This is a genomic window from Caulobacter sp. 05L422 (genome assembly GCF_056397765.1).
The window spans coordinates 1-55752 of record NZ_JBFTOB010000027.1; the positions used below are offsets into that span (position 1 = coordinate 1).

At 69.0% G+C, this 55752-nt stretch carries 54 protein-coding genes (1 of these 54 only partly in view); 27 read left to right on the forward strand and 27 right to left on the reverse strand.

The annotated features are described in order from the left end of the window. The coding region (locus AC1DMQ_RS22245) for an MgtC/SapB family protein (RefSeq protein WP_477035719.1) at nt 1–1043 on the reverse strand (1043 nt) is incomplete at its 3' end. Nucleotides 1044–1284: 241 nt separating this feature from the next. Here AC1DMQ_RS22245 and AC1DMQ_RS22250 point away from each other — a divergent pair. Together AC1DMQ_RS22250 and mrdA are read left to right on the forward strand one after the other, a co-directional pair. Then, the gene (locus tag AC1DMQ_RS22250; protein WP_477035720.1) at nt 1285–1473 is read left to right on the forward strand and encodes a hypothetical protein; all 189 of its coding nucleotides are present in this window, start codon (nt 1285–1287) and stop codon (nt 1471–1473) included. Nucleotides 1474–1747: 274 nt separating this feature from the next. After that, nucleotides 1748–3730, forward strand: a complete 1983-nt coding sequence (gene mrdA / locus AC1DMQ_RS22255; RefSeq protein WP_477035721.1) for a penicillin-binding protein 2 — start codon at nt 1748–1750, stop codon at nt 3728–3730. A gap of 79 nt (nt 3731–3809) precedes the next feature. On the opposite strand, the gene AC1DMQ_RS22260 is transcribed toward mrdA, so the two are convergent. The 4 genes from AC1DMQ_RS22260 to AC1DMQ_RS22275 all read right to left on the reverse strand — a co-directional run bounded on the left by AC1DMQ_RS22260 (nt 3810) and on the right by AC1DMQ_RS22275 (nt 7635). Further along, entirely contained in the window at nt 3810–4277 is a 468-nt protein-coding gene (locus tag AC1DMQ_RS22260; protein WP_477035722.1) for a heme-degrading domain-containing protein, read from the reverse strand. After that, nucleotides 4274–5311, reverse strand: coding sequence for an oxidoreductase (locus AC1DMQ_RS22265; RefSeq protein WP_477035723.1), 1038 nt, complete (start codon nt 5309–5311; stop codon nt 4274–4276). The genes AC1DMQ_RS22260 and AC1DMQ_RS22265 overlap by 4 nt, the downstream gene beginning before the upstream one ends. Nucleotides 5312–5398: 87 nt before the next feature. Then, nucleotides 5399–6673: an MFS transporter gene (locus AC1DMQ_RS22270; RefSeq protein WP_477035724.1), complete on the reverse strand. Its 1275-nt coding sequence runs from the start codon at nt 6671–6673 to the stop codon at nt 5399–5401. Nucleotides 6674–6819: 146 nt separating this feature from the next. Further along, on the reverse strand, nt 6820–7635 hold the full coding sequence (locus tag AC1DMQ_RS22275; RefSeq protein ID WP_477035725.1) for a 2-keto-4-pentenoate hydratase: 816 nt from the start codon (nt 7633–7635) through the stop codon (nt 6820–6822). A 78-nt stretch (nt 7636–7713) separates the two neighbouring features. Here AC1DMQ_RS22275 and AC1DMQ_RS22280 point away from each other — a divergent pair, with 78 nt between their 5' ends. Both AC1DMQ_RS22280 and ligD read left to right on the forward strand, forming a co-directional pair. Next, the gene (locus tag AC1DMQ_RS22280; RefSeq protein WP_477035726.1) at nt 7714–8160 is read left to right on the forward strand and encodes an MmcQ/YjbR family DNA-binding protein; all 447 of its coding nucleotides are present in this window, start codon (nt 7714–7716) and stop codon (nt 8158–8160) included. A 52-nt stretch (nt 8161–8212) separates the two neighbouring features. Continuing rightward, nucleotides 8213–10984 carry a DNA ligase D gene (ligD, locus tag AC1DMQ_RS22285; protein WP_477035727.1) on the forward strand — a complete coding sequence of 924 codons (2772 nt, stop codon included), beginning with the start codon at nt 8213–8215 and terminating at the stop codon, nt 10982–10984. 10 nt (nt 10985–10994) lie between these two features. Here the strand turns inward: ligD and AC1DMQ_RS22290 are convergent, their stop codons facing one another. The 3 genes from AC1DMQ_RS22290 to AC1DMQ_RS22300 all read right to left on the reverse strand — a co-directional run bounded on the left by AC1DMQ_RS22290 (nt 10995) and on the right by AC1DMQ_RS22300 (nt 13603). Next, complete coding sequence (locus tag AC1DMQ_RS22290; RefSeq protein WP_477035728.1) at nt 10995–12716, reverse strand: M56 family metallopeptidase; 1722 nt, start codon at nt 12714–12716, stop codon at nt 10995–10997. Then, the gene (locus AC1DMQ_RS22295) at nt 12713–13087 is read right to left on the reverse strand and encodes a BlaI/MecI/CopY family transcriptional regulator (RefSeq protein ID WP_477035729.1); all 375 of its coding nucleotides are present in this window, start codon (nt 13085–13087) and stop codon (nt 12713–12715) included. Before AC1DMQ_RS22295 ends, AC1DMQ_RS22290 begins: the two co-directional genes overlap by 4 nt. 111 nt (nt 13088–13198) lie before the next feature. Further along, nucleotides 13199–13603 carry a putative quinol monooxygenase gene (locus AC1DMQ_RS22300; protein WP_477035730.1) on the reverse strand — a complete coding sequence of 135 codons (405 nt, stop codon included), beginning with the start codon at nt 13601–13603 and terminating at the stop codon, nt 13199–13201. 122 nt (nt 13604–13725) lie between these two features. On the opposite strand from AC1DMQ_RS22300, the gene AC1DMQ_RS22305 reads away from it, so the two are divergent. The 5 genes from AC1DMQ_RS22305 to AC1DMQ_RS22325 all read left to right on the forward strand — a co-directional run bounded on the left by AC1DMQ_RS22305 (nt 13726) and on the right by AC1DMQ_RS22325 (nt 18684). Continuing rightward, a complete protein-coding gene (locus AC1DMQ_RS22305) occupies nt 13726–14412 on the forward strand; it encodes an AcvB/VirJ family lysyl-phosphatidylglycerol hydrolase (RefSeq protein WP_477035731.1) in 687 nt (228 codons plus the stop codon). A 187-nt stretch (nt 14413–14599) separates the two neighbouring features. After that, nucleotides 14600–15376, forward strand: a complete 777-nt coding sequence (otsB, locus tag AC1DMQ_RS22310; protein ID WP_477035732.1) for a trehalose-phosphatase — start codon at nt 14600–14602, stop codon at nt 15374–15376. Then, complete coding sequence (locus AC1DMQ_RS22315) at nt 15373–16818, forward strand: alpha,alpha-trehalose-phosphate synthase (UDP-forming) (protein ID WP_477035733.1); 1446 nt, start codon at nt 15373–15375, stop codon at nt 16816–16818. Before otsB ends, AC1DMQ_RS22315 begins: the two co-directional genes overlap by 4 nt. A 1-nt stretch (nt 16819) precedes the next feature. After that, a complete protein-coding gene (gene ku / locus AC1DMQ_RS22320; protein ID WP_477035734.1) occupies nt 16820–17692 on the forward strand; it encodes a non-homologous end joining protein Ku in 873 nt (290 codons plus the stop codon). Nucleotides 17693–17790: 98 nt separating this feature from the next. After that, a complete protein-coding gene (locus tag AC1DMQ_RS22325; RefSeq protein ID WP_477035735.1) occupies nt 17791–18684 on the forward strand; it encodes an alpha/beta fold hydrolase in 894 nt (297 codons plus the stop codon). A 7-nt stretch (nt 18685–18691) separates the two neighbouring features. Here the strand turns inward: AC1DMQ_RS22325 and AC1DMQ_RS22330 are convergent, their stop codons facing one another. Then, nucleotides 18692–19699 (reverse strand): acyltransferase family protein, encoded by a 1008-nt coding sequence (locus tag AC1DMQ_RS22330; RefSeq protein ID WP_477035736.1) that lies wholly within the window; start codon nt 19697–19699, stop codon nt 18692–18694. Nucleotides 19700–19740: 41 nt separating this feature from the next. Continuing rightward, nucleotides 19741–20322, reverse strand: coding sequence for a TetR/AcrR family transcriptional regulator (locus AC1DMQ_RS22335; RefSeq protein ID WP_477035788.1), 582 nt, complete (start codon nt 20320–20322; stop codon nt 19741–19743). A 93-nt stretch (nt 20323–20415) separates the two neighbouring features. On the opposite strand from AC1DMQ_RS22335, the gene AC1DMQ_RS22340 reads away from it, so the two are divergent. Beyond that, the gene (locus tag AC1DMQ_RS22340) at nt 20416–20646 is read left to right on the forward strand and encodes a hypothetical protein (protein ID WP_477035737.1); all 231 of its coding nucleotides are present in this window, start codon (nt 20416–20418) and stop codon (nt 20644–20646) included. Here the strand turns inward: AC1DMQ_RS22340 and AC1DMQ_RS22345 are convergent. The 5 genes from AC1DMQ_RS22345 to AC1DMQ_RS22365 form a co-directional block, all read right to left on the reverse strand. Next, nucleotides 20643–21410 (reverse strand): CPBP family intramembrane glutamic endopeptidase, encoded by a 768-nt coding sequence (locus tag AC1DMQ_RS22345; RefSeq protein ID WP_477035738.1) that lies wholly within the window; start codon nt 21408–21410, stop codon nt 20643–20645. The genes AC1DMQ_RS22340 and AC1DMQ_RS22345 overlap by 4 nt on opposite strands. An 18-nt stretch (nt 21411–21428) precedes the next feature. Further along, entirely contained in the window at nt 21429–22133 is a 705-nt protein-coding gene (locus AC1DMQ_RS22350) for a helix-turn-helix domain-containing protein (protein WP_477035739.1), read from the reverse strand. A 50-nt stretch (nt 22134–22183) separates the two neighbouring features. Next, nucleotides 22184–23980, reverse strand: a complete 1797-nt coding sequence (locus tag AC1DMQ_RS22355; RefSeq protein ID WP_477035789.1) for a glycoside hydrolase family 15 protein — start codon at nt 23978–23980, stop codon at nt 22184–22186. A gap of 177 nt (nt 23981–24157) precedes the next feature. After that, complete coding sequence (locus AC1DMQ_RS22360; protein ID WP_477035740.1) at nt 24158–26317, reverse strand: amylo-alpha-1,6-glucosidase; 2160 nt, start codon at nt 26315–26317, stop codon at nt 24158–24160. A gap of 123 nt (nt 26318–26440) precedes the next feature. Then, entirely contained in the window at nt 26441–27505 is a 1065-nt protein-coding gene (locus tag AC1DMQ_RS22365) for a glycosyltransferase family 4 protein (RefSeq protein WP_477035741.1), read from the reverse strand. 316 nt (nt 27506–27821) lie between these two features. On the opposite strand from AC1DMQ_RS22365, the gene AC1DMQ_RS22370 reads away from it, so the two are divergent. The 3 genes from AC1DMQ_RS22370 to AC1DMQ_RS22380 all read left to right on the forward strand — a co-directional run bounded on the left by AC1DMQ_RS22370 (nt 27822) and on the right by AC1DMQ_RS22380 (nt 30433). Continuing rightward, entirely contained in the window at nt 27822–29234 is a 1413-nt protein-coding gene (locus AC1DMQ_RS22370) for a L,D-transpeptidase family protein (protein ID WP_477035742.1), read from the forward strand. Between the two features lie 145 nt (nt 29235–29379). Beyond that, nucleotides 29380–30060 carry a peptidoglycan L,D-endopeptidase MepK gene (gene mepK / locus AC1DMQ_RS22375; RefSeq protein ID WP_477035743.1) on the forward strand — a complete coding sequence of 227 codons (681 nt, stop codon included), beginning with the start codon at nt 29380–29382 and terminating at the stop codon, nt 30058–30060. A 28-nt stretch (nt 30061–30088) separates the two neighbouring features. Beyond that, a complete protein-coding gene (locus tag AC1DMQ_RS22380; protein ID WP_477035744.1) occupies nt 30089–30433 on the forward strand; it encodes a hypothetical protein in 345 nt (114 codons plus the stop codon). Here AC1DMQ_RS22380 and AC1DMQ_RS22385 read toward each other — a convergent pair. From AC1DMQ_RS22385 to arsC, 3 genes are all read right to left on the reverse strand, one after another. Beyond that, a complete protein-coding gene (locus AC1DMQ_RS22385) occupies nt 30430–30597 on the reverse strand; it encodes a hypothetical protein (protein WP_477035745.1) in 168 nt (55 codons plus the stop codon). The two genes, AC1DMQ_RS22380 and AC1DMQ_RS22385, sit on opposite strands and share 4 nt — an antisense overlap. A gap of 128 nt (nt 30598–30725) precedes the next feature. Further along, nucleotides 30726–31766, reverse strand: coding sequence for a substrate-binding domain-containing protein (locus AC1DMQ_RS22390; protein ID WP_477035746.1), 1041 nt, complete (start codon nt 31764–31766; stop codon nt 30726–30728). Nucleotides 31767–31904: 138 nt separating this feature from the next. Beyond that, nucleotides 31905–32318, reverse strand: coding sequence for an arsenate reductase (glutaredoxin) (gene arsC / locus AC1DMQ_RS22395; protein ID WP_477035747.1), 414 nt, complete (start codon nt 32316–32318; stop codon nt 31905–31907). Between the two features lie 131 nt (nt 32319–32449). On the opposite strand from arsC, the gene AC1DMQ_RS22400 reads away from it, so the two are divergent. The 9 genes from AC1DMQ_RS22400 to AC1DMQ_RS22440 all read left to right on the forward strand — a co-directional run bounded on the left by AC1DMQ_RS22400 (nt 32450) and on the right by AC1DMQ_RS22440 (nt 41941). Beyond that, nucleotides 32450–32617, forward strand: a complete 168-nt coding sequence (locus AC1DMQ_RS22400) for a hypothetical protein (protein ID WP_477035748.1) — start codon at nt 32450–32452, stop codon at nt 32615–32617. 264 nt (nt 32618–32881) lie between these two features. Beyond that, a complete protein-coding gene (locus tag AC1DMQ_RS22405) occupies nt 32882–35356 on the forward strand; it encodes a TonB-dependent siderophore receptor (RefSeq protein WP_477035749.1) in 2475 nt (824 codons plus the stop codon). Between the two features lie 61 nt (nt 35357–35417). Then, complete coding sequence (locus AC1DMQ_RS22410; RefSeq protein ID WP_477035750.1) at nt 35418–36716, forward strand: MFS transporter; 1299 nt, start codon at nt 35418–35420, stop codon at nt 36714–36716. A 13-nt stretch (nt 36717–36729) separates the two neighbouring features. Then, nucleotides 36730–37794 (forward strand): LLM class flavin-dependent oxidoreductase, encoded by a 1065-nt coding sequence (locus AC1DMQ_RS22415; protein WP_477035751.1) that lies wholly within the window; start codon nt 36730–36732, stop codon nt 37792–37794. After that, the gene (locus AC1DMQ_RS22420; protein WP_477035752.1) at nt 37791–38417 is read left to right on the forward strand and encodes a cysteine hydrolase family protein; all 627 of its coding nucleotides are present in this window, start codon (nt 37791–37793) and stop codon (nt 38415–38417) included. Before AC1DMQ_RS22415 ends, AC1DMQ_RS22420 begins: the two co-directional genes overlap by 4 nt. A 2-nt stretch (nt 38418–38419) precedes the next feature. Further along, nucleotides 38420–39805, forward strand: coding sequence for a zinc-binding metallopeptidase family protein (locus AC1DMQ_RS22425; RefSeq protein WP_477035753.1), 1386 nt, complete (start codon nt 38420–38422; stop codon nt 39803–39805). Between the two features lies 1 nt (nt 39806). Continuing rightward, the gene (locus AC1DMQ_RS22430) at nt 39807–40301 is read left to right on the forward strand and encodes a flavin reductase family protein (protein WP_477035754.1); all 495 of its coding nucleotides are present in this window, start codon (nt 39807–39809) and stop codon (nt 40299–40301) included. Between the two features lie 15 nt (nt 40302–40316). Continuing rightward, nucleotides 40317–41129 (forward strand): TauD/TfdA dioxygenase family protein, encoded by an 813-nt coding sequence (locus tag AC1DMQ_RS22435; protein ID WP_477035755.1) that lies wholly within the window; start codon nt 40317–40319, stop codon nt 41127–41129. A gap of 2 nt (nt 41130–41131) precedes the next feature. Then, nucleotides 41132–41941, forward strand: coding sequence for an NAD-dependent epimerase/dehydratase family protein (locus AC1DMQ_RS22440; protein WP_477035756.1), 810 nt, complete (start codon nt 41132–41134; stop codon nt 41939–41941). 145 nt (nt 41942–42086) lie between these two features. Here AC1DMQ_RS22440 and AC1DMQ_RS22445 read toward each other — a convergent pair whose 3' ends face one another. The 3 genes from AC1DMQ_RS22445 to AC1DMQ_RS22455 form a co-directional block, all read right to left on the reverse strand. Then, nucleotides 42087–42572 (reverse strand): VOC family protein, encoded by a 486-nt coding sequence (locus AC1DMQ_RS22445; RefSeq protein WP_477035757.1) that lies wholly within the window; start codon nt 42570–42572, stop codon nt 42087–42089. After that, on the reverse strand, nt 42569–43420 hold the full coding sequence (locus AC1DMQ_RS22450; protein ID WP_477035758.1) for an oxidoreductase: 852 nt from the start codon (nt 43418–43420) through the stop codon (nt 42569–42571). Before AC1DMQ_RS22450 ends, AC1DMQ_RS22445 begins: the two co-directional genes overlap by 4 nt. Nucleotides 43421–43558: 138 nt before the next feature. Continuing rightward, nucleotides 43559–44416: a TauD/TfdA dioxygenase family protein gene (locus AC1DMQ_RS22455; protein ID WP_477035790.1), complete on the reverse strand. Its 858-nt coding sequence runs from the start codon at nt 44414–44416 to the stop codon at nt 43559–43561. 276 nt (nt 44417–44692) lie between these two features. On the opposite strand from AC1DMQ_RS22455, the gene AC1DMQ_RS22460 reads away from it, so the two are divergent. The 4 genes from AC1DMQ_RS22460 to AC1DMQ_RS22475 are packed head-to-tail and all read left to right on the forward strand — an operon-like array spanning nt 44693 to nt 48743. Further along, on the forward strand, nt 44693–45907 hold the full coding sequence (locus AC1DMQ_RS22460) for an aromatic ring-hydroxylating oxygenase subunit alpha (RefSeq protein ID WP_477035759.1): 1215 nt from the start codon (nt 44693–44695) through the stop codon (nt 45905–45907). After that, nucleotides 45904–46692, forward strand: coding sequence for a 4,5-DOPA-extradiol-dioxygenase (ygiD, locus tag AC1DMQ_RS22465; RefSeq protein ID WP_477035760.1), 789 nt, complete (start codon nt 45904–45906; stop codon nt 46690–46692). Before AC1DMQ_RS22460 ends, ygiD begins: the two co-directional genes overlap by 4 nt. Before the next feature lie 13 nt (nt 46693–46705). Further along, nucleotides 46706–47782, forward strand: a complete 1077-nt coding sequence (locus AC1DMQ_RS22470) for an acetamidase/formamidase family protein (protein WP_477035761.1) — start codon at nt 46706–46708, stop codon at nt 47780–47782. 10 nt (nt 47783–47792) lie between these two features. After that, the gene (locus AC1DMQ_RS22475) at nt 47793–48743 is read left to right on the forward strand and encodes a helix-turn-helix domain-containing protein (protein WP_477035762.1); all 951 of its coding nucleotides are present in this window, start codon (nt 47793–47795) and stop codon (nt 48741–48743) included. 12 nt (nt 48744–48755) lie between these two features. On the opposite strand, the gene AC1DMQ_RS22480 is transcribed toward AC1DMQ_RS22475, so the two are convergent. The 6 genes from AC1DMQ_RS22480 to AC1DMQ_RS22505 all read right to left on the reverse strand — a co-directional run bounded on the left by AC1DMQ_RS22480 (nt 48756) and on the right by AC1DMQ_RS22505 (nt 55545). Then, on the reverse strand, nt 48756–49439 hold the full coding sequence (locus tag AC1DMQ_RS22480; RefSeq protein ID WP_477035763.1) for a phytanoyl-CoA dioxygenase family protein: 684 nt from the start codon (nt 49437–49439) through the stop codon (nt 48756–48758). 90 nt (nt 49440–49529) lie between these two features. After that, nucleotides 49530–50660 (reverse strand): aldose epimerase family protein, encoded by a 1131-nt coding sequence (locus tag AC1DMQ_RS22485; protein WP_477035764.1) that lies wholly within the window; start codon nt 50658–50660, stop codon nt 49530–49532. Between the two features lie 147 nt (nt 50661–50807). Beyond that, nucleotides 50808–53990 carry a TonB-dependent receptor gene (locus AC1DMQ_RS22490; RefSeq protein WP_477035765.1) on the reverse strand — a complete coding sequence of 1061 codons (3183 nt, stop codon included), beginning with the start codon at nt 53988–53990 and terminating at the stop codon, nt 50808–50810. A 316-nt stretch (nt 53991–54306) separates the two neighbouring features. Then, nucleotides 54307–54825 (reverse strand): hypothetical protein, encoded by a 519-nt coding sequence (locus AC1DMQ_RS22495; protein WP_477035766.1) that lies wholly within the window; start codon nt 54823–54825, stop codon nt 54307–54309. Between the two features lie 8 nt (nt 54826–54833). Then, nucleotides 54834–55283 (reverse strand): MarR family transcriptional regulator, encoded by a 450-nt coding sequence (locus AC1DMQ_RS22500; RefSeq protein ID WP_477035767.1) that lies wholly within the window; start codon nt 55281–55283, stop codon nt 54834–54836. Next, on the reverse strand, nt 55273–55545 hold the full coding sequence (locus AC1DMQ_RS22505) for a hypothetical protein (protein WP_477035768.1): 273 nt from the start codon (nt 55543–55545) through the stop codon (nt 55273–55275). Before AC1DMQ_RS22505 ends, AC1DMQ_RS22500 begins: the two co-directional genes overlap by 11 nt. 181 nt (nt 55546–55726) lie before the next feature. On the opposite strand from AC1DMQ_RS22505, the gene AC1DMQ_RS22510 reads away from it, so the two are divergent. After that, nucleotides 55727–55752, forward strand: the start of a protein-coding gene (locus AC1DMQ_RS22510; RefSeq protein WP_477035769.1) for a sensor histidine kinase. The gene runs 1030 nt beyond the window's last position; 26 of the gene's 1056 nt are visible here — the first part of the coding sequence; its start codon is at nt 55727–55729; its stop codon lies beyond the right edge, outside the window.

Sequence of the window (55752 nt, forward strand, 5' to 3'; positions counted from 1 at the left end):
GCGTGGGTGTCGACGAAGCCGGCGACGGCGGCCGCCAGGATCGCGCCGGACTCCCCGAACTCGGCGCGCAGGGCGGCCGAGGCCAGCAGCACCACCGACAGGGTCAGGGCGAAGATCAGGGCGCCGGCCAGGCTGAAGGCCTTGTCCGGCTCCTGTTCCCCCTTGGGCGGCGGCGTGCGCAGGGCCGCGATGGTGAAGAYCGCGCCGTAGCCCGCGGCGACCAGACCAGCGCCGAGCAGGGGCGCGGCCATGGCYYGCAGGACGGCCGGGCTGGTGGCCCCCACCACCACGGCCATCTGGATCACGGTGGCGACGGTSGAGAGCACGGCSCCSGCCACGGCCGAGGTCATCACCTTGGGGTCCTTGGCCGCCCGCGCGCCCATGGCCCCGATCGTCGCCGAGCTGGACACGAAGCCCGAGGCCAGGCCCGAGATCGGCAGGCCGAACCGCGARCCCAGCACCCGCGTGGCCAGGTGGCCGATCGCGCCGATCRSCAGCACCAGCACCACCAGCCGCCAGACGGACCTGGGATTGAGCGCCTCGTAGGGGCCCATCTGCCGGTCGGGCAGCAGCGGCATGACCACGATCAGGGCCGCGCCCAGGATCAGGGCCGAGCGCACCTCGTCCTCGGTCAGGACSGTGCGCACGAAGTGATGCAGGCGCTCGCGGCTGGACAGCAGCAGGGCGGTGACGATGCCCACCGCGCCGGCGGCCGAGGGGGCCTTCATGGCCAGGCCGCCGGCCAGCACCGTCAGCAGGATCGCGAACTCGGTCGTCAGGCCGGGCCCCTCCTTCTCGCGGTTCCGCCAGTAGCTCAGGCCCACCAGGGCGGCGATGAGCGAGCTCAGGACCGCCAGCAGCAGGACGCCGCCGCTGGCGACCGCCACGGTGCCACCGAGGGCGGCGATGGAGAAGGTGCGCACGCCCGCGTCGGTCGGAGCGCCCGGGTGGCCCGAGGCGTGCTCGCGGCCCGTCCCGATCAGCAGGCCCACGCCCAGCGCGACCAGCAGGTTCAGCAGAAGCGGGTCCAAGGGGGCTGGCAAGGCGTCTGGCTCCCGAGCACGTCCGGCCGGGGGCCGAGGTCTCACGATCGAATCCTATGATCCGTGGCCTGACCGAACAACCCGACAAAACCTCGAACCGCGCCGTTTCTCGACTGCCGTCGGGGCGAGCGGCTCTCCCGAACCGATCCAATTGCGCGAGCTTGACTTTAATCTCTCATCAAAGTTGTGGAATCGATGTTTGTGTGTCAACGTCCCACGACAACAAGGAATGGGGCGTTTCATGCGTATCTTCCTGTACATCCTAGGTTTTCTCGTCGCGGCGGCCGTGGCCGTCCTTCCCTGGATCCTGATCTCGCCGATCACCTTCATCACCGTCCTGGTCTCGTTGGCCGGGGTCGCGATGATCGTCCTGCTGATCGTCGGGCTGGTGAAAGGCTGGGGCATCGGCCTGCAGATCGGCGGCACCTGAGCAGGCTTTTCCGCGACGGCGGGGAGGCCGGCGGCCGCCGGTGGCGGCCGCTTCGCCGTGAGCGCCGCCCGTTCACGGAAATGTTGTCCGCAGGCTTCAAGCCAGACCATTGACGGCGGCGCGCGGGGGCCCACTCTGGGGGCGGATCAACCCTAGCCCGCGGCCACCCCCACACCATGATTTCCCTGGCCGCCGCGACGTCGTCGCGTTGTCGAGCGACGCCGCCTAAGCTGGCGAAAGCAGCCGTCATGGCGCCTCTTCGAGGGGCGGCGCGATGAGCGAACCGACGATCTTCTTTTCCGAGGTCAACGAGCGGCAGGGGGTGTTCCATCGCCGCGCGTTCCTGATGGGCGGCCTGGCCGGCGTCGGACTGCTGACCCTGGGCGGACGCCTGGCGCAGCTGCAGCTGGTCCAGGCCCGGCGCTACCAGAAGCTTTCGGCCGGCAACCAGTTCAACTACCGCCTGGTCTCGCCGCCGCGCGGGGCGATCTATGATCGCAACGGCGTGGCCCTGGCCTCCAACCGCCCCAACTTCCGCCTGATGGTCAGCAAGGAGTCCAGGGACTTCGACGCCGGGGCCGTGCTGGACGAGCTGGCCCTGCTGGTCCCGATCGACGGCACGCGCCGCGCCCGCCTGATCAAGGACTTGGCCCACGCGCCGAAGAAAGCCCCCGTGGCGGTGATGGAGGACATGACCTGGGAGGAGTTCTCGCGGGTCAACATCCGCGCGCCCGAGCTGCCCGGCGTGACCGCCGACATGGGCGAGGTGCGGGTCTATCCGTTCGGCGGCGCCTTCGCCCACGTGATCGGCTACGTGGCCAAGGTCTCGGACCGCGACCTGGACAAGGCCAAGGACGACCCGAACCAGGACCAGGCCCTGCTGCACCATCCGGGCTTCCGGATCGGCAAGCTGGGGGTCGAGAAGGCCTTCGACCGCCCCCTGCGCGGTCAGGCCGGGGCCAACAAGGCCGAGGTCGACGCCCAGGGCCGCACCGTGCGCCTGGATCCCGAGGGCGACATCCCGGCCAAGCCCGGCGCCGACATCCGCCTGACGCTCGACGCCGACATCCAGAACCGCGCCCTGGAGGTGATGGGCGACGAGAGCGGCGCGATCGTGGTCATGGACTGCCGCAACGGCGATCTGCTGGCCATGGCCTCGGCCCCCAGCTTCGACGCCAATCGTTTCGTGAAGGGCCTGTCGGGGCCGGAATACCGCGCGCTGGCCGAGTACGAGCGCAAGCCGCTGCTGGACAAGGTGATGACCGGCACCTATCCGCCGGGCTCGACCTTCAAGCCGACGGTGGCCATGGCGGCCCTGACGGCCGGGGTGGACCCGACCGAGCGGGTGCTGTGCACCGGCGGCTGGTCGTTCGGCGGCCGGGTCTGGCACTGCCACAAGAAGGGCGGCCACGGCGTGCAGAACATGCACGACGCCATCAAGAACAGCTGCGACGTCTATTTCTACCAGATGGCCCTGCGCATCGGGCCCGACCCGATCGCCGCCGCGGCCAAGGCCTTCGGCTACGGCGGGACCTTCGACATCGGCATTCCCGGCCAGAAGAAGGGCCTGGTCGGCACGCGCGACTGGAAGAAGAAGGCCTTCAAGCGCGACCCGGTCTGGCATCCGGGCGACAGCGTGCCGTACGGGATCGGCCAGGGCTACATCAACGTCAACGCCCTGCAGCTGGCGGTGATGACCGCGCGGCTGGCCAACGGGAGCAAGGCGCTCAATCCGCGCCTGGTGAAGTCGGTGGGCGGGGTCGAGCAGCCGCAGGGCGACGCCGTGCCGGACCTGCCGTTCAGCCAGGAGCACCTGGAGATCGTGCGGGCCGGCATGGCTGCCGTGGCCAACGACCCGACCGGCGGGGCCTTCAAGCAGAGCCAGCTGGGCCTGGGCGACGTGAAGATGGCCGGCAAGACCGGCACGGCCCAGGTGCGCCAGTACGCGGCCGGGGCCTCGCGCAGCAACCAGGGGATCGCCTGGAAGCTGAAGGACCACAACCTGTTCATCGCCTTCGCCCCCTACGACAATCCCCGCTACGCCCTGTCGGTGATCATCGAGCACGGCGGCCAGTTCGGCTCCAGCGCCGCGGCGCCCCGGGCACGCGAGGTGATGCGGGTGGCGTTGCTGAAGGACCCCGAGATCCGGGCGCGGATCGAGCGGCCCATGCCGCTGCCGGAAGCGCCGGACGAAGGGGAAGAGGAGAGCGACCTGGGGGCTGGAGACGCGCCGCTGGCGGTTGATTCCGAAGGTTGATGCGATTGGGGACACGCACAAGTGCATGTCCCCAGCTTCTGACGGGGACATGCGCACGCGCGTGTCCCCAAACTCCGCTTCAGCCTTTCAGCACCCGCTCCAGGACCTCCACCACCAGGCCGTGGTCCTCGACCTGCGGCAGGCCCGAGACGGTGATCGCGCCGATGCAGCCCAGGCCTTCCAGGGTCAGCGGGAAGCCGCCGCCGTGAGCCGCATGGTCGCGGGGCGCCAGGCCGTAGCGCTCCTCCAGGGTCTCGCCCGAGGCCTTCAGCTTTAAGGCCACGGCCAGGGTGCTGGTGGCCAGGGTCAGGACCACGTTGCGCTTGCGGCGCGCCCACTCGGCGTTGTCGGGACCCGCGCCCGGCAGTGCGGCGTGGAACAGCGGGCGGTCGCGCAGGCTGATGTCGATGGCCACCGGCGCATTGCGGGCCAGGGCGGCGTCGCGCAGGGCGGTCCCCAGGGTCCAGGCGGTCTCCAGGGTGAAGCGCTGGAAGACCAGGGCCTTTTCCTGGACGGCGATGGCGGCCAGCAGGTCCGTGTCGTTCACAGCGACAGCTCGCGGCCTTCGGCGGCGCTGCGGGCGGCCAGGTCGATCAACTCCATCACCGCCAGGGCCTCCTCGGGCGGGGCGGGATTGGCGCCGTGGCCCGACAGGGCGTCGCGGATGGCGGCGTAATAGGCCAGGTAGTCGCCGGGCACGCCCTCGACCACGCGGCTGGCGGTTCCCTCGCCGTCGACGACAGTCAGGGTCCCGGGGCGCGGATCGGCGCCCCAGCCTTCCGAGCCGGGGACGACGCCGGCCTTCAGGGCGTTCTCCTGGTCGTCCAGGCCTTCCTTGTGGAAGCTGGCCTTGGTCCCATGCACGGCCATGCGCAGGCGGGAATCGATCGTCATCTGGCTGGCGTGCAGCAGCACCCGCAGGCGCGGATAGCGCAGGACCAGGTGGAAGTAGTCCGGAGCCTGGCCGCCGTCCTTCTGGACCGCGAGGTCGGCATAGACCGCCTGGGGCGGGCCGAACAGCTGCAGAGCCTGGTCGATCAGGTGCGGACCCAGGTCCAGCAGGGCCCCGGCCCCGGGCTTCTCGCGCCAGCGGTCGCGGACCACCGGACGGTGGCGGTCGAAATGGCTCTCATACTGCACGATCTCGCCCAGCGAGCCGTCGGCGATCAGGGCCTTGAGCGTGAGGAAGTCGCTGTCCCAGCGGCGGTTGTGGAAGATGCTCAGCAGCTTGCCGGCCCGCTGGGCGTGGTCGGCGACGGCGCGCGCCTCGTCCAGGGTGACCGCGAACGGCTTGTCGATGACCACGGCCTTGCCGGCGTCCAGGGCCGCGTGGGCCTGGGGGGCGTGCAGGGGATCGGGGGTGGCGATCACCACCAGGTCGATCTCGGGGTCGGCCAGGACGGCGTCGAGGTCGGGCGCGACCTTCACGCCCGGATGGTCGGCCAGGACCTTGGCGGGGTCGCTGGAGACCACGGTGTGCAGCAGCAGGCCGGGCGTGGCGGCGATCAGCGGGGCGTGGAAGGCCTTGCCGACGAAGCCATAGCCGACCAGGGCGACCTTGAAGGGGAGGGGGGAGGACATGGGTCTTTATAGCCTTTCCTAGGGGGCAAAGAAAAAGCCCCCGATCTCGCGACCGGGGGCTCGTTCTTCAGGCGCTGATGAGGACCGCTAGATCTTCACCGGCTCCATCTTGGGGGTCAGCAGGTGGATGACCAGCAGGGCGACCAGATAGGCGCTGCCGGCGACCAGGAAGATCGGGGTGTAGGTGCCGATCTTGTCCAGCACCTGGCCGATGTACTTGGAGAACACCATGCCGCCGAAGGCGCCCAGCATGCCGCCGATGCCGACGACCGAACCCACCGCGCCGCGGGGGAACACGTCCGACGGCAGGGTGTAGAGGTTGGCCGAGAAGCCCTGGTGGGCGGCGGTGGCGACGCCGATGATCAGGACGGCGACCCACAGGTTGTCGACATTGGCCGCGAACACCACCGGCATGGCCAGCAGGGCGCAGATCAGCATGGTGATCTTGCGGGCCTTGTTGATGCTCCAGCCCATCTTCATGAAGTTGGACGACAGCCAGCCGCCGCCCACGCTGCCGACGTCCGACAGCAGGTAGATGGCGATCAGCGGCGGGCCGAACGACTTCAGGTCCAGGCCGTAGCGCTTGCCCAGGAAGTCGGGCAGCCAGAACAGGAACATCCACCAGATCGGGTCGATCAGGAACTTGCCCAGGGCGAAGGCCCAGGTTTCCTTCTTGGTCAGCAGCTTGGCCCAGCCGATCTTCTCGACCGGGTCGGCCGGGTCCTGCTCGATGTGGGCCAGTTCGGCGGCCGACAGGCGCTTTTGCTCACGCGGGCGGCGATAGACGATCAGCCACAGCGGCAGCCACACCAGGCCGGCGATCCCGGTGACGATGAAGGCCATCTGCCAGCCGAAGGCCAGGACGATGCCCGGCACCACCAGCGGGGTGACGATGGCGCCGATGTTGGTGCCGGCGTTGAAGATGCCGGTGGCCAGGGCGCGCTCGTTCTTGGGGAACCACTCGGCCACGGCCTTGATGCCGCCCGGGAAGCCGCCGGCCTCACCGACGCCCAGGCCCATGCGGGCGATGGCGAAACCGCCGAAGCCGCGCGCCAGGGCGTGGCCGATGTGGGCGACTTGCCAGATCAGGAACGCGATGCCGAAGCCCCAGCGGGCCCCGATCTTGTCCATGATCTTGCCCCAGGCCAGGTACGCGATGGCGTAGGCCAGCTGGAAATAGAACACGAGGTCGGCGTAGTGGGTCTCGTCCCAGCCGAATTCCTTCGACAGGTCGGCCTTCAGCAGGCCGATGGTCTGGCGATCGACGTAATTGATCACCATCGCCAGGAACAGCAGGCCGACAATGACCCACCTGTACCGCCCGATCTTCGCAGACGGAGCCGGCATCGTTGGAGCGTCCATGGACGTCACATCCTCACCCTTAGGCTTGTAGTTATTCCGACGCCCCCGCCGGTTTTCCGATCGTTAGAGCGTTTCCAAGCGAAGAGGAAACCTGTTCGCTTGGAGAGACGCGGTAGAACAAAACACGCCTGATGCGCGACCAGGCCCTAGGCCGGGACCGCGACGCAGGCGACGCTTCCGAACGGGCCGAAGTCTACGCGGGAGGTGTCCCCGGCCGCAATGTCGTGAATGCCGGTGCTGGCGCCGGTGGTGACCAGCATGCCCTTCTTCAGCGGGCGGCCGCGCGAGGCGACGTGGCCCAGCAGGAAGGCCAGGGCCGCCAGCGGCGAACCGGGGATCGAGAACGCGCCGCCCTTGCCGACGGACACGCCGTTGATGAAGGTCTCGGCGGGCATGTCTTCCCAGGCGATGTCGCGCCAGTTCTCGACCACCGGGCCCAGGATCTGGCCGTCGTTGTTGCCGAAGTCCGAGGCGACGATGGGCGGGCCCAGCTGGTTGATGGTGGCCAGCGGGCTGCCGGCGATCTCGATGCCGACGATCAGCTCGCCCACGTATTCGGCGGCTTCCTCGGCGGTCCACTGGGTCTTGTCGGCCGGAGCGTCCTTGCCCAGGCGGATGATGAATTCGGCCTCGACGGCGGTGAAGCCGCCGGCGATGGCGCGGAACGGCGTCGGCGCTTCGCCGGCGTTCCAGACCTTGGTCTTGAAGATGCAGCCGGCCAGGCGCTCGGCGCCCAGGCGTTCGCGGTGCTGCGGGGGAACCAGGCCGACCTTCCAGCCCACCAGCTCGTCAGGCCACATGTCGATCGCCAGGTCCTGGACGGCATAGCCGTCGGCCATGGACTTGGGCAGCACGCCGCCCGGATAGCCGGGAACCGACACGCCCTTCAGGCGCGCCTCGACGAATTGTGGGGCGATGGATGCCGGTGCGAACACCTCGCTCTCGGCCTCGGAAACGGTCACGCCGCGAATCCTCCCTCGCGTTACACTCTACAGTCCCGTTAAACGGGCTTTGGTCACGCATAATGGAAACCGGTGTCATTGACAATCGGCCACGCGACACCGGTGGCAAGGGATTGTCATGCCCCTGTCATCGGGATTTCATGGGCTTTGATGATCGATCATCCCAAAATCCGGCGTGCGGTCCTGACCCTTCCCGAGATCGAGGCGGGTGAATCCGAGGATTCGCTGGCGTTTTCGGTGCGCGGCAAGGGCCTGTCCTGGCCCTATCTGGCCCGCGCCACGCCGAAGGGGCCACGAGAGCTCGTGCCGGGCGTCCTGGCCGTGCGCTGCCGGCTGGAGAAGAAGGAGATGCTGATCGAGGCCGCGCCGGAGATCTTCTTCGAGGATGACCACTATCGCGGCTATCCGGCCGTGCTGGTGCGGCTCGAAGCGGTCGAGACGGCGGAATTGAGCGCGCTGCTGCAAGACGCCTGGCGCGCGGTCGCCCCAAAGAGCCTGGTCAAGCGTTTCGACGCGGAGCGGTAGGGAACCGCTCGCCCGTCGTGCGCCTTCATCAGGCACGACACGGAGCCCCGCCATGGCCCACGGACAGCTCGCCGAATATCGTCGCAAGCGCGATTTCCAGAAGACCGCCGAGCCCAGCGGCGACGAGGCCGTCGACTCGGCTCCGCACGCGCGGTTCGTGATCCAGAAGCACGACGCCACCCGGCTGCACTACGACTTCCGGCTGGAGGTCGGCGGGGTGCTGAAGTCGTGGGCGGTGACCAAGGGCCCGTCCCTGGATCCGGCCGACAAGCGGCTGTCGGTCGAGGTCGAGGACCATCCGCTCGACTATGGCGACTTCGAAGGCACGATCCCCAAGGGCCAGTACGGCGGCGGCACGGTGCAGCTGTGGGACCGCGGCTATTGGAGCCCCGAGCCCGGCTTCGAGGACGTGGGCAAGGCGCTGAAGAAGGGCGAGCTGAAGTTCGTGCTGGAGGGCGAGCGCCTGCACGGTTCGTGGGTGCTGGTGCGGATGAACTGGGACCGCAACGCCAAGGACGGCCCCAAGCGACAAGAAGGGGGCAAGCGGTCGAACTGGCTGCTGATCAAACACAAGGACGCCGCCGCGCGGCCTGGCGGGGGGGCTTTGGTTCTGGAGGAGGACGCCTCGATCGCCTCGGGCCGCACCATGGCCGACATCGCGGCCGGCAAGGGCAAGGGGCCTTCGCCGTTCATCCTGAAGACCAAGGGCAAGGGCGACGCGGTGTGGAGCTCGCGGACCAAGGCCGAGCGCGAGGCGCTGGCCAGGGAGGCCGAAGAAACGCGAACCTTCGCTCCATCCCCCTCGGTGTCATCCCGGACAAGCGCGAAGCGCGCCGATCCGGGACCGACGCCTGAGCGCCGCGCTTCTCGCGGTCCCGGGTCTGCGCTTCGCTCCGCCCGGGATGACAAGAAGGGGGGGAAGAAGCCCGCCGTCCTGCCCGAGTTCATCGAACCCCAGCTGTGCAAGTCGCTCGACCGCCCGCCGGCCGGCCCGGGCTGGGCGCACGAGATCAAGTTCGACGGTTACCGCGTGCAACTGCGCGTCGAGGACGGCCGGGCGGTGTTGCGCACGCGCAAGGGCCTGGACTGGACCGAGAAGTTCGCCGCCATCGCCGAGGCGGCCGCGGACCTGCCCGACGCCATCCTGGACGGCGAGGTCGTGGCCCTGGACGCGGCCGGCCAGCCCGACTTCGCCGGCCTGCAGGCGGCGCTGTCGGACGGCGACACCGGCGACCTGATCTTCTTCGCCTTCGACCTGTTGGCGGAAAACGGCGAGGATCTGCGCGACCTGCCGCTGCGCGAGCGCAAGGCGCGGCTGAAGGCGATGATGGGCGAGGACGAGCCGCGCCTGCGCTTCGTCGACCACTTCGAGACCGCCGGCGACGCGGTGCTGCTGTCGGCCTGCAAGCTGGAGCTGGAGGGCATCATCTCCAAGCGGCTGGACGCGCCCTACCGCTCGGGCCGCAGCGAGACCTGGACCAAGGCCAAGTGCCGGGCGGGGCACGAGGTGGTGATCGGCGGCTACACCACGACGGGCAGCGCCTTCCGCTCGCTGATCGCCGGGGTCTATCGCGACGGCAAGCTGGCCCATGTGGGCCGGATCGGCACGGGTTTCGGCCGCGACAAGGTCGCCAAGTTGCTGCCCCGGCTGAAGGCGCTGGAGACCAAGGCCTCGCCGTTCGAGGGCAAGAACGCACCGCGCGGGGCCGAGAACGTCCACTGGGTGAAGCCCGAGCTGGTGGCCGAGATCGAATATGCCGGCTTCACCGGCGACGGCGCGATCCGCCAGGCGGCGTTCAAGGGCCTGCGCGAGGACAAGCCCGCCGCCGAGGTCGAGGCCGAAGTCCCGGCGTCGGCCGAAAGCGCCGAGCTGGCCGAGCCGACGCCCAAGGCGGCTGCAAAGCCCGCGCCCAAGTCCCAGACGATCGTCACCGCCAAGGAAGACAGCGTCGTGCTGGGCGTGACGATCTCCAAGCCCGACAAGCCGCTGTGGCCCGACGTCGACGGCGCGCCGGGGACCAAGATCGACCTGGCCCGCTACATGGCCGCGGTCGGGGAGTGGATGCTGCCGCACGTGAAGGGCCGGCCGGCCTCGATCATCCGGGTCCCGGACGGCATCACGGGCGAGACCTTCTTCCAGCGCCACGCCATGCGCGGGATGTCGTCGCTGATCGAGCAGGTCAGCGTGAAGGGCGACAAGCAGCCCTATATCCGCTTCGACCGGGTCGAGGCCCTGGTCGCCGCCGCCCAGATCGGCGGCGTCGAGATCCATCCGTGGAACTGCCAGCCGAACGATCCCGAGGTGGCCGGCCGGCTGGTCTTCGACCTGGACCCCGCGCCGGGCGTCACCTTCGAGGACGTGATCGCCGGGGCCCGCGAGATCCGCGACCGGCTGGAGGAATTGGGCCTGGCCAGCTTCTGCAAGACCACTGGCGGCAAGGGCCTGCACGTCGTCACGCCGCTGTCCGACAAGGTCCCGTGGGACGCCGCCAAGACCTTTGCCCGCGAGGTCTGCGCCCGCATGGCCGCCGACGCGCCGGACAAGTACCTGATCACCATGAGCAAGAAGGCGCGGGAAGGGCGGATCTTCCTGGACTACCTGCGCAACGACCGCACCTCGACCGCCGTGGCGCCCCTTTCGGCCCGGGCCCGGCCCGGCGGCACGGTGTCGATGCCGCTGAACTGGACCCAGGTGAAGGCGGGGCTGGACCCGACCAAGTACACGATCCGCACCGCCCCCGACCTGATCGCCAAGAGCACGGCCTGGGAAGACTATTTCGACGCCGCCAAGCCGCTGAAGGCGGCTATCAAGCGCCTGGGGTGAGGCGCCCCGTCTAGGTCGGCTTGCGGGCGTCGGCCGCTAACCGGTCGGCCTGGCGGTCCAGGTCGTCGGCCTGGGACGGCAGGCGGTCGGCGAGCGCGCGCAGTTCGGCGTCGGTGACGACATTGCCCCGGGCGCGGTTGTCCTCGATCTGCTTGGCGCGATAGGCGGGGTCGCGCAGGCGGGCGGCTTCCTGGCGCATCTGCTGGGCGCCGTTGCGCATCTGCACGGCGCCCTGGGCCATCTGAACGCGGGCCTGGACCATCTGGCGCGCGGCTTCCTCGCGGGCCTTCTCGCCGATCTGGCGGGCCCATTCGCCGTCGGCCCTGGCGCGTTCGGCCTCGACCCTGGCTCGTTCGCCTTCGACCCTGGCCCGCTCGGCGGCGTGGCGGGCGATGTGGGCCTGCGCCCGGCTCTCGGCGGCTTGGCGGCGGGCTTCGGCGGCGCGGGCGCGCGCCTCGGTCGCGGCCTGCCGCTCTTCGGGCGTGGCGGACCGGTAGTAGTAGCTGTAGCCGAGGGCTTCCGGCGGCGGAGGCGGAGGCGGCGGCGGTTCGGGCGGCGGCGGCGGGGCCGGCGGCTCGGGCGGCGGCGGAGGAGGGGGCGGGGGAACGGGCGACAGCGGGGCGAGCTCGGCCAGGGCGATCATCGGGGCCGGCGGCGCGGGCGGCAGAGGGGGAAGCGGCGGCAGGGGCGGCGCGGGCGGGGCGGCGACCAGGGGGACCGGCGGCGGGGCGGGCGGCTCCGGCGGCGCGACCCAGTCCTGGCGGGTGACGGCCAGCGCGGCCAGCGGCGTCGCGACGGCGGCCAGGGCGGCGACGGTCAGGGCCACCGTGAAAGGCCGGCGGCGGGCGGAGGTGTTCGTCATGATGCAGGCGATCCTTGTCTTCAGCGTTCGGGCGTCGGCGGCCATGGCGGTCGCGGCGATGCGGAGGGGATGGCGCAGAGGGATGGGCTGGGCGGCCAGGCTGATCAGGGCCTTGGCGTAGAGCGTGCGGTCGACGGTCTCGAGCGCGACGGCGTCGGCCGCTTCCTCCGAGCGTTCGGCCAGGACGGTGTGGAGCCGCCAGACCAGCGGATTGAACCAGAACATCGCCAGGGCCAGCCGCGACAGCACCAGGAAGATCCAGTCCTGACGGCGCAAGTGGGCCAGTTCGTGGGCCAAGATGGCGGAGGCGGCCCGGCGTTCGGCCAGGCTGGCCGGATCGACGATGATGAAGCCCGGCGCGACGCCCCAACTGAGCGGACTGGCGATCCGGTCGCTGGCCACCAGGCCGGGGCGGTCCTCCGGCGACAGGCGCTCCAGCGGCGCCAGCCAGTCGGGGCACTCCACCGCGCGCCCCTGGCGGGTCCAGCGGTTCAGGGTGTGCAGCCCCACCAGCAGCCGGCCGACGACGGCGGCGAAGCCCAGCAGCCACAGGCCGCCGATCAGGTCGGGCGTCGGATGGAACGAAGGCCAGGCCGGCATGCCCGACGCCGCCAGGCTCGCGACCGCGGCGGGTGCGTCCGGCGAAACCACGGCGAGCGGCGCGGCGGGCGGGGACGCCGGCAGCAGGGCCAGCTCCATCGTCGGCAGGGCGTTCATGATGACCGGCAGGGCCAGCAGCAGGCAGACCGTGGCGCGCAGGATGTCGACCCGCTCGACGGGGCGTCGGGTCAGGAACCGGGCGCAGGCCAGGCCGGCGCCGGCGACCAGGCTGGACTTGACCAGCAGGGACAGGAGCAGGGCCCAGGTCATGGCTTGCGCTCCACGGCCTGATCGATGGCCTGCTCGAGCGCGGCGGCCTCCTCGGGGGTCAGCCGCTGGCCCAGGCCCAGCAGGGCGGTGGCGGCGCTGGCCGCCGAGCCGGCGAAGAAGGTGTCGATCATCCGCTTCAGGGCGCCGGCGGCGACCGCCTCGGTGCGCTGGACGGGGCTGTACAGAAAGCCGTCGGGACCGGACGTGCGCTCGACCAGGCCCTTGGCCTCCAGGCGCGAGAGCATGGTGCGCACGGCGGAGTCGCTGAGCGGATCGGACAGGGCGCCACGGACGCCGGCGGCCGTGCCGGTTTCCAGGCGACACAGGGTCTCGAAGACCTCGCGTTCGCGTCGGGGCAGGGCTTCGATCACGGCGGCCTCCACGGGGCATGGTTCGCTACAGGTGTAGCGTTACATGTGTAGTGGGCCGGGTGAAGTGAATTCGCCGTAACCTGGAACGGGGCGTTTCGAGCGAGAGGGGGGTTACGGCTTGGCGGCCAACAGGACGGGCGTCGTCTCGATCAACTTGCGCGAGGTGATCATCGTCTTGGTGGTCTCGTAGTATTTCCGGAAATGCGGCGACTGGATGTGCGCCTGGTAGGCGGCCTCGTCGGCGTAGATCTCGAAGAACCGGAGTTTCGAAGGATTGTCCTTCTCGGCGACGGAATAGATCCCCAGCACTCCCGGCTCGGTGCGAACCGAGATTTCCATCTCTTCCTTCACGGCCGCCGTGTACCTGTCCAGCTGGGCCGGGTCGATCTCAAGTTCGGCGATCCGGACGATCTTAGCCTCGGCGATCGCGGTGTTGGACGCCTGCGCCATCGCACCGCCTTCCAGCGACAGGGCGCAGGCCGCGAGGGCGAGGCTGGCGAGCAGGCGTCGGTTCATGGCGGAGGCTCCCGGGGACGGTATCTCAGTTAGGACGTCGGACGCGCGGCGGCAACGCGTCCGCCCCGACCTCGCCCCGCCTTCGCCCCGCCAAAGCCAAGATCGGGCGCGATAACTGGACCATGAGCCCGCGCACGCGCCTGCTGACCCTTGTCGCCGTCCTCGGCCTGGCCTTCGCCGGGATCGCCGAGGCCTCGGTCGCGCCGCGCCTGATCGAGACGCCGGCCGCGGCGCCCGGCGACGCCCTGGCCGTGCTCTACTCCGGCGACGGCGGTTGGGGCGCGCTGGACCGCGGCGTGGCCAAGACGCTGGCGCGCGACGGGATCCCGGTGCTGGGCGTCAATTCGCTGCGCTATTTCCTGAACAAACGCCCGGCCCAGGCCGTGGCGGACGACCTGGCCGACCAGCTGCGCCTGCGCCAGGCGCGATGGGGCCGCCAGAAGATCGTGCTGGTCGGCTATTCGTTCGGGGCCGACGCCCTGCCGGTCATCGTGCCGCTGCTGCCCGCCGACCTGCGCGGCCAGATCAGGAGCGTGGTGCTGATCGGCGTGGGCCCGCACGGCGACTTGACCTTCCACCCCGCCAGCTGGCTGAACCGACCCACGCGGGACTCCTTCCCGGTAGCCCCGGCGGTCGAGGCGCTGAAGGGCCTGCCGATGACCTGCATCTACGGCGACAAGGAGCGGCTGGACATCTGTCCGACCCTGCCGGCGGCCACGATCCGCCAGGTCAGGCTGCACGGCGGCCACCATTTCGACGGCGACTATGCGGGCCTGGGCCAGGCCGTGCTGAAGGCCGCTAAGCTCTAGGTTCTCCGCTTTCGCGCGCTTCTTCACGCGAACCGGCTTCCATTTCGCTCGAAAGCGCTTTGGGTAACCGGCGCCCGCGCACATCCGCGTGAGCGGATCGTGACGCAGCTTCGCCGCATCGCGGGGATCGAAACCCCGCCAACGTGCGTTTCAAAGGCCTGTAGACATCGGAGAGGGCCTTCTCGCCATGACCGCGTTCGGGTCAGTCGTTCGGCATGCGTCGAACGATTTGCCGCCACCACCAGTCGCCTTGCCGCCCCGCGCGGCGTTGTTTCTCGATCTTGACGGAACCTTGGCCCCGATCATGCCCCGGCCCGAACAGGTCGGCCCCGACGCACGCCGCGCGGCGCTGCTCGACGAGCTGACGCGCGTCCTCGATGGGCGCGTGGCCGTCGTCAGCGGGCGCGGGCTGGAAGACCTCGACCGCATCCTGGAAGACAGAGTGAAGTACGTCGCCGCCGTCCACGGCCTGGTGCGGCGCGGCGCCCACGGCGTCGACCGCGTCCAGCCGCACCCCGACCTCGAACACGCCCGCGATGTGCTGCGGGACCTGGCGCGCAGCGATAGGGGCCTGCTGTTCGAGGACAAGGGCCTCAGCGTCGCCTTGCACTATCGCAACGTGCCCTCGGCCGCCGACGCGGTGATCGAGGCGGCTGAGCGGTTAGGTCAGTCGTCGCATCTGGTGGTCCAGCTGGGCGACATGGTCGCCGAGCTGCGCACGCCGGGCCAGGACAAGGGCAAGTCGGTCGCCGCCTTCCTGCGCGAGGCGCCGTTCGACGGCGCGACCCCGGTGTTCGTCGGCGACGACCTGACCGACGAGGACGGCTTCGCCGCCGCCGCCCGCCTGGGCGGCTACGGCGTGCTGGTCGGTCCCGAACGCCCCACCCAGGCTGCCTACCGCTTGAACGACTGTGACGCCGTGCTGGGCTGGCTGGGCGCCTCAATAGGAAAGGCCGCCGCATGAGCCGTCTGATCGTCGTTTCCAACCGCGTGAACCCGCCGACGGGCAAGGGCGACGAGAGCGTCGGCGGCCTGGCCATGGCCCTGGCCGCGGCCCTCCGCGAATATTCCGGCATCTGGTTCGGCTGGAGCGGCAAGACCACCACCGAGTTCACCGGCCAACTGAACATGCAGAAGGCCGACGGCGTGACCGTGGCCACGGTCGACCTCGAGGAGGGCGACTACCAGGAATATTACAACGGCTACGCCAACAAGACGCTGTGGCCGCTGTTCCACTATCGCGTCGACCTGACCGCCTACGACCGCTCGTTCGGCGAGGGCTATGACCGGGTCAACAAGCGGTTCGCCGAGACGCTGCTGCCGCTGATCGAGCCCGACGACGTGATCTGGGTGCACGACTATCACCTGATCCCGATGGCGCGGGAGCTGCGGCGGCTGGGCGTGACCAACCGCATCGGCTTCTTCCTGCACATTCCCTGGCCGGCCCACCAACTGGTCGTGACCCTGCCGCGCCACCGGCCGCTGGTCGAGGCGATGTTCCACTACGACCTGATCGGCTTCCAGACCGAGGAAAGCGTCCAGGCCTTCGAAGGCTATGTGTTCAACGAGGTGGGCGGCGAGCGGACCGAGGACGGGCGGCTGACGGCTTTCGGCCAGACCACCACGGCCGGCGCCTTCCCGATCGGCATCGACGCCGAGGACTTCGCCCGCATCAAGGACAGTCCGCGCGCCCTGCGGGTCTACGACCGGCTGATGGCCCACAGCGTGTTCCGCAAGATGGTCGTGGGCGTGGACCGCCTGGACTATTCCAAGGGGCTGGAGGAGCGGCTGATCGGCTTCGAGAAGTTCCTGCGCGACAATCCCGAGGCGCGCCGCGAGGTGATGCTGCTGCAGATCGCGCCGCTGTCGCGCGACGAGGTCGAGGCCTACCAGGACCTGCGCTCGCGGCTGGACGGCCTGATCGGCCACATCAACGGCGCCTATGCCGACATGGACTACAACCCGATCCGCTACCTCAATCGCAGCTATCGCCGCGACGAGCTGGCCGGGGTCTATCGGGCCTCCAAGGCCGCCCTGGTCACGCCGCTGCGCGACGGGATGAACCTGGTGGCCAAGGAGTACATCGCCTCGCAGGCGCCGGAGGACCCCGGCGTGCTGATCCTGTCGCGCTTCGCCGGCGCCGCGCGGCAGATGAAGGAGGCGCTGATCATCAATCCCAACAGCCCCGAAGAGATCTCGGACGCCCTGACCCGGGCGCTGAACATGGACCTCGACGAGCGCAAGCGGCGCTTCGAGAGCCTGATCGACAATGTCACCCGCCAGGACGTCACCGCCTGGCGCGACGACTTCGTGGCCCAGCTGCGCGATCCGACGCCGGTTGCCGTCGCCAAGCCGACGATCAAGATCCCGCCCGCCCTTACCGTGCGGGCCGGGGGGAGGAGCTAGCATGGCCGCGCGACCCACCTGGCAAGGCCACCTGCGGCTGTCCCTCGTCACCTGTCCGGTGGCGATGTACACGGCCGTCTCGCCCGGCGGCGAGGTGCGGTTCAACCTGCTGCACCCCAAGACCCACAACCGCATCAAGATGGTCGCCACCGATCCGGACCTGGGCCCGGTCGACCGCGCCGACCTGGTCAAGGGCTACGAGTACGAGAAGGACCACTATGTGATCCTGACGCCGGAAGAGATCGAGAGCGTGCGGCTGGAAAGCACCCGCACCATCGACATCGAGCGCTTCGTCGACGCCGACGACATCGACCGGCTCTACTGGGACAACCCGTATTTCCTGGTGCCGGACGGCAAGCTTGCGGTAGACGCCTACACCGTGATCCGGGACGCCATGGCCGGGGCGGGCAAGATCGCCCTGGGCCGGGTGGTGATGCACACCCGCGAGCGGCTGTTGGCCATCGAGCCGCGCGACAACGGCCTGGTCTGCTACACCTTGCGCAGCCACGACGAGGTGCGCGACGCGGCCGAGCTGTTCGACGACATCCCCGACCGCAAGGCCGACCCGCAGATGGTGGCCATCGCCGAGAAGATCATCGAGCAGCAGGAAGGCCCGTTCGATCCCAGCCAGTTCAAGGACCGCTACGAGGACGCTCTGCGAGCCCTGATCAAGCAGAAGGAAAAGGGCGGCAAGGCCAAGGTGACGGTCGAGGAGCCGGAGAACACCAACGTCGTCGACCTGATGGAGGCCCTGCGCAAGAGCCTGGGCCACAAGCCGGGGGCATCGGCGGCCCATTCTTCCACGACCAAGTCGGCGGCCAAGCCCAGGAAGGCCGCGGCAAAAGCGCCCGCCAAGCGCAAGAAGGCCTCCTAGAAGGCCTTGCGGCGTTTTTGCGCTTGTCATCCGCCGCGACGCGCCGCTTCTGCGGGTGAGTGACACGCCGTTTTCCGAAATTCCTCCCGCGCGCCGTCGTGCTGGGCGTCATCGCCCTGGCGACGAGCAGTTGCGTCAGCCTCGAGGCGTCGACCCCCAAGGTCAGCGGCGAGCTGGAATGCCTGGGCGCCAGGACCTCGCGGCCCACCGTGATCCTGGAGGCCGGCGCGTTCGGCGGGGCGGCCGACTGGTCGCTGGTGGCCGAACGGCTGGCGCGGGGCGGCGAGGTCTGCGCCTACGACCGCGACGGCATGGGGCTGGCGGAAATCCACGACCTTGATCGCTCGCCCGTCGCCGTCGCCACGCGGCTGGAGGCCCTGGTGGCGCGCAAGGTCGGCGACGCGCCGGTGATCCTGGCGGGACATTCGAATGGCGGGCTCTATGTCGAGGCCTTCGCCCGCATATGGCCCGAGCGCACGGCCGGTCTGGTGCTGGTCGACGCGGTGGGGACCGACGTCAAGGACCAGCCGCTGGCCCGGGTCGACCTGGAGCGCGAGGCGCGGCTGGCCGCCTTCACCCCGACCGCCCGCGCCGTCGGCCTGACCCGCCTGGTCCCGCTGATGGACGACATCTCGCCGGCGGCCGAGGCTGCGGCCCGTCGGCGGTCGGCGTGGACGGGGCGGACCAGCATCCAGGCCGGGCTGCGGGAAGTGCGGGCTTTCCTGCCGGGCCTAGCCGCCGTCGACGCCCTGCCGCCGCTGCGGCCGACCATCCCCGTGGCCGTGATCGTCGCCAGCCGGACGCCCGACAAGCCGCTGGACCGCGCCTGGCGCGCCGCCCAGGTCGCTCCGGCCGATCGCGCCTGCCGCGCGGTGGTCATCGACGCCTTCGCCAGCCACACCTCGATCCTCGACGCCCAGCGCGACTACGTGGTCGACGCCGTGGGTTGGCTGGACGGTGCGCAGCCGTGGGCGGGCCAGCGGCGCTGCTGAGCGGCGTTCAGCGCGCCCGCAGCCAGCGCCGCACCGGCGCGTCGTAGAACCGGAACGCGGCCCAGGCCACGGCCGGCGCGACGACCATCGCCAGGACCGGGAACCACAGCGGCAGCTCCGTTCGCCAGCCGTCCGAATAGAGCCGCAGCATCACCGCCCAAGTCGCCCAGTGCAGCGCATAGAGCGGGTACGAGACCTCGCCCGTCGTCCGGCACACCGCGCCGGCCGCGCCCTTGGGATCGTGGGCGCCCATCAGCACCAGCATCGGGAACAGTACGGTCACGCAGGCCAGGTCATAGGCGCCGTTCCAGTAGCCTCCCGGTATCAAGGGCGTCGCCAGCACCGCCAGCAGGATCGCGGCGGGCAGCCACAGGCGCGGGCGGGGCGCCAGGGCGCGATAGCGCCAGCTCAGCCAGCCCAGGCAGAAGCTGTACGTCGCCCGCGCCACGCCCAACCAGAAGGTCGCCTGGTCCCAGCCGGTCTCGATTCCGTTCATGCCCCAGACGCCCCAGATCATGAACGCGCCGCAGCCGAAGACGAGCGTGGCCACGAACAGGTCGGGGACGCGGCGCAGCGGGAACCAAAGAGCGCTGACGATCACTTCCAGGCACAGCGACCAGGCCGGCGGATTGAAGGGGAAGAGGCTCGTGAAGGCATAGTCGGGCGGATGGCCCAGGCGCGGGATCAACAGCAGCCCGCGGGCCAGGTTCGGCCAGAACGGAGGACTGTGGTTGGAGGTCAGCACCGCGCCGACCAGTGTCGCCAGCACCAGCAGCGGCCAGATGCGCACGGCGCGGATCCACAGATAGGCAGGCCAGCCGATATCGCGCCGCTGGAAGGCGTGGGCCAGGACGAAGCCGCTGAGGCAGAAGAAGAAATCCACCGCCAGATAGCCATGGGCGAAGACGCCCTGCCGGCCCGTCCAGCCGGCGACGTGGTACAGCAGCACCCCCAGCGCCGCCACCGCTCGCAGGCCGTCCAAGGCGGCGAGGCGTTGTGTCCTGTGTTCCGTCACCCGTCGGTTCTTGAGGATCGCGGCCGGTTTCGCAAGAGGCGCTAGGCGACCAGCGACGCGACGATCCGGGCGTGGAGGTGCTCGCGATAGGCCTGCGCCGTCCAGCCGCGTTGCGTGACCAGATCGTCCCAGGCGGCGACCGAGGTCATGGTCCACAGGACGTCGGCGGCAAGCGCCGGATCGAGGCCGGGACGCAGCCGTCCTTCCGCCGCCAGGCGCGTGACCACGGCCCGGCTGCCCTCCAGGCGGTGGTCCTGGCGGTCGCGCCAGGCGCTCTCGGCCGCCGGATCCTGGCGGCGCAACACCTCGAAGGCGTCGACGATGGGCTTGTAGCCGGGGTTCAGGCGGGCCTGCAGGTCGAGGACCATCGCCAGCGCCTCCAGGGCCGTCGGCGCCTCGCGGATGGCGGCCAGTTCCTGGACCAGGCCGCGCTTGCCGTCGACATAGCGCAGCAGGGCCACGAAGAGGTCGGCCTTGTCGGCGAAGGTCAGGTACAGCGCCTGGCGCGACAGCCCGGCTTCCTTGGCGATGGCCCCCATGGCGATGGGGCCCTGGGCGCGCTGGATCAGCGCGAGCGTGGCCTCGAGGATGCGGGCGCGGGTGGTCTGGGGTGGGCTTGACAGGGTGTAAAGTCCGGCGCTAGACGAGAGTGGCTTGACACAGTGTCAAGCGCGTCGGGCGCGACCGCAAGCCCTTTCGAAATCCGGAGACGACCCATGCTTGTCCACACGTTCCGAGGACCCGGCCGGATCTTCGGCTTCACGGCCCAGGCCGATGGCGCGAACCTGCCGGCGGCCTACGCGCCCTGGACCGCGTTCAAGACCATCGAGATCCACCCCGACGAACCCCACGCCGGGGTCGATCCGAACGCCTGCCTGGCCGATATCGAGGCCCACGGCTTCCACCTGACGGACGCCCACGCGCGGATCGCGCCGGAGAGCGTCTAGCTCCAGGCCGCCGCCAGGAACATCACCGCGCCCACCTCGACGGCGTCGCTCAGACCGTGGGCGACCATCGGGGCCAGCAGGCTGCGCGTGCGCTCCATCAGCCAGACATAGGTCAGGCCGAAGGCGAAGGCGTAGAGCTGCTGGGCGATGGCCAGGTGCAGCGGCTGGTGCAGGAAGCTGTCGTAGTGGGCCAGGCCGAACATCACCGCGACGATGTAGGCCGCCACCGGCAGGTCCAGCCGTCCGATCCGCAGGCGGCCGGGGACCAGCACCGTCAGCATGCCGACCAGCAGGCCGCGGAAGATCGGCTCCTCGTTGACGCCGGCCAGCAGCATCATCGACAGCCAGCCGGCCGCCGAACCCGGATAGTTGACCTCGGGCGCGGTGTGGCTCAGCAACTGCGGCCAATAGTCGGCGACCAGCATGATCAGCGCCATGGCCAGGCCGATCCCGACGGCGGGGAACAGGTAGGTTCGGCCCGGCGGCCAGCGCAGATGGCCGTCCGACTGGGGCAGGAGCCGCTGCATCACCAGGACGCCGATCACGCCCGCCGACGCCTGCAGCAGCATGGCCAGGCCCATGAACACCCAGGCCTGGTGGTGGAAGAGGTCGATGTTGGACTTGTCGATCCAGCGCGCGGCCTCGCGGCAGGGCACGAGGATCCCCTGCATCAGCACCGCCGCCAGCACGATGGGCCAGAGGCGGAACTTGAAGTCGGTCAGTTCGACGAAGGGGCGGGGCGAGGGCAGGGCGGTGTCGGTCATGCCGACCTTGTCCCAGCCTCAGGCCGCGTCGGTCTTGAACCGATGTTGCAGCCCAGCTTGCAAACGCCACTGGCCCGGCGGGCGACCGGTCAGGGCTTTGACGTCGCGGCTCATGTGGGCCTGATCGGAAAAGCCGGTCTCGACAGCGATCTCGGCGAGCGACGCGTCGCCGGTGACGATCGCCGTCCAGGCGCGTCGGGCCCGGGCCTCCACACGGAAGCGCGAGGGGGCCACGCCATAGCAGTCGCGGAACCAGCGGAAGGCGGTCTCGCGGGCGACGCCCTGGTCGCGGGCCCAGGCCTGGATCCCCGGCGTGTCGTCGCCCGACAGCGCCTGGGCCATCAGGTCGGGCGCGTCGGCCAGAGGGACCTCACCGGGCAGCAGGGTCTCCAGCAGGGCGGTGGTCGCCTCGCGCGGATCGCGCTGGGCCAGGCGGGCCAGCAGGTCCGGATCGGCGGCGCGGGCCATGCCGGGCAGGTCGTCGACCACGGCGGGCAGGGGCAGGCTGAGGATCAGGGCTTGGCCGGCGATCTGGTCGCAATGGCTGGAAAAGGCCCCGTGGATCAGCACGTCGCCGGGCCGCACGCGCCAGCGACCCCGCTCGCCGGCCTCCTCGTAGCCGCCGGCCAGCACCACGGCGGCATAGGCCTCGTCATGGATGTGGCGAGGGATGGTCTGGCCCGGCGGCAGGGCCTGGCGAAGGTCGGGGCGGGCGCGCGACATGCCGCCACCCTAGCAGGCTGGGCGGACCAGGCAGCTTAAAGCGGTGTCATCTACCGCACCGAGGTCCACGGCCGGCTCAGCAGCACCGCGCAGTTGATCAGCCCGACCAGGGAATAGGTCTGCGGATAGTTGCCCCACAGCTCGCCGTCCGCGAAGCCGATGTCCTCCGACAGCAGGCCGGCGGTGGTGCGGCGCTCCAGCATCTCCTCGAACAGGGCGCGGGCCTCCTCGATCCGGCCGGCCAGGTAGAGCGCCTCGACCAGCCAGAAGGTGCAGATGTTGAACGCCGTCTGCGGGGCGCCGAAGTCGTCGGGGATGGCGTAGCGCAGCAGGTACGAGCCCTTGCGCAGACCCGCCTCGATGGCCGCCACGGTGGCGGCGTTGCGCGGGTCGTTGGCCTCGATGAAGCGCAGGTCGACCAGCTGCAGCAGGCTGGCGTCCAGTTCGTCGCCCTCGAAGGTGGCGGCGTAGCGGCCCAGCGTCTCGTTCCAGGCCCGCTGGTCGATGGTGGCGCGCACCTTGGCGGCGCGGTCGTTCCAGAAGTCGGCGCGGTCGGCCAGGCCCAGGCGGGCGGCGGCGTTGCCCAGCCGGTCGCAGGCCGCCCAGCACATCACCGCCGAATAGGTGTGGACGTTGGCCCGGCCGCGGAACTCCCACAGGCTGGCGTCCGGCTGGTCGTGCAACTGGAAGGCCCGCTCGCCCACCGGCTCCAGGTTCTGGAAGTCCTCCACCGTGCCGGGCCGCAGCAGGCGCTCGTCGAAGAAGGCCTGGACGGTGGACAGGATGATCTGGCCGTAGACGTCGTGCTGCTGGTGCTCGAAGGCCTGGTTGCCGATGCGCACCGGCCCCATGCCGCGATAGCCGGGCAGGGCGGGGGCGAAGCGCTCGGTCAGCTGCGGCTCGAAGCCCACGCCAAACAGCGGCTGGATATGGCCGCCGGCCGCCCGGTCGACGATGTTGCGCAGGTAGCCCAGATAGTTCTCCAGGATGTCGACGGCGCCCAGCCGGTTCAGGGCCTGGACCACGTAATAGGCGTCGCGCAGCCAGCAGTAGCGGTAGTCCCAGTTGCGGCCGCTGTCGGCGTGCTCGGGGATCGAGGTGGTCATGGCCGCGACGATCGCCCCGGTCTCCTCGTGCATGCAGAGCTTCAGGGTGATGGCCGAGCGGATCACCGCGCTCTGGTAGTCCAGCGGCACGGCCAGGCCGCGCACCCAGTCCATCCAGTATTCCTGGGTCTGCTGCAGCATGCGGTTGCAGGTGGCCCCGATGTCGGCGTTGAAGCCCTCGTCGGCGCCCAGGAACATGGCGACCGGCTTCTCCAGCCGGAAGGTGCGCTCCTCCAGGATGTGCGAGACCGGGCCGTCGGTGGACAGGCGCAGGGTCATGTCCGAGCACAGGAAGCGGATGTGGTTGGAGCCGTGGGTGGTGTCGGCCGCGCGTGAGCCCCACTCGGCGGTCGGGCGCAGGCGGATGGTGATCCGCGCCACGCTGGTCAGGGGGCGGATCAGGCGGATGAAGGCCGTGGGGCGGAAGCTGCGGCCGAACTGCTGGTAGCGGGGGGAAAAGTCGATGATCTCGACGCTGGCCCCGTCGGCGTCGGTGATCACCGTGCGCAGGATCGGGGTGTTGCGCAGGTACTCCTGCTCGACCGTCTTGGCGCCGTCGACCGCCACCTCCCAGGTGCCCTTGGCGGTGGGATCGCCGGGCTCCAGTCCGCCCAGCAGCGAGCTGAACACGGGGTCGGAATCGATGCGCGGCGCGCAGGCCCACACGAAGCGCCCGCAGCGGTCGATCAGGGCGCTGACGGCGCAGTTGCCGATCGGGAAGAGGTCGAGGTTCTGCGGCATGTCGTGGTTCCGCTCGCTTTTACGCTTCAATTTTTAATCCGCTCATCCCGGCGAAGGCCGGGACCCAGATCCCAAAGCGGAGAGGCTAATTGGAAGGGCGCTGAGCTTGTGGAGCCAACACCCAGCCTTGCCATCTGGGTCCCGGCCTTCGCCGGGATGAGCGGAACGAGAGAGAGGTCACCGCCTGATCAGGATGGGCACCGGCGACTGCTTGCTGGTGTGGGCCGCGACGTGGGCGCCGACATGTTCGAAGGTGATGTCGGTGACGGCCGTACCGATCCTCAGGCCGTCGACCTGCAGGTGGTCGATGCCGATCGGCAGGCGCGGATCGCTCAGGTGCACCTCGCCCTTCCAGCCGTCGATGGTGATGCCCAGGCACGCCTGCAGCATCATGAAGGCCGAGCCGGCCGCCCAGGCCTGGGGCAGGCAGGCCACCGGATAGGCCACCGGCGGCTCGCCCGGCTGGCGCGGGAATCCGCAGAACAGTTCGGGCAGGCGCATCTCGTAGTGGGCGGCGGTCTCGAACAGGCCCGAGGTCATCTCGACCACCCCGTCGCGGTGGCCGTAGCGGGCCAGGCCCATGGCGCAGATGGCGGTGTCGTGCGGCCAGACCGAGCCGTTGTGGTAGCTCATCGGATTGAAGCGCGGCTCGCCCTGGGCCAGGGTCCGCACGCCGAAACCGTTGTGGAACGCCGCCGACAGCAGGGCGTCGGCCACCTTCTTGGCCCGGGCGGGCGAGGGCAGGCCGCAGAACAGCAGGTGACCGGGATTGGAGCCGCGAACGCGACAGGGCTTGCCGTGGCCGTCGACGGCCATGGCGTAGAAACCCTTGTCCTCCATCCAGAACTTGGTCTCGACCTGCTGGCGCAGATGCTCGGCCTTGGCTCGCCAGCGTTCGGCGTTGTCGGGATCGCCGCGCCGCTGAGCCAGGTCCGCCATGCCCTTGAAGGCGGCGAAGGCGTAGCCCTGGACCTCGACCACGGCGATCGGCCCGTCCGGGAACTTGCCGTCCTCGTGGAAGACGCTGTCCTCGCTGTCCTTCCAGTTCTGGTTCGACAAGCCGGAGTCCAGGCCCCGGGCGTAGTCGATCAGGCCGTCGCCGTCGCTGTCGCCGAAATGCTCGATCCAGGCGATCGCCGCCAGCAGCGGCTCCCACAGGCCGTCGATGAACTCCAGATCCCCCGTGCGCTCGGCGTAGGCGCAGGCCAAGGCCACGAACAGCGGCGTGGTGTCGACCCCGCCGTAGTAGCGGCCGAACGGCAGCTCGCCCAAGGCGGTCATCTCGCCCTTGCGGGTCTCGTGCATGATCTTGCCGGGCGCGCTGTCGCGGAAGGCGCTGACCTCCTCGGCCTGGTGCTCGGCCAGATAGCCCAGCACGCCCTTGGCCAGGCCGGGCTCGATCCACAGCACCTGCCAGGCGGTGATGATCGCGTCGCGCCCGAACGGGGTAGAGAACCAGGGGATGCCGGCATAGGGGTAGGGGCCGGTGGCGAACTGGGTGGTCAGCAGGGCCAGGTCCGCCCGCGACTTCTCAAGCCAGTCGTTGAACAGCCGGCCCGAGCTGTGCAGCCGCGCCCCGTGACGCCGCCGCTTGCGCATGTCGATCCGGGCCCGCGCCGCCGCCGCCCGCCAGCGCTCGCGCGTCGGCGGATGGGCGTGATCGACGCCAACCTCGATGTAGAGATCGAAGTGGGTCTCCGGCGTCAGCATGAACATGAAGTCGGCCCGTTGCGGACCCAGGCGTCCCGGCGGCTCGGAGAACGAGATGATGCTGGTGCGCCGCACGCCGTCCAGCCCGTCATAAGCGTAGGTCACCGAGCGGCCGTTCATCTCGGCCGGCAGCACGCGGCCCCTGGCCGGACGCTTGGAGCCGCGCACCTCGAACATGTCGTGGAAGTCGGCGTCGTATTCCAGGCTGACCGGCAGGATGACCATGTCGCGGCTGTAGTTGACGAAGCGCAGGCGCTCGTAGAGCCGCTGGTCCCACAGGAACCGCTTGCGCTCGACATGTATCGCGCCGTGCGGCGCGGCCGCGCCGCCCAGGGCGGGCAGCGGTTCGTTGGTCGAGTGCGAGGTGAAGAACACGTTGTCCTGCGACACCGCCGCGCTCAGCAGGGCCGGCGAGCGATTGCCCAGCAGCAGGCGCAGCTTGGACAGCAAGCGGGTGTCGTCGTGGAACAGGCCGTCGGCCGCGCCCAGCACGTCGCCGAAGGCGTCGGCCACCAGGAAGGTGTCCTTGTCCTTCAGCGCGAACAGCCGGTAGGGGACGCGCGGTTCGCCCGTCTCGCCCTGTTCGACGGCGCCGCTTGGCGTTGGGCCCGGTGTGAGATCGTCCATATCTTTTGGCCCCTTGCGCTGAGGTCCCTCGAAAACCCGCCGCGCCGCGTAGGTGCGGCGGGCGGGTTCCAGATTCCTAAAACCTGATCGTGTCTGCGACGCGGCGACCGCGCGAAGTCAGGGTCAGGCGCTTTGGGCCAGCGTCAGACGCGGCGGCGCGGACGCTTCTTCCAGGCGATCATAGAGGTCCAGGTACCGGCGGGCCATGGCTGTGGCCGAGAAGCGGGTCTCGAACCGGCGGCGGACCTCGAAACGGTTGATCTCGCCCAGGCGCTGGGCCGCCGCGACGGCGCTGTCCTCGTCGTGGACGATGAAGCCGGTCAGGCCGTCCTCGATCACCTCGGGCACCGAGCCGCAGTTGTAGGCGATCACCGGCGTGCCGCAGGCCATGGCCTCGATCATCACCAGCCCGAACGGCTCGGGCCAGGCGATGGGGAACAGCAGGGCCTCGGCGCCGCCCAGGAAGTCGGACTTCTGATGGTCGCCGATCTCGCCGACGAACTCGATCAGCGGATGGTCCATCAGGTGCTCGACCTCGTCGTGGAAATAGGCGCGGTCGGCGGCGTCGATCTTGGCGGCGATCTTCAGTTTCTTGCCCAGGCGCTTGGCGATGGCGATGGCGCGATCGGGGCCCTTCTCGGGCGAGATCCGGCCGAGGAAGGCCAGGTAACCCTCGGATTTTTCGCGGAAATCATAGATCTCCTCGGCCATGCCGTGCAGCACCGTGCCGGCCCAGTTGGCGAAGGGCAGGGGCTGGCGCTGGTCGTCGGAGATCGAAACCAGGGGATATTGCGGCCAGCGGCGATAGACGCCGGGCAGGTCCTTCAGGTCCAGCCGCCCGTGCAGGGTTGTCAGGGTCTTGGCCGCCATGTCCTCGAACATCGGGAAGTGGATCATGTCGGTGTGGAAGTGGATCACGTCGAAGCGGTGGGCCTGGCGGCGAACCTCGGACAGCATCGCCATGTGGGCGGCCAGGTCCGACTTCAGCAGGGCGGGATCCAGGCGGATCGCCTGGTCGCGCACGACGACCAGCTCGGCCTTGGTGCGGGCGTCGCCCGAGGCGAACAGGGTGACGTCGTGCCCCAGGTCGACCAGGGCGTCGGTAAGGTGGGCGACAACCCGTTCGGTCCCACCGTAAAAGCGTGGGGGGACAGCTTCGTACAGGGGCGGAACCTGGGCGATCCTCATCGACGAAAATCCTGACGCTGGAAGGGCGCGACGGCGCGTCCTGACCCCCGATCAAACCGCCAGTGTGGCGTTAAGGTTCCGCATCGGAAATAAAGAACCATAAGCGATCTGAACCGTTCGCCTTCCACGATACGAGCGTTGACGCGCATGGATCGCGACGGCCATTTGAGAGTGCGCGGACTGGCCGCGTGCGAGCGTACGGCGAGACCTTTCGACTGTGATCAAGTCCTGGACCAAACGTGACGCACTGCTTGGCGGCGCGCTTTCCCTGTTCTCGCTTTCTTCGGCCGTAGCGCAGATCCAAAATCCGCCCCTGGTGAAGGCCCCGCAGCGGGCGCCGCAACAGCCGCTCCCGCCGCCGCCGACCAGCGTGGTCCTGCGGGCCGACCAGGTCGATCTGCTGATCAAGACCCTGGGCCAGGCCTACACCCACGGCTTCGAGCCGACCGCCTTCGCGCCGGACGCCTTCCTGCCGTTGCTCAGCGCCCGCGACGCCCTGACCCGCCAGGGCGCTCAGGCCCAGTTGATCGACCTGACCCTGCGCTACGCCCGGGCCGTGCGCACCGGACGCCTGGCGCCGGACGCCTTCCTCAACGACTGGGGCCTGCGCCCCTTGCCCTACGATCCGGGTCCCGACTTCGTGCAGGCGGCCGCCCAGGATCGCCTCGGCCCGTGGCTGGACAGCCTGCCGCCGCCCTATACCGGCTACCAAACCCTTCGTAAGGGCCTGGCGACCTATCGCGAGATCGCCGCGGCCGGCGGCTGGAAGTCCATCCCGGCGGGGACCGAGGCGCTGAAGCCGGGCGCGGCCGGCGATCCGCGCATCGCCGCGCTGGAGGTCCGCCTGGCGGTCGAGGACGCCACGGTGGCCGTCGACAAGGCCCCGGTGTTCGACGAGGCCCTGCAGCAGGCCCTGATGCGCGCCCAGAAGCGCTTCGGCCTCAATCCCGACGCCAGCCTGGGCCCGGCGACCCTGGCGGCCCTGAACGTGCCCGTCGAACGCCGGATCGATCAGATCCTGGCCAACATGGAGCGCTGGCGCTGGCTGCCCCAGCAGCTGCCGGCCGACCGCATCCAGGTCAACATCGCCGCCGCGGTGATGAGCGTCTTCCACGACGACGCCCCGAACCTGACCATGCGGGCGGTGACCGGCCGTCCGGGCGACGAGACGCCGATGCTGCAGTCGACGATCCACTCGATCGTGCTCAATCCGCCGTGGAACGTGCCCTCGTCGATCGCCAGCAAGGAGTTGTGGCCCAAGGAGCGGGCCAATCCCGGCTATCTGGCGCGCAACGACTTCATCGTCATCTCGACCGGCGAGGGGACCTCGCGCCTGCAGCAGAAGGCCGGACCCAAGGCCGCCCTGGGCCTGGTGAAGTTCGACTTCGACAATCCGTACGGCGTCTATCTGCACGACACGCCCAGCCGCTCGAAATTCGCGAGCTTCAGCCGCCTGGCCAGCCACGGCTGCGTGCGCCTGGAAAAGCCGATCCCGCTGGCCAAGCAACTGCTGGCCTCCAGCCCCGACTGGCAGCCGGACGTGGTCGACGCGACCATCGCCGCGGGCAAGACGGTGCGGGCCCAGCTAGCTCAACCAATCGCCGTATTTCTGCTCTACTGGACCGCCTACATGACCCCAGACGGGCAGATGAACTTCCGCGACGACCCTTATGGGTGGGACAAGGTGCTGGTGCAGCGTATCGCCGCAGGAGCCCCTGGCTCCGCTTGACCCCCGGGTCCACGTGAGGCCTCTTCCCGGCATGGGCCTTTCCAGTTTGGAAAGACTCAAGCGTCTTTAGTGCTCGTGTGAGGGTCGCCAAGTGCGGCGGCCCAGCCTTCCGGCGTCTCGCGAGGTCAGTCCGGGGAAGCGTAAAATGATCGAACGACGCAAGCTGTTGGGGCTTGGCCTTGGCGTGCTCGGCGCGAGCGCGATCGGGCCGATGGCCGCCTTCGCCCAATCCAAGCTGGGGATCTCCGATCCCATCGCCGATCTGCTCCAGCGACAGTCGGAGCTGCCCGAGGGCATGGCCGACGACGCGCTTCCGGCCGTCGCCGCCGCCCCGATAGCAACGCCGGTCGCGGCGACCCGTTCCGCCTCGCACGCTCCCCGCTGGCTGAAGCTGCACAACATCCACACCCAGGAAAAACTGGAAGCGGTCTATTTCGACAAGGGCGAGTACGTGCCCGACGCCGTCCAGGCCCTGGACAAGGTGCTACGCGACTATCGCACCGGCGACGTCTATTCGATGCATCCGGAGCTGTTCGACACCCTTTCGACCCTGTCCCAGAAGACCGGCTCCAAGTCGCACTTCCAGGTGATCTCTGGTTATCGCTCGCCCAAGACCAACGCCATGTTGCACGAACGCAGCGGTCAGGTCGCCAAACGCAGCCTGCACATGGACGGCAAGGCTATGGATGTCTATCTGGAGGATGTCGCGCTGGATCGATTGAGGGCCGCGGCCCTGGATCTCAAGCGCGGCGGCGTGGGTTATTACCCCGTCAGCAATTTCGTCCACCTCGACGTCGGACCCGTCCGGCGTTGGGTCGGCTCCTAAGAGGGCCGCAGATCAGAGGAAAGCCCGGATGGCCAAGGCCGAACGCAAGAGCAACCCGTTCGGATGGATCCTCCTGGGGGCTCTGGTTGGAGCCATCGCCACCGCCGGCGTGCTGCTGATGGCGTCCTCCATGAACTTCGACGGCGGCTACGAAGAAGGTCCGGCCGAGATCCGCACGGCCGCCGACGACGCGGCCAGCGCGGCCGCCCGTCCGACCCCCGTGGCCACGGCGCCCAAGCCCGAAACGCCCCCGCCGGTCGCCACTGTCCCGGCCCCCGCCGCGGCCCAGCCGACCGTCGACGCCCAGATGGCCGATGACGCCGCCGCCGCCGGCATGACCTCGCGGGCGCCGTCCGAGCAGCCGACGAACTAGGCGGCCTTCGTCTCCGAGGTTTCCTTGATCTTGGCCAGGAGGTCCCGCCGCGCCGCGCGCTGCATGAGCGCCAGGGCGTCCTCCAGCGCGTCGATGCGTTCGGCCTGCTTGAGGACAAGGCGTTCCAGGTCCTGCAGGCGCTCTTCGATCGGGTCTTTCCGCATGGCGTCCTCCGTTCGCTGACGCCTATCGAGCGCTCATGACGCCGATGGGTCAAGCTCCGTGCGCTTGCACCTGAATGCAAAAAGGCCCCGGATCGCTCCGGGGCCTTTTCTCATTCCAGCGCGATATCTTACGACTTCGGCGCGGCCATCGGCGTCAGCTTGCCGGCGGCGGCCTTCATGGACTCGTGCTGGGCCGGGGGCAGGGGGATCAGGCCCCGGCCCTGCAGGTAGCCGCCCCGGCCGGTGGCCGCGTCGGACACGAACTCGGCGACGAATTCCTTCAGGCCCGGGGTCACCCCGACCTGGTCCTTCTTGACGTAGATGTAGAGCGAGCGCGACAGCGGGTACTGGCCGCTGGCGATCGACTGGGCGTTGGGCTTCACGCCGTTGACGCTGGCGCCCTTGATGCGGTTGCCGTTCTCTTCGAGGAAGCTGTAGCCGAACACGCCCAGGGCGCCCGGGGTCTTCTCGATGGTGCCGATGATGGCGTTGTCGTTCTCGCCGGCGTCGACCCAGCCGCCGTCGGTGCGCAGCGGATCGACCTTGGCCTTGAAGGCCTTCTCGTCGCTTTCCGACAGCGACTTGGCGGTCGGGAACTTCTTGGCGCCGCCCTCGATGGCCAGCTCGACGAAGGCGTCGCGGGTGCCCGAGGTGGGCGGCGGGCCGTAGACCAGGATGCGGTTGGCCGGCAGGCCGGCGCCGACGTCCTTCCAGGTCTTGTACGGGTTGGCCACGAACTGGCCGCCGCGCAGCACGGTCTGGCCCAGGCCCAGGAACAGGTGCTCGACCTTGAAATTGTAGTCGGGCGCGGACTTGTCCATGGCCACGACGATGCCGTCGAAGCCGATCTTCAGCTCGACGATGTTGTTGACGCCCTTGGCCTTGCAGGCCTCGAACTCGGACTTCTTCATCGGGCGCGAGGCGTTGGCGATGTCGGGGAACTTCTCGCCCATGCCGCCGCAGAACATCTTGATGCCGCCGCCGGTGCCCAGGCTCTCGACCTTGGGGGCCTTCTTGCCGGTCTTCTTGGCGAAGTTCTCGGCGGTGCGGGTGGAGAAGGGGAACACGGTCGACGAACCGGCGGCCCAGACATAGTCGCGGGCGGCGTGGGCGCTGGACGCGCCGGCCAGCAGGCCGAGCGCGGCGGCGGCTCCGAGCAGGGTCTTCATGGTGGCATTCCTACTTTCGAGGGGGCGATAAGGAGGGGACGAATGAAAGGTACGTCCTATGCCGACGTCATTTGTCACAGTTTGGCGACAGATTTGCGACAGCGTCCGTTCACGGACGATCCCTTGACCCCTGAAACCCTAGCCGCGCGGGCGGACGACCTCGCCGTCTTCCTTGGTGAAGCTTTCCGGAACGACCTCCAGCAGGTCGAACACCCGCTCCGAGGGCCGGCACAGCCGCACGCCCTTGGGGCTGACCACGATCGGGCGCTCGACCAGGATCGGCTCGGCGACCATGGCGTCCAGGATCGCGTCGTCCGAGACGTCGGGCGCGGTCAGGCCCAGCGCCTGCGCCGGCGTGCCCTTCACCCGCAGCCATTCGTGCGGCCGCGCGCCGCCCTGGGCCATCAGCTCGGCCAGTTGCTGCCGGTTCCAGGGGGTCTTCAGATACTCGACCACCGAGGGCTCGTATCCGGCCGCCCGGATCATGGCCAGTACGTTGCGCGAGGCGCCGCACTTGGGATTGTGGAAGATGGTGATGGGAAAGTCGGTCATGGCGCGGGTGAACCAGTCGCCACGGGGGATGTAAAGGGCGGGCGCGTCAGACGGTCGCGCCCGATCCGGGGGCAAGTCAACCAAGCCGCAACGCATGATCGGGCATCAGGGCGGCGAGAGGTGTTGTTCCCATGTCCGCTTTTCCCATGTCCGCTTTCGCCACGCTCCGCGGCCTCGCCTTCCTGTCCGTCATCGGCTGCGGCCTGATCACCGCCGCCTGGAGCAGCGCCCGGACCGTGTCCTGGCTCCATGACCAGGATCGCGGCGACGTCGTCTGGATCGACACCAACCGTCGCTGATCCGCGAGCGTCCGGCCGATACGCTGGGTCAAGCCGCAACGCTTTTGGCGGCTCCTTGTGCGCGGTGGATCAAGTTTCTTGACCTTCGCCGTGCGAAACGGCCCCTCGACTGAGCAAGAAGCGAGCGGCGACGACATTTCGTTCAAAATGTCAGATGTCGATCCCACCGACCGGCGGCGGCTGGGTGATGCTGGTTCTCAAGAGGCGTCGTCCTGGGGATAATCACCGCGGGTGATGGGCGCGACGGCCTCGAACGAGGACGTCATGTCGAACCAACGGCTTTTGATGGCGGGATCTTCCGTCGCTGTTCTGCTCGCTCTGTCCGTCGCCGCGTCGCCTGGTCACGCCTTCGCCGCCGATACGCCGGCAGCCGATCCGGCCGACGCTTCGACCGCCGTCGACGAGATCGTGGTCAAGGCGCGCGACAAGGCGGGTCTGATCGAGACCCGACCCAACAACACGGTGTTCGGCATCGACAAGCCGCTGCTGGAGACGCCGCGCTCGGCTAGCTTCGTCAGCGACACCACCCTGCAGCGCTACGGCATCGAGACCATCGACGGGCTGACCGCCGTCTCGCCCGGCACCTACACCGCCAGCTTCTACGGCGTGCCCGGCGCGCTGAACATTCGCGGCACCCTGGCCGAGAACTACTTCCGCGGCTTCAAGCGCATCGAGAACCGCGGCACCTATTCCACCCCGATCGGCGCGGCCGATCAGATCCAGATCGTGCGCGGTCCGCCGACCCCGATCTACGGCTCGGGCAAGGTGGGCGGCATGCTCAACTTCATTCCGAAGTCGGGCAAGAACGAGGGCGGCTATCTCAGCGAGCCGACCGGCGAGGTCACCGCCACCTACGGCTCCTATAACCGCAAGAACGCCACCGCCCAGCTCGGCCTGCCGGTGAACATTGGTCCGGTGACCGGCGGCGTCTACGCCTACGGCGAGGTCGAGGACAGCCACAGCTTCTACAAGGGCATCTATCCGCGTCGCCAGACCGGCGAGATCTCGGCCGACTTCGACCTGGGCAACGGCTGGACCACCGCGATCGGCGGCATGAAGTACCACTCGGACGGCGACGTGCAGACGCCCGGCTGGAACCGCCTGACCCAGAGCCTGATCGACAACGGGACCTACACCACCGGCCGCGACACGACCCTGGTCGACAGCGACGGCAACGGCCGCATGACGCTGAACGAGATCAGCGGCAACAACGCCAACCCGTACTACTACGACCCGGCGTTCAACCCGCTCTACATCCCGTACTACGGCTTCTACAACACCAACGCCGCCCACATCCTGGACGCCGGCGTCGGCACGACCAAGCTGTCGCCGCGCACGGTCTATATCAGCCCGGCAGACTTCTCGGAGACCGACACCAACACCTTCTATTTCGACCTGGCCAAAGCCCTGTCGCCCGACAGCAATATCAAGGCCCAGTTCTTCTACGACGACCAGGAGAACAAGCGCTTCGTCTCGTACGGCTATCCGGCCTGGTTCGACAGCTCGGTCTGGGAAGGTCGCGTCACCTACGACTTCGCCAACACGTTCGCGGACGGCGCGGTCACGGCCAAGTCGTTCATCGGCGCCTCGTACCGCGACTTCTCGGGCCGCCGGCGCGAGAGCTACAACAGCGGCGTGATCGCCCTGGACCGCCGCGACATCAGCTTCGGCGCCACGCCCACCGACATCATCGACAGCCCGTTCTCGACCGAGACGGGCGCTGGGGTGCTCGGGCTCGCTTGGGAAAACGACAACAAGTCCGACTGGCGGCAGAAGGGCGTGTTCTTCATGACCGACGTCATGATCGCCGAGAAGCTGAACCTGATGCTGGGCGGCCGCTGGGACGACTACGACGTCAAGTCGCACGACACCGGCGTGCTCAGCTACCAGGTCGCGGGCGAGCAGAAGGCGGGCAAGGACAAGTTCACCTACACCGCCAGCGCCACCTACAAGGTTCCGGGCGGGCTGATGCCCTACATCACCTACGCCAAGGCCTCGGCGCTTGAAATGAGCCAGGCCGGCGACGTGGCCGCCAGCCTGGTGGCCGACGCCAGCGACGCCTGGCTGTCGGACAGCGACCTGGCCGAGGCCGGGGTGAAGTTCCAGTGGCTGAAGGGCACGCTGGTCGGCTCGCTGGCCGGCTACCGCCAGAACCGCACCCAGCTGACCGGCATCACCGGCACTCCGACCGGCACCCGCGCCAAGGGCGTGGAGCTGGAAGTCCGCTGGCTGGCCAGCGAGAACTTCAGCTTCACCTTCTCGGGCAACAGCCAGCACACCACGGTCAAGGGCCCGGACACCTCGTTCCAGTACATCCCGGCCTACACCGCCGGCGTCCCGGGCCCGCAGGCGTTCGGCGGCACCTATGTGGTCTGGGCGTTCAACAGCCTGCCGGGCCGCGCGGGCGACTACGACTACACCCTGATCCCGAAATCGGTGGTCAGCCTGTACGGCGCCTACACCAGCGACGACTACACCTGGGGCAAGGTCGGCGGCACGGTGGGCGTCACCCACGTGACCAAGACTGCGGGCACCGTGCAGAACGCGGTGACCTACCCGGCCTACTACGTCGCCAACGCCTCGGCCTACTACGAGTACGGGCCGTACACGGTGACCGCCAACATCGATAACCTGTTCGACAAGCTCTACTTCACGCCCGACGCCGACAGCTACGCCAACCTCGGCGCGCTGCCCAGCAAGGGCCGCGAGTGGCGCGTGACCCTGTCGCGCAAGTTCTAGTTCCCACCGTCCCGCGCTCCGGGAACGGAGCGCGGGATTTCGCTTAAACATGGAGGCCCCCATGTCGTCGACGATCCCGTGGAGATCCTGGCTGCTGCTCGGCGCGCTGAGCCTGCTGCTGTTCCTGATTACCGCTTCGACCTTCTCGTCGCTGGGGATCGTCCTGCCGGCGATGATCAAGGAACTGGGCTGGGGCTTCGGTCCCGCGTTCCTGGGCTTCACCCTGCTGGGCGCGTTCTGCGGCGGCTCGTCGTGGCTGCCGGCCATCCTGATCCGCAAGCTGGGCGTGCGGCTGACGATCGTCGCTGGCTCGGCGGTGATGGTGGCGGGCTTTTCCTGCCTGACCGTCGCCCGTGGGCTGCCGGTCTATCTGGTGGGCACGGCCCTGCTGGGCGTGGGCTACCAGATGATGGCCCTGATCCCCGGCACCCACGTGCTGTCGATGCTGTTCAAGAAGCGGGCCCTGCCGTTCGGGATCTATTTCACGATCGGCTCGCTTGGCGGGGTCGCCGGACCCTGGATCGCCCTGGCCGGCATGCAGATGGCGGGCGGCGCCTGGCGGCCCTACTGGGCGGCCCAGGCCGTCGCGTCCGTCGTGGTCGGCGCCCTGTGCGCGGCCCTGGTCGGCGGCCGCGCCTGGCTGGCCGCCGCCGCCGTCGAGACCGACAAGGCCGTGGCCGAAGAGGCCCAGACCGCGCCGGTCAACGCCAAGGTCTATCGGACCACCACCGACTGGACCGTGAAGGAGGCCGTGGCCACCCCGCAGTTCTGGGTGATCCTGGCGGCCTATTTCGCCCACCTGCTGGGCGGCGTCACAGCGGTCAGCCTGGCCCCGACCCACTTCAGCGAGCTGGGCGTGGTCTCGGCCGTGGCGGTCAGCGTCATCAGCTTCGAAAGCCTGATGCAGGTGGTGGCCCGGATGGGCGGCGGGCTGGTCGGCGACCGGATCGACCCGCGCTGGCTGCTGGCCGGAGCCCAGGGGATGATGGCCGTCGGCCTGCTTGCCCTGACCCACGCCACGACCTGGCCGCTGATGATGCTGTTTTCCGTCGGCGTCGGCGTCGGGTTCGGCATGACGGTGCTGGCGATCAGCATCCTTCTGCTCAACTACTATGGCCGCAAGAACAACCTGGAGATCTTCTCGCTGGTCTGCCTGGTGGGCGCGGTCTCGGCGCTCGGCCCGGTGATCGGCGGCGTGATGCGCGACCGCCTCGGCGGCTTCGCCCCGACTTTCCAGGTGTTCGCCGCCGTGATCGGCGTAATCTTCATCGCGGCGCTGTTCATGCGGCCGCCGCGCAAGGCCATCCACGTCGAGCCGGTCGCCGAACCGGTCCCCAGTATGCTTCAAGACGCCGCGTAGAGGAGGAGCCGCCATGTTCCACAGCCCATCCAAGCACAAGGACTTCGGGGTGTTCCTGCCCGTCGCCAACGGCGGCTGGATCATCTCCAAGACCACGCCCGTCCTCGACGGCCTCTACCAGCAGAACAAGGCCGCGGCGGTCACCGCCGACCAGGTCGGCATGGACTTCGTGATGTCTATGGGCAAGTTCCGCGGCTTCGGCGGCGAGACCGACCACTGGGGCACGGCCCTGGAGTCCGTCACGATGATGGCCGGCATCGCCGAGGCCACCAAGAACGTCCGCATCTGGGCCACCATCCATCCGCTGCTGCAGAACCCGGCCGTGGCCGCCAAGATGATCTCGACGCTGGATCATATCAGCGGCGGCCGGGCGGGCCTGAACATCGTGGCCGGCGCCTACAAGGGCGAGTTCGACCAGATGGGCGCCTGGGACGACAGCCTGTCCCACGACGACCGCTACGCCCTGACCGAGGAATGGACGACGATCGTCAAGCGCCTGTGGGCTGAGGACAGCGTCGATTTCGACGGCAAGTTCTTCACGATGAAGGACTGCCAGTCCAAGCCCAAGCCGCTGGCCAAGCCGCGTCCCGAGATCGTCTGCGCCGGCATGTCCGACCGCGGCTTCCAGTTCTCGGTGCGCGAGGCCGACGTCTGCTTCATCGGCGGGCGCACCCCCGACGAGCGTCGCGACGCCTCGCTGCGCGCCAAGAAGGTGGCCGAGAGCATGGGCAAGTCGATCAAGACCTACGCCATGTGCACGGTCGTCCATGGCGACACCGACGCCAAGGCCGCGGCCATGGTCGAGCACTACAAGGATGGCGCCGACATGGGCGCGATCCTGGCCATGCTGGCCAGCTGGGGCGTGCCGGCCGAGAAGCTGGACACCGTCGCCAAGCAGCAGGGCGCGTTCATGACGCATACCGTCGTCGGCTCGCCGTCCACCTGCGCCGAGCAGATCGAGGAGTTCGTCACCTACTGCGAGCTGGACGGGCTGATGCTGATCTTCCCCGACTATGTCGAGGGCCTGACCATGTTCGGCGCGGACATCCTGCCGGGCCTGCGGGCGGTCTATTCGTGAGCCTGGTCGACTGGATCAAGCCGGAGCGGACGGCGGTGCTGGTGATCGACATGCAGGTCGACTTCGCCTCGCCGGACGGGGCGCTGGGCGCGTTCATCGACATGAGCGTGGTCGAGCCCGCCCTGGCCGCCGCTGAAAAGCTGGTCGCAGACGCCCGCGCGGCCGGCGTGCCGGTGGTGTTCGTCGGCCTGGCGACCACGCCCGAGACCGACTCCGCCGCCTGGAACGAGCGCATGCGCCGGCGCGGCGGCGACCCCGACGTCGACGCGGCCCTGTGCCGGGCCGGGCAGGTGGGTTCGGAGTTCTACGGTCCCAAGCCGCTGTCGGGCGAGCTGGTGGTGCCCAAGACCCGTTACAGCGGGTTCGTCGGCACCGATCTCGACATCCAGCTGACCAAGATGGGCGTCGACACCCTGGTGGTGGCCGGACTGACGACCGAGTGCTGCGTCGACAGCACCGTCCGCGACGCCTTCGACCTGGACTACCACGTGTTCGTCGCCGCCGACGCCTGCGCCGCCTACGAGGCGGACGTCCATGCCGCGTCGCTGAAGGTGATGGAGCTGAACAGCGCGATCCTGACCGATACGGCCGCGATCGCCGACGCCTGGAAAGGGGCTGCCTGAGTATGGCCGACGGATTTCCGCCCATGGGAGCCTCGGCTCCGTACCACGTCACCGACGAGGACCGCGCGGCCATCGCCGCCGCCATCAGCCAGGACGAGATCGTCGAGCTGGCCCTGACCCTGGGCAACATTCCCGCCCCGTCGGGCAAGGAGCTGGAGGTCGCCAACTACGTCTACGACTGGATGGCGCGCGAGGGCTTCTCACCGCGCAAGGTCGGGGCGACGCCCGAGCGTCCGAACATCATCGGCACGCACGGCGGCAAGGGTGTCGGCAAGAACCTGCTGTTCACCGCCCACCTCGACACCGAGGCGCCGACCTGGAACCCGGACCTGGACGCCTACAAGTACGGCCCCGAGACCATGGCCAATCCCGAATGGGAGAAGTGCTGGCTTGAGGACGGCAAGCTGTACGGCTACCCGATCGCCAACGATCGCGGCCCGATGAGCTGCTTCATGATCGCCGCCAAGGCGCTGAAGAAGGCCGGCTATGAGTTGGCCGGCAAGATGTACCTGACCGCCTGTCCCGGCGAGATCGGCCCGGAGCCGATCGAGGAGCACCGCGGGGTCGCCTACATGGGCAAGGACATCGGAGCCCACTACCTGTTCCACCACGGCGGGGTCGCGCCCGACTACGCCATCGCCGCCGAGGGCTGCGACTTCGGCCTGACCTGGGTGGGCTGCGGCTATGCGGTGTTCCGCTTCCAGGTGTGGGGCGAGGGGGTGTTCACCCCGCTGCTGGAGCATCCGGAGACGGCGTCCAAGCACCCCAATCCGATCTACAAGATCGGCAAGCTGACCGACGCCATCCACGCCTGGAGCGGTGAATACGAGAAGGCCAATCGCTACGAGAGCGTCGGCGGCGTGGCCCAGCCCAAGTCGCAGATCGGCTCGATCCGCGGCGGCATCCCGTTCGCCTTCGGCGCGGGCACCGAGCTGGTGAACCTCTATCTCGAGGTGGGACTGACCCCGAAGCAGAAGGTGGCCGAGGTCCAGCATTCGCTGGAGGCCATGGTGCGCGAGAACGGCCTGGGCCGGATCGACATCGAGCCGGTGGTCGTGCGCCACGGTTTCGAGGCCGACGCCCGCGAGGTGGCCCCGCTGGTCGCCGCCGTCGACGACGCCACCAAGCTCAGCCTGGGTCATCCCGTGGCCTTGGCCAACCCGGTCTATTCCAGCATGTGGCGCGACCAGAACGTGTTCAACATGCACCGCATCCCGGCCATCACCACCGGCTTCCGCCGCTGGCGGCCGACCCCGCAGGACCTGGTCGACAGCGCCCTGGTCTACGCCCTAACCGCCTTGGCGGTCTGCGGTAGGGCCAGCCCCGACGAGAGCGCCAAGCGCCCGGCCTCGGCGGTCTATCCCGACAACCCGTTCGGGAACGAGTGAGATGGCGGCAGCTGTAAGGGAGCTCGCGCCCGAGCCGCACGACTTCCGCAAGGCCATGGGCAGCTTCGCGGCCGGGGTGACCGTGGTCACCGTCTGTCACGACGGCCGCCTGGTCGGCACCACGGTCAGCGCCTTCAGCTCGGTGTCGATGGACCCGCCGCTGGTCATGGTCTGCCTCAAGCGCGACAGCCGCACCCTGGCGGCGCTGGGCCAGGCCAAGAGCTTCTGCGTCAACATCCTGGCCGGCGACCAGGGCGACCTGGCCTATCGCTTCGCCAAGAGCGGGGCCGACGACCGCTTCGCCCTGACCGCGGTGGAGTCCGGCGTCTGCGGCCATCCGCTGCTGGCCGGCGCCGTCGCCTCGGTGGAATGCGACCTGCACGCCGCCCATGACGGCGGCGATCACGAAATCCTGGTCGGCCGCGTCCTGCGCGTCGTGGTCGACGAAACCAAGAGCCCGCTCGTCTACGTGCGCGGCGGCTTTCTCAACGCTTAGGGGGAGCGGTTTCACATGACCTACGACGTACTCGACGTGAAGCCGATGACCCGCCGGATCGGCGCGGAGATCTTCGGTGTCGACCTGGGTAAGCCTTTGACGAACCGTCAGTTCGAGGAAGTCCACCAGGCCCTGACACAGTACCAGGTGATCTTCTTCCGCGACCAGGAGATGACCCACGACGCCCACAAGGAGTTCGGCCGCAAGTTCGGGAACCTGGCCATCCACTCGGGTGTGCCGGGCCTGCCCGAGCACCCGGAGATCGTGGCCATCCACGCCGACGCCAATTCCAAGTTCGTGGCCGGCGAGAACTGGCACTCGGACCTGACCTGCGATCCCGAGCCGCCGCTGGGCAGCATCCTCTACATGAAGGTCCTGCCCGACGACGGCGGCGACACCTGCTTCGCCAGCATGTACGCGGCCTACGAGACCCTGTCGGACAAGATGAAGGCCTATCTGGAGGGGCTGTCGGCCGAGCACGACGCCAATCCGGTGTACAAGGCGATCTTCCCGGACATCGACCGCAAGTACAATTGCTCGGTCCACCCGATCGTCCGCACCCATCCGGTCAGCGGCAGGAAGAGCCTGTTCGTCAATCCGTCCTACACGAGCCGGATCATGGGCGTCTCGAAGGCCGAGAGCGCGGCGATCCTGAACTTCCTCTACCAGCACGCCCAGAACCCGGACTTCCAGGTGCGCTTCCGCTGGAAGAAGAACTCGGTGGCCTTCTGGGACAACCGCTGCACCTGGCACCAGGCGATCTGGGACTATTTCCCGGACACGCGCACGGGCTACCGGGTGACGGTGGCGGGCGACAAGCCGTTCTGATCATGCCGCCGCGCGACCGCCGCGTCCTCCTGCTCGGCGCCGCCGGCGGCATCGGCTCGGCGATCCGCCAAGGCCTGGCCGACCGCTACGGCCTCATGCGGCTGGCCGACATCGCGCCGCTGCCGCCGGCGGGGCCGGGCGAGGAGATCGTCCATGCCGACCTGCTCAATATCCCGTCGCTGATCGCCGCCATGGCCGGGATCGACACCGTCGTCCACATGGCCGGGGTGCCGGTTGAGCCCGAGGCCAACGCCTGGGACCAGGTGCTTCCGGCCAACATCATCGGCGTCCACAACCTGTTCGAGGCGGCGCGGCTGGCGGGGGTGAGGCGCGTGCTGTTCGCCTCATCACACCACGCCGCCGGCTTCCATCGCCGCGACACGCCGACGGTGGAGACGTTGGTCCCGCGTCCCGACAGCTACTACGGCGTCAGCAAGGTGTTCGGCGAGGCGATGGGCCGGATGTACGCCGACAAGTTCGGCCTGCAGGTGCTGTCCTTGCGGATCGGCGCCTATCGCGACCGGCCGTCGGACGTTCGGCAGCTGGCGGTCTGGATCAGCCCGCGCGACATGGTCGAGCTGGTGCGCTGCGGGATCGAGGCCCCCGATTTCGGCTATGCGACCGTGTACGGAGTCTCGGCCAACACGCGGAGTTTCTGGGATAATTCGGACGTGGCGTTCCTGGGCTACGCGCCGAAGGATAACGCCGAGGATTGGGCCGGGGAGGTGCTGGCGGGGCCGCCGGAGGACTCGGTCGCCGCGCCGTTCCAGGGCGGCTGGTACTGCGCGAAGGGGTTCGTGGGAAAATCTTAGGGACGGAACACACACTGACTTGCCCCCACCTGACCGCTTCGCGGTCTGTCGCGGCGAGGGGGCGGAGGCTAGATCGCGCGTCCTCCGCCCCCTATGGGGGCGGACAGGCGACGTAGTCGCCAGGTGGGGGCAAGTGGGTGTGAACCTACTCTCGGGTGAAGCTGGCTGGCACTTCCGGGTTCGCTCCCGCCTTGCCCCACAGCACGATCTCGTTCCCCCACGGGTCGCGGAAGGCGTGGTTGTAGCCGTTGAACTCGGCCCAGTAGTGGTCGCGCCACAGCAGCTCGGCGCCCAGCTTCACGGCCGTGCCCAGGATACGGTCGGCGCTGTCGTCGTCGCTGATCAGCACCCAGATCCGGGGCTTGCGACCCTCGGTCGACAGGCCGCGCGGTTCGACGCCGGCCGGCTCGGGGTGGGGGCGGGCGTTGGCGGCCTTGAAGATCCCCAGGTGCAGGTTGCCGATCTCGCTGTCGGTCCCGTCGGGCTTCTTGAAGAAGCCGCCGGGCACCATGCGGTGGTACTCGCCCTTGGGCCGGGCGTCGTTCTCCCAGCCGAACACCTCGGCGTAGAAGTTGCCGGCGGCGTCCGGGTCTTCCGAGGCCAGGTCGACGAAGATCAGCGTGTTGGTCATTTTGCGTCCGTCAGGGCGAAGGGGCCGTCGGCGAAGCCGATCGACAGGGTGAGGTCTTTCCAGGCGTCGATGTCGGCGGCCAGGCCGGCGGCGGCGTAGCCGGCGTATTTCAGCGCGTCCTCGCCCAGCAGCAGGTGCAGGGGCGGGGCCTCCGCGTCGGCGATGGTCAGGATGGCCTGGGCGGCCTTGACCGGGTCGCCCGGCTCGTGGCCGGCGTGGTCGGCCATGATCCGCTCGGCGTCGCGGGCGAGGCCGTCATAGTCGGCGATCTTCGAGGCGACGATGGCCTTGGAGCCGGTGGAGAAGCTGGTGCGCAGGCCGCCCGGCGCGACGTTGGTCACCTTGATCCCCAGCTCGGCGACCTCGGCGGCCAGGGTCTGGGTCAGGCCCTCCAGCGCCCACTTGCTGGCGCAGTAGACGCCGGTGCCGGCCCAGACCGCCAGGCCCGAGACCGAGGTGACGTTGATGATCCGCCCGGCGCGGCGGGCGCGCATGGCCGGCAGCACCGCCTTCAGCATGGCCAACGGGCCAATGAGGTTGGTCTCGAACTGGGCGCGGACCTCGTCGAGCGAGGCTTCCTCCACCGCCCCGACCAGGCCGTAGCCGGCGTTGTTGACCAGGATGTCGATCCGGCCGGCCACCGCCTCGGCTTGGAACACGCCTTCCTTCACGGCCGCCTCGTCGGTGACGTCCAGCACAAGGGCGTGGCCGCCCAGCAGCTCGAAGGCGTCGGCGTCGGCCGTCTTGCGCACCGTGCCGAACACGAGGTCGCCGCGCGCCAGGGCCGCCAGGGCGATCTCGCGCCCGAGCCCGCCGGACACGCCGGTGATCAGCCAGGTCTTGGTCATGTGTCGTTCCAACTCGTCACTAACTTTGTCATCCCGGACAGGCGAAGCGCAGATCCGGGACCGCCGGAAGCTCGGCGCTCAGGCGTCGGTCCCGGATCTTCGCGCTGCGCGCTCGTCCGGGATGACAATCCTTGTGAACTAGTAAGGCTTGTCGCCCTTCACCCACAGCCGGTGCATGGTCCGGAAGTACTTGGTGTCGTCGTACAGCGTGCCGGTGTGCAGGGTGCAGCGATTGTCCCACATCAGCAGGTCGCCCTTGGCCCACTTGTGGCGGTAGACGAACGGCTCACTGGTCATGAACTCGACCAGTTCGTCGATCAGGGCCAGGCCTTCGGGACCGGGCTTGCCGATCACCTCGGTCACCGTGCCGGTCGAGGGCCACAGCGCCTTGCGGCCGTCGGCCGGGTGGGTGCGGATCAACGGGTGCTCGACGTCGGGATTGGCGGCTTCCAGCTCGGGCGACAGGTTCTGCTGCTGGCCGAACTGGCGGGTGGCCATGAAGTGCTTGTAGCTGTGGTGCAGGCTCAGCGGCAGCAGCTCGGCCTGCTTTTCCGGCGACAGGGCGTTCCAGGCGGCGCAGCCGTCGGCCAGCAGGGTGTCGGAGCCCTCGTCGGGCACTTCCACCGCATAGAGCATGGTCAGCATCACCGGCTCGGGCTTGTAGCTGTAGTCGGTGTGCCAGCCGACGCCGTCGTTGTGGGCGCCGATCGGCTTGCCGTCCACGACCCGGTTGCTGAGGATGAAGATCTTCGGATAGCCGGGCAGGGTGAAGCGGGTCTGGGTGTGATCCTCGGGATCGCCGAACCGGCCGATGAAGCGCATCAGGTTGTCCGGCGTCATGTCCTGGCCCGGCACGACGATCGCGCCGTGGCGATGGAAGGCGGACACCACCTTGTCGATCTCGGCGTCCGAGGCGGACGGCAGGTCGATGTCGTGGATCCGGGCCCCGAAGCCAGGCTTCAGTTCCGAGATCGTCAGGTCGTCGGCGAGCGTCATGTCCACGGGCGCGGTCCTTTGGAAGCTGTCTGGAACTGAACCTAAGCCCGCTCTTAAGGCGCGTCTTGCCTGTACGCGCCCGACCGCTTTGCGTGCGCGTCCTGCAAAGTCGCCCGGCGCCGCAAGCTTGCGCGTCTTTTGCTCATTTCCGCCCGAGAACCCGGCGACACCGCCCGCGCATCGGGCGACGGCCAAGTTATCGTGCGCGCTGGTGCAAGACCGGTGGGCGCGCCGCGCCTAGCCTTCGTATCGATCTCTCGAAGGAGCGCATGCGCCATGGGCCTCACGCCCGCATCCCATCTGCCAAGCTCTCACCTGAATGACGCCTTCTTCGACGGCCTGTCGCGCTCGATGCTCGACGTCGACGCGGCCGAGACCCTGCCGCCCGCCTGCTACACCGACGCGGCCTTCTACGACTTCGAGAAGGAGGCGCTGTTCAATCACGAATGGCTGTGCGTGGGCCGCACGGACTGGGTGAAGGAGCAGGGCGACTACTTCACCACCACGATCATCGGCGAGCCGATCATCGTGACCCGCAATCGCTCCGACGAGATCAAGGCGATGTCGGCCGTGTGCCAGCACCGCGCCATGCTGGTGGCCGAGGGGCGGGGCAACACCCGCGGCTTCGTCTGCCCCTATCACCACTGGGTCTATTCGCTGAACGGCGACCTGGTGAACGCGCCCGCCATGGAGCGCACCTGCGACTTCAACAAGAAGGCCATCAAGTTGCCGACCTTCAAGGTCGAGGTCTGGCTGGGCTTCATCTTCATCAATTTCGACGCCGACGCGCGGCCCCTGGCCCCGCGCTTGACGGCCGTCGAGGACGCGATCGCCAACTACGACCTGTCGAACGCCGAGGGCCTGACCCCGCCGATGACCGGCCAGTTCGCCTGGAACTGGAAGGTGATGTTCGAGAACAACAACGACGGCTACCACGCCAACAAGCTGCATCGCGGCCCGCTGCACGACTTCATTCCCAGCGAGCTGTGCAGCTTTCCGGAAGCCGCCGAGGGCGACGCCGGCTTCCTGCGCTACAACGGCACCACCCATCCGGACGTCAGCTTCAACCCGACCCAGAAGGCGGTCCTGCCGATCTTCCCCAAGCTGACCGACGTGGACCGCAACCGCGCCACCTTCGCCAACATCCCGCCCACGCTGTCGCTGGTGATGACCAGCGACATGGTCATCTACCTGATCCTGCGGCCCACGGGTCCCGAAACCATGGAGCAGGACACCGGCATCCTGGTCGCGCCCGGCGCCACCGAGACCCCCGGCTTCGACGAGCGGCTGGAGATGATCATGACCTCGGCGGGCAAGATCATCGCCCAGGACATGCATGTCGACGAACTGGTCCAGGTGGGCCTGCGCTCGCGGTTCGCGGTGCGCGGCCGCTACTCCTGGCAGGAGGGGGCGCAGGTGCAGTTCAACCGCTGGCTCACCCCCCGCTACCAGAAGGCCTGGGCGGCCATGAGCAAAGGAGCCGCCGCATGAGCCGGATGCCCGTCGTCTTCTTCGGTCACGGCAGCCCGATGATCGCCCTGGAGACCAACGACACCACCAAGACCTGGAAGGCGATGGGCGAGGCGTTCGGCAAGCCCAAGGCCATCCTCTGCGTCTCGGCCCACTGGCTGACGCAAGGGGTAAGCGTCACCGCCATGACCGCCCCGCGGACCATCCACGACTTCGGGGCCTCGTTCCCGCAGGCGCTGTTCGACGTGCAGTATCCGGCCCCTGGTTCGCCCGAGTTGGCGGCGCGGGTGAAGGAGCTCCTGGCGCCCCAGCCGGTGACGCTGGACCAGCAGGCCTGGGGCCTGGACCACGGGACCTGGTCGGTGCTGAGCAAGGCCTACCCGGACGCCGACGTGCCGGTGGTCCAGCTTTCCATGGACGCCACCAAGCCGCCGGAATGGCACTTCGAGCTGGCCAAGCGCTTGGTCCCGCTGCGGGACGAGGGCGTGCTGATCGTCGGCACTGGCAACATCGTCCACAACCTGCCGGCCATGAACTGGGGCGAGCGCCACTGCGCGCCCTATGACTGGTCGCAGCGTTTCAACGACTACATCAAGCAGGCCGTCCTCGACGACGCGCCCGAGCGGGCCGTGAACTTCGCCTCGCAGGGCCAGGACGCCGCCAAGTCGGTGCCGACCCCCGACCACTACTGGCCGCTGCTCTACGTGCTGGGCGCGCGCCTGCCGGGCGACGTGGCCAGCTTCGCCCCCGACCACATCGAGCACGGCTCGCTGAGCATGACCTCGTTCACGCTCGCCGCCGCCTGAGGATCGAAGACCGATGCCCTTCATCTGCGAACCCGGCCAGACCCGTCCCGACGTGATGCCCGGCGCCCTGCACACGCTGCTCGCCACGCCCAAGACCGTGCACTGGGGCTACTTCGATCCGTCCATCAGACCGGCCCTGCGCATCAAGAGCGGCGACCTCGTCAGCGCCGAGGCGATCACCCACCACGCCGGCGACGCCCCGGACCTGATGATGGACGAGGCGGTCACCCGCATCTTCACCGAGATCCCCGAGGACGACCGCAATCCCGGCGTCCACATCATGACCGGCCCGATCTATGTCGAGGACGCCAAGCCCGGCGACGTGCTGGAGGTGCGCTACCTGCGCATGGTCCCGCGCAACAACTACGGCTCCAACCTCGCGGCCAACTGGGGCTATCTCTACAAGGAGTTCGGCGAGAAGGAGCGGGTGACGATCTACGAGCTGGATCAGAACACCAACACCGCCAGCGCCCTCTACGCCTACGATTTCGAGGGCAAGTACCTGATCCCGGGGACCATCACCAACTGCCCCGAATGCGACCGCCAGCCGGCCTTGGGCGGGGTGCGTGTCGCGGCCCGTCCGCACCTGGGCACGGCCGGGGTGGCGCCCGCCGTCGACGGCCGGGTCAGCACCATCCCGCCCGGCGCCCACGGCGGCAATATCGACAACTGGCGGATCGGGGCGGGGGCGACGATGTACTACCCCGTGCAGGTCGAGGGCGGGCTGTTCTCGATCGGCGACCCGCACGTCAGCCAGGGCGACGGCGAGATMTCGGGCACGGCCATCGAGAGTTCGCTGAACGTCCTGATGCAGATCGTGCTGCGCAAGGACTTCGTCTCGCCCGGACCGCTGCTGGAGACCCCCAAGTGGTGGATCGTCCACGGCTTCGACGAGGACCTGAACGTCGCCATGCGGGACGCCTCGCTGAACATGCTGACCCTGCTCAGCGATCACGTCGGCCTGTCCAAGAACGACGCCTATTCGCTGATGAGCGTGGCTTCGGACTTCGGGGTCACCCAGGTGGTCGACGGCAAGCAGGGCTGCCACGTGCGCATCCCGCGCGACATCTTTCCCAAGATGAAGGGATAGGAGCCCTCCGATGAAGGCCTGGTCGTTCAGCACCGACAGCCATCCCCGCGCCGAACGGGCGGAGGCCTGGCGCGAGGCGATGAGCCGGCTGGGCCTGCCGATCGAGGGCCTGTCCGACGCCGAGCCGGCCTCGGCTTCGGTGGTCTGCCTGACCTCGCCGCTGGGCATCGAGTTCGCCCTGGTCGAGGCCGGAGCCCAGGCGATCTCCGGTCGGCTGTCGGGCCAGCCGGCGGCGGTGTGGTTGGCGGTGCTGCTGAGCGGCGAGGCCACCCTGGTCACCGACGAGCTGGCCGACGAGCTGACGCCCGGCGACATCGCCTACGGCCCCACCGGCCAGGCCGCCGCCCTGCGGCTGGAGACCCGCTGCCGGCTGATGTTCGTCCGCGCCCCGCGCGTGGCCCTGGACCACCGGTTGATCACGCCGGTCAGCCTGCGGGTCGGACGACTGCAGGCCAGCACGGGCGTGGCCCACATCCTGTCCGGCCTGCTGCGGGCCACGGCCGAGGGGCTGGAGGACCTGACCGTCGACCAACTCCGGCCCGTCGAGCTGGCCCTGACCGAGTTCCTGGCCATCTGCCTGGTCGAGGGCGGGGCGGCGACCGACGTGCTGGGCGCGGGAGCCGGCGCGCCCACCGCCCACCTCCAGCGCCTGTGCCAGACCATCGAGACCCTGCTGCCCGATCCGGACCTGTCGCTGCGCCGGGTGGCCGACGAGGAGGGGGTCTCGCCCCGCTACGTCCAGAAGCTGTTCGCCAGCGCCGACGAGACCTTCAGCCACTACCTGCGCACCCGTCGGTTGGAGCGCTGCCGCACCGACCTGGCCAGCCCGCAGCACGCGCGGCTGTCGATCTCGGAGATCTGCTTCCGCTGGGGCTTCAACGGCTCGGCCCACTTCAGCCGGGCGTTCCGCGACCAGTACGGCGTGTCGCCACGGGAGTTCCGGCAAGGGGCGGCGGCCTAGGCTCTAGGCCTCTCAGCCGGGGACGAACATCTCGCTGGTGTCCATGCGCACGTCGCGGATGGCGCGGCAGGCGTCCTCGTCGGCCCGATTGCGCTCCGGCATGAAGCTCACCAGCAGCGACCGTCGCCGCGCGCCGGAGCGGTTGAGGGTCGCCCCGTGCAGCAGGTCGGCGTCGAACACCAGGATGTCGCCCGCCTCGCCGGCCAGGATCAGGGACAGGGTCTCGTCAGGCTCGTCGTCCGAATCCCCCGGATCGAGAGGACGCGGAACCACGCGGGTGGCGCCGTTGTCCGGCCCGTAGGGGTCGAGGAAGACCAGGGCGGCGACGGCGTCCAGGCCCACGCCGTCGCGATGCAGGGGTTGGCGGCCGCCGCCCGGCATCGGTTCGCGGCCCTCGACCTTGGCGAGGAAGAAGGGGCCGCCGATCAACTGGCCCGCCGCCGCCAGCAGGGTGGGCAGGCGGCAGGTCCGCTGCACAGTGGACTCCAGGTCCACCAGGGCGTGGCGCCAGCCGTGGCCTCGAGGCGCGGCCCATTGGTCGCCGCTTCCAACGCCCGCCTCGAAGGCGTCGCGCAGGGCCTCGCGCCATGCCTCGGGCACGGCGCTCCGAAGCAGGAGATAGCCGTCGCGGTCCAGGGCGGCGGCTTGCTCGGCCTCCAGCGGGTCGACCTTGGTGGGCGTCAGGAGGTCGCTCATGGGGTGAGCCTAGCAACCAGCGGTCGCTTTTGAAGTGGAAATAGCGCCCCCTTTCATCCGCTCAACCCGGCATTCGCCGGGATGAGCGGATTATTTGGAGACCCCGAACCGGAACTCCGTCGTCTGCTTGAACGTCCGGCCCGGCCGCAGCACGGTCGAGGGGAAGTTGGGGTGGTTGGGGCTGTCGGCGAAGTGCTGGGTCTCGATCGCCATGCCCGCGCCTCTTTCCAGCCCTCGCCCGTCGGGCGTCTTGAGGGTTCCATTGAAGCTGTTGGCGGTGAACAACTGGACCCCCGGCTGGGTGGTGGCGACCTCCAGGGTGCGGCCGCTGGCGGGGTCGGCGACGCGGACGGCCGGGACCAGCTTGCCGCGCCCGCCGCCGTCTACGACGAAGTTGTGGTCGAAGCCGTTGGCGAACTTGATCTGCGGATCGTCGGCCGTGACCCGGTCGCCCAGGCGGGCCGGCTTGCGCAGGTCCAGGGCGGTGCCGGCCACGGGCGCGATCTCGCCGGTCGCCAGCTTGCGGGCGTTGATCGGGGTGTAGCTCCGGGCCAGCACCTGGGCGGTCTGGTCGTAGACGTTCCCGCCGCCCGCCAGGTTGAAATAGACGTGGTGGCTGAGGTTGATCACCGTCGGCTTGTCGGTGGTGGCGCGATAGTCGATGCGCAGGGCGTTCTTCCTGGTGACCGTGTAGGTCACCGCGACCTTCAGGGCGCCCGGATAGCCGCCTTCGCCGTCGACGGCGGTGTAGGCCAGGGTCACGCCCGCCTCGCCGTGGCGCTGGAACGGCGTGCCGATCCACAGCCGCGTGGAAAAGCCCGTGGGGCCGCCGTGCGAGGATACGCCTTCGGCGCCGCTGGGCAGGTCGTAGCGGACGCCGTCGATCGAGAAGCCGCCGTTCGAGATCCGGTTGGCGTAGCGGCCCAGCAGCGAGCTGAAATTGGCCCGGGCCTCGTAGGTCTTCAGGTCGGCCAGCTCCAGGGCGACGTTCTTGATCTCGCCCTTGCGGTCGGGAACGTCGACCTGGGTGATCACGCCGCCGTAGGACAGCACCTTCACGGTCATGCCGTGGTCGTTCTTCAGCGTGAAGACCTCGACCGCCGCGCCGCCGGCAGTGACCCCGTAGGGCGCGCGGGTCGCGGTGGCGGCGAGGGCGGGGCTGGCGGACAGCAGGCCGGCGGCCAGGAGCAGGGCGACGGTCGTGTTCGCTGTGACAGCCATGGCTTCCATCCCAAGATCGCCCTTCCCAAGATCACTTGGTCGAGCCGTTATGGAAACCGGTGTCAGCCAAACGGCGGACGAGATCAAGAGACCGCTTCCGGCGGATCGGAAACGGCCTCCCGATTTCAGCCCTGGGGCGTCGTCGGCCTAGAACTGCCAGTCGAAGCCCAGGCGCACCGAACGCGGCGCCTGGTAGGCGCGGACCATGCCGTAGGTGGCGCTGGGCAAGCCGCCGCCCGTCTCGCCGAACTCGTCATAGTCGGTGCCGCCCGACAGGTTGAACAGGTTGAAGATGTCGGCCCGCAGCACCAGGCCGCTGTCGCCCTTGCTGCCCACGACCGGCATGACCGGCACGTACTTGGCCGGGACGGTGTAGCGCATCGAGACGTCGAACCGGGTGATCCAGTCGCTGTCGAACGAGGCGCCGCGGTTGACCAGCTTGCCGCCGCAGAAGCGGGCGTTGGCGCCGCTGGCGTTGGCGTCCGAGGCGTCCGGCGTCGCGCCGGCGGGAGCCAGTCCGATACAGCCGTACTTGCGGGGCGACAGCACCGACAGGTTGCCGCCGATCAGCAGGTCCTCGAGCACGGCGTAGGATCCGAACAGCTTGATCTGATGGCCGCGGTGGTTGGGCAGCAGCCCGTAGGTTCCGGGGATGTAGGCCATGCGGTCGAAGTCGACGGTGATGCCGGCGTCGGTCTGGCCGTTGTCCGACCGCGCCGCGCCTTCGAAGTTGCCCTTGGATTCCGACAGCACGTACGAGCCGCGCAGGCCCCACTTGCCGTCGAACTCGCGATCGAAGTTGAACTCCACGCCCAGATACTCCCGCTTGGCCTTGGGGAACCCCATCTGCGCGGCGGTGATGGTGATCGTCCGGGCGGTGGTCTCGCCCGGCAGGGCGCGGGCCAGCTTGACCTTCACGTCGCTGCCCGGGTTGATGATCAGGAACTGGAAGCTGCCGCTCCAGACGTCCGTGCAGCCGGTCTTGGCGGCGTTGGTCTGGGCGTAGCCGTTGGCCGAGCACCAGGCGCGAACGGCGTAGTCCATGACCGTGTCTTCGCTGACCCGCCCGAGATTGCGATAGGTCACGTTCACCCCGGCCTTCCACAGGGCGTTGAAGCGGTGCTCGTAGCCGACGATGTACTCGTCCTGATAGGTGGACTTCAGGTTCAGGGCGGAGACCTCGTCGGCCTGCGGCGAGATGCCGTCGTCGCGGATGAAGCAGGCGATGGTTCCCGGAGCCGCGATGCTCTTCAGCGCCGGGGTGCAGGGGTCGAGGTTGGTGTCCGTATTGGGCCAGGTGACCTGGGCGCCCAGGCCGCCGATCGGCTTTCCGGTCAGGGGGTCGTAGGTGAAGGTCGCGCCGGCCCCGCCGACCGGCAGGAAGAACTCGGACACGTCGATCGCCGCCGAGGCCGCGCGGAACGCGGTGTTGGACGCCACCGGCAGGTAGGTCCGGCCATAGGAGCCGTACAGCTTGTCGGTGCGCGCGCCGAACAGGTCGTAGGCGAAGCCCAGGCGCAGGGCGATCTCGTCGTCGAACGAAGAGAACACCACGCCGCTCGGGTTGGAGACCGAGAACTGGTCCTTGCGGACGCCCAGGTTCAGGGTCAGGCGATCCGACACGTCCCAGGCGTCCTGGATGTAGAAGGCCCGGTTCTTGCCGTTATAGCCGCCGCCCGTCTCGAAGCGCCGCACCTCCACATACTCCTGGTTCGGCGCGATGGCGCCGCCCTGCGCTCCGGTGCTCCCGGCCTTGCGATAGATCCAGTTGCGCTCGCCGTTGCGCACGGTGAACTGGGTCAGCAGGGTCTTTTCCTCGTCGAAGCCGCCTCGGATGTGGTGGTCGCCGAAGAGCTTGAAATAAAGGTCGGCATCGGCGCGATAGAACTCGCGGGTGGCCAGGGACGGCACGGTCATGGAGGAGGCGGTCTGGCGGCTGACGATGGTGGCTGTCCCGGTGCGGGCGTCCTGGACCAGCGACTCGTTGGGCAGGTCGCCGACCGCCTTGTTGTCGGTCTCACTGCGGCCGTAGGCGGCCGAGAGAGTGAGCCAGTCGGTGAAGGTGCCGGTGTAGCGGGCCACGTAGTTCTCGCCGCCCTGGTAGAGGCTTTCGGCGCTGGCCCGCGCGGGCAGGATCTCGTCGTTGGCCAACAGGTACTGGTAGCTGTCGCGCTTACGCTTGCGGCTGGTGTCGAAGTAGGTGAACTCCAGGTGCTGGCTGTCGGTGATGTAGCCGTCCAGCTTGAAGGCGTAGAACGGGTCGGCCGTGCGATCCCTGGTCACCGCGCTGCGCGTGGCGGTGGGCGAGGTGTTGTTGGTCGCCGCCTGCACCTCAAGGTTCTGGAGCGTGGCCAAGCCGTAGAAGAACAGCCGGTCCGGAATGATCGGGCCGCCGGCCTCGACGGTGAAGCTGTTGTCCGTGCGCTTGGCCAGCGAGTTGCGGGCGGTGGTGGTGTTGGGCATTTTCTCGCGCAGGCTGTTCGGCTCGTAGTTGCCGTGGACCGCGAAGGTGAAGTCGTTGGAGCCCGACTTGGTCACGGCGTTGATCATCGCGCCCGTGCCGCGGCCGAATTCGGCGGGATAGCCGCCGGTCTTCACCTCGACCGACTTGTAGAACTCGAACGGCACGACCGCCGCGCCGATGCCGTTGACGAAGTTGGTGATGTTCAAGCCGTTGATATAGAAGACGTTCTCACCGACCGAGGCGCCGCCGACCGCCGGCTGCGATTGGCCTTGGACGACGAAGTTGTTGCTGGAGTCGCCCGGGATGGCCGACGGGGCCAGCAGCACCAGCGAGGTGACGTTGCGGGCGATCGGCACCTGCTTGCTCAAGGTCTCGACATCGACCACCAGGCCCGTCGTGGTGCCGGCGAAGTCCAGCTGCGGATTGGCCGTGCCGGTGACGACCACCTCCGAGACCGACGCGCCTTCCTCGTTGATCGTGAAGCCGAAGTTGGCGGTCGAGCCGACCGTGACGCGGACGTTGGGATCGTTGACCGTCTGGTAGCCGGGCTTGCTGATCGAGACCGAGTAGCCGCCGGACGGGATCAGGGCGATGCGGAACCGGCCGTCGGCGTCGGTGGTCAGGTCGCGCTCGAAGCCCTGGGCCAGCGACTTGACCTTGACCGCCGCGCCGGCCACCGGCGTCCCGCCGGCGTCGGCCACCGTGCCCGCCAGGGCGCCGGAGCTGTAGTCCTGGGCCAGGGCCCGGTGCGGCGTCAGGCCGACCAGGATCGCCAGCCCCGTGGGCGCGGCGACCGAGGCGAGGCCGGCCGCCATGGTCGTGGCCAGCAGCCGCAGGCGTCGGGACGCGGGCCGGGATTGAGCCACGGACTGGGCCTCGGACTGGGATCGTCGGTTGGATGAGCTGGAATTGGCGGACATGTAACCCCCTGTTCGTGTGGACGGCGAAGAGCTTTCGCGGTGCCTCCAGACAGCGAATTGCGAGGTGTTCGGTCAATAGAACTCGCGTCGATTATTGAAATACTGAAATGTTGTCACGGTATCGACACGGTGAAATTAGAGTACTGACTGGTAAGTACATTCGATATTGTCGATAACTTGACGATTATTTATTGAATTGAACGCGTGAAAGCTCTCGCCGACGAGGTCGGCGAGAGCTGGAGCGGCGGGTGAGCAGTGCGATTCAGGCGATGGGTTGAGGCGCGGACGTCGAGCCGGGGAGGCGGGGCGAGAACACCGCGCGGGCCGCGAACAGGGCGATCGGCAGGCCGACGCCGAACATGTGGATGGCCACGCCGCCGACCAGCACCACGAGCGGCGGAAGCGGCTTGGGACCGAACCGCAGCAGCAGCACGACGTAGTTCATGACCAGATAGCAGCCGATCCCGTACAGCGGTCCCCACAGCCAGGGCCGCCTGTTGAGCGAGGGAAGCACACGGCTGGCCGCGACATAGATCGCGGCCATCACCACGGCGATGCCGACATGGAGCAGGGCGCCCAGCGCCGCCGCCCCGGCCCCGCCCTGATAGGCCGCCTTGCCCAGCACCCCGCTGGCGATCGAATGCAGGATCCTGACCGGACTGACGCCGCGCAGGCCGAAGGCGATGAAGGCGTAGACGATGTCCAGCAAGGCGGCGGTCAGGCCGCCGCCGAGGATGGCCGCCAGCGGGCCGATCCCGGCTTTTCCGGGGAATATCTGCATGGGACCTCTCAATGCGAGCGCGTGGCGTGGATAGGGGCGGACTCGCCGCCAAGCGAAGGGGCGGCGTCATCCGTGGGCGAGCCGGCGGGCAGGACGATCGGCGTCTGGGCGGCGATCAGCTGCTCGATGCGCTCGACCAACGCCTGGCCGCGCGGCGACAGCCGCAGCAGCCGCTCGCGCGGATCGACGGCGCCGACCACGCAGTCCAGCAGGTCCAGGGACGGCGGCAGCGGCCGATCGATCGCCGGCCCCGCCAGGGCCCGCGCCACGCGTGAGGCGCCGGCGTCGGTCAGGCCGCAGGCCAGGGCCAGCTCGGTGACGTTGATGCCGGGGTTCTCGGCGACATAGAGGAAGGCCCGCACGCTGGTCAGGCTGATGGCGGGATGGATCCGCCGGAAGCTCTCCAGCGCGGCCAGCACGGCGTCGCGGCGGCGGATGCGGACCACTTCAGCTGTCATGATAGACCGCCAGCACGCGGGGGCGGGTCTTGTAGCGGCGCGGCGGCGAGGCGGCTTCGCCGGCCTTGGCATCGCCCGCCAGCCTGGGCCTCAGGTGGTGGAAGGTGAAGCCGGCGGTGGCGTACTCGGCGCGGACCACCGCGAGCAGGGCCTCGGCCCGCCGCTGGTGCTCGGCCGCCTCGACATAGTCCAGCGCCGAGACCTCGATGGTGATCTGCGCCCGCAGGGTCAGCATCGGAATGTCCTTGGAGCGCGCGGTCATCTGGGCTCCCTCCGTGAGCATCGAGTCTTGCCGATCGATCTTGTCAGCCGCCGCCGGCTTGTCAGGCGCCGGGATACCAACGGTCGGCGTCCTGCTGCGAGCGGCGGGACCGTCTGCCAACGGCGCCGCTCCGTCTGCGAACGGCGCTTTGCGAGCAGCCCGCCAGCGGCGACAATGGCCCATGACGTCGACGCCGGCCGCCCAGCA

Coding starts and splice junctions, on each gene's coding strand:
- mepK (WP_477035743.1), top strand. CDS start 29,380: ATGATCGAACGACGCAAGCTGTTGGGGCTTGGCCTTGGCGTGCTCGGC.
- AC1DMQ_RS22340 (WP_477035737.1), top strand. CDS start 20,416: ATGCTTGTCCACACGTTCCGAGGACCCGGCCGGATCTTCGGCTTCACG.
- AC1DMQ_RS22390 (WP_477035746.1), bottom strand. CDS start 31,766: ATGAAGACCCTGCTCGGAGCCGCCGCCGCGCTCGGCCTGCTGGCCGGC.
- AC1DMQ_RS22385 (WP_477035745.1), bottom strand. CDS start 30,597: ATGCGGAAAGACCCGATCGAAGAGCGCCTGCAGGACCTGGAACGCCTT.
- otsB (WP_477035732.1), top strand. CDS start 14,600: ATGACCGCGTTCGGGTCAGTCGTTCGGCATGCGTCGAACGATTTGCCG.
- AC1DMQ_RS22445 (WP_477035757.1), bottom strand. CDS start 42,572: ATGACCAACACGCTGATCTTCGTCGACCTGGCCTCGGAAGACCCGGAC.
- AC1DMQ_RS22415 (WP_477035751.1), top strand. CDS start 36,730: ATGTTCCACAGCCCATCCAAGCACAAGGACTTCGGGGTGTTCCTGCCC.
- AC1DMQ_RS22495 (WP_477035766.1), bottom strand. CDS start 54,825: ATGCAGATATTCCCCGGAAAAGCCGGGATCGGCCCGCTGGCGGCCATC.
- AC1DMQ_RS22350 (WP_477035739.1), bottom strand. CDS start 22,133: ATGTCGCGCGCCCGCCCCGACCTTCGCCAGGCCCTGCCGCCGGGCCAG.
- AC1DMQ_RS22455 (WP_477035790.1), bottom strand. CDS start 44,416: ATGACGCTCGCCGACGACCTGACGATCTCGGAACTGAAGCCTGGCTTC.
- AC1DMQ_RS22290 (WP_477035728.1), bottom strand. CDS start 12,716: ATGACCTGGGCCCTGCTCCTGTCCCTGCTGGTCAAGTCCAGCCTGGTC.
- mrdA (WP_477035721.1), top strand. CDS start 1,748: ATGAGCGAACCGACGATCTTCTTTTCCGAGGTCAACGAGCGGCAGGGG.
- AC1DMQ_RS22315 (WP_477035733.1), top strand. CDS start 15,373: ATGAGCCGTCTGATCGTCGTTTCCAACCGCGTGAACCCGCCGACGGGC.
- AC1DMQ_RS22400 (WP_477035748.1), top strand. CDS start 32,450: ATGTCCGCTTTTCCCATGTCCGCTTTCGCCACGCTCCGCGGCCTCGCC.
- AC1DMQ_RS22300 (WP_477035730.1), bottom strand. CDS start 13,603: ATGAACCGACGCCTGCTCGCCAGCCTCGCCCTCGCGGCCTGCGCCCTG.
- AC1DMQ_RS22405 (WP_477035749.1), top strand. CDS start 32,882: ATGTCGAACCAACGGCTTTTGATGGCGGGATCTTCCGTCGCTGTTCTG.
- AC1DMQ_RS22345 (WP_477035738.1), bottom strand. CDS start 21,410: ATGACCGACACCGCCCTGCCCTCGCCCCGCCCCTTCGTCGAACTGACC.
- AC1DMQ_RS22410 (WP_477035750.1), top strand. CDS start 35,418: ATGTCGTCGACGATCCCGTGGAGATCCTGGCTGCTGCTCGGCGCGCTG.
- ku (WP_477035734.1), top strand. CDS start 16,820: ATGGCCGCGCGACCCACCTGGCAAGGCCACCTGCGGCTGTCCCTCGTC.
- ygiD (WP_477035760.1), top strand. CDS start 45,904: ATGAGCCGGATGCCCGTCGTCTTCTTCGGTCACGGCAGCCCGATGATC.
- ligD (WP_477035727.1), top strand. CDS start 8,213: ATGGCCCACGGACAGCTCGCCGAATATCGTCGCAAGCGCGATTTCCAG.
- arsC (WP_477035747.1), bottom strand. CDS start 32,318: ATGACCGACTTTCCCATCACCATCTTCCACAATCCCAAGTGCGGCGCC.
- AC1DMQ_RS22475 (WP_477035762.1), top strand. CDS start 47,793: ATGAAGGCCTGGTCGTTCAGCACCGACAGCCATCCCCGCGCCGAACGG.
- AC1DMQ_RS22380 (WP_477035744.1), top strand. CDS start 30,089: ATGGCCAAGGCCGAACGCAAGAGCAACCCGTTCGGATGGATCCTCCTG.
- AC1DMQ_RS22305 (WP_477035731.1), top strand. CDS start 13,726: ATGAGCCCGCGCACGCGCCTGCTGACCCTTGTCGCCGTCCTCGGCCTG.
- AC1DMQ_RS22270 (WP_477035724.1), bottom strand. CDS start 6,673: ATGGACGCTCCAACGATGCCGGCTCCGTCTGCGAAGATCGGGCGGTAC.
- AC1DMQ_RS22430 (WP_477035754.1), top strand. CDS start 39,807: ATGGCGGCAGCTGTAAGGGAGCTCGCGCCCGAGCCGCACGACTTCCGC.
- AC1DMQ_RS22250 (WP_477035720.1), top strand. CDS start 1,285: ATGCGTATCTTCCTGTACATCCTAGGTTTTCTCGTCGCGGCGGCCGTG.
- AC1DMQ_RS22485 (WP_477035764.1), bottom strand. CDS start 50,660: ATGGCTGTCACAGCGAACACGACCGTCGCCCTGCTCCTGGCCGCCGGC.
- AC1DMQ_RS22360 (WP_477035740.1), bottom strand. CDS start 26,317: ATGGACGATCTCACACCGGGCCCAACGCCAAGCGGCGCCGTCGAACAG.
- AC1DMQ_RS22500 (WP_477035767.1), bottom strand. CDS start 55,283: ATGACAGCTGAAGTGGTCCGCATCCGCCGCCGCGACGCCGTGCTGGCC.
- AC1DMQ_RS22365 (WP_477035741.1), bottom strand. CDS start 27,505: ATGAGGATCGCCCAGGTTCCGCCCCTGTACGAAGCTGTCCCCCCACGC.
- AC1DMQ_RS22355 (WP_477035789.1), bottom strand. CDS start 23,980: ATGCCGCAGAACCTCGACCTCTTCCCGATCGGCAACTGCGCCGTCAGC.
- AC1DMQ_RS22425 (WP_477035753.1), top strand. CDS start 38,420: ATGGCCGACGGATTTCCGCCCATGGGAGCCTCGGCTCCGTACCACGTC.
- AC1DMQ_RS22440 (WP_477035756.1), top strand. CDS start 41,132: ATGCCGCCGCGCGACCGCCGCGTCCTCCTGCTCGGCGCCGCCGGCGGC.
- AC1DMQ_RS22480 (WP_477035763.1), bottom strand. CDS start 49,439: ATGAGCGACCTCCTGACGCCCACCAAGGTCGACCCGCTGGAGGCCGAG.
- AC1DMQ_RS22460 (WP_477035759.1), top strand. CDS start 44,693: ATGGGCCTCACGCCCGCATCCCATCTGCCAAGCTCTCACCTGAATGAC.
- AC1DMQ_RS22435 (WP_477035755.1), top strand. CDS start 40,317: ATGACCTACGACGTACTCGACGTGAAGCCGATGACCCGCCGGATCGGC.
- AC1DMQ_RS22450 (WP_477035758.1), bottom strand. CDS start 43,420: ATGACCAAGACCTGGCTGATCACCGGCGTGTCCGGCGGGCTCGGGCGC.
- AC1DMQ_RS22505 (WP_477035768.1), bottom strand. CDS start 55,545: ATGACCGCGCGCTCCAAGGACATTCCGATGCTGACCCTGCGGGCGCAG.
- AC1DMQ_RS22265 (WP_477035723.1), bottom strand. CDS start 5,311: ATGTCCTCCCCCCTCCCCTTCAAGGTCGCCCTGGTCGGCTATGGCTTC.